Source organism: Cupriavidus sp. 01L46 (genome assembly GCF_056399905.1).
Genome location: NZ_JBFTSF010000067.1, coordinates 1 through 57,029 on the forward strand (window position 1 = coordinate 1; position 57,029 = coordinate 57,029).

Annotated in this window: 57 protein-coding genes and 1 pseudogene (1 of these 58 running past the window's edge); 28 read left to right on the forward strand and 30 right to left on the reverse strand. The window is 68.1% G+C overall.

The features are described 5' to 3' along the window. Positions 1-158 (forward strand): H-NS family nucleoid-associated regulatory protein (locus AC1DS3_RS14145; protein WP_477127426.1); only part of this gene is annotated, 158 nt, incomplete at its 5' end. A gap of 240 nt (positions 159-398) precedes the next feature. On the opposite strand, the gene AC1DS3_RS14150 is transcribed toward AC1DS3_RS14145, so the two are convergent. Next, positions 399-632 (reverse strand): PDDEXK nuclease domain-containing protein, encoded by a 234-nt coding sequence (locus tag AC1DS3_RS14150; protein ID WP_441633182.1) that lies wholly within the window; start codon positions 630-632, stop codon positions 399-401. 493 nt (positions 633-1,125) lie between these two features. Here AC1DS3_RS14150 and AC1DS3_RS14155 point away from each other — a divergent pair, with 493 nt between their 5' ends. Continuing rightward, complete coding sequence (locus AC1DS3_RS14155) at positions 1,126-2,406, forward strand: pyridoxal phosphate-dependent decarboxylase family protein (protein ID WP_477127395.1); 1,281 nt, start codon at positions 1,126-1,128, stop codon at positions 2,404-2,406. Positions 2,407-2,481: 75 nt separating this feature from the next. Here the strand turns inward: AC1DS3_RS14155 and AC1DS3_RS14160 are convergent, their stop codons facing one another. Next, positions 2,482-2,694, reverse strand: coding sequence for a hypothetical protein (locus tag AC1DS3_RS14160; protein ID WP_441632912.1), 213 nt, complete (start codon positions 2,692-2,694; stop codon positions 2,482-2,484). A 112-nt stretch (positions 2,695-2,806) separates the two neighbouring features. Here AC1DS3_RS14160 and AC1DS3_RS14165 point away from each other — a divergent pair, with 112 nt between their 5' ends. The 5 genes from AC1DS3_RS14165 to AC1DS3_RS14185 all read left to right on the forward strand — a co-directional run bounded on the left by AC1DS3_RS14165 (position 2,807) and on the right by AC1DS3_RS14185 (position 7,816). Then, entirely contained in the window at positions 2,807-3,862 is a 1,056-nt protein-coding gene (locus AC1DS3_RS14165; RefSeq protein WP_441632914.1) for a beta-ribofuranosylaminobenzene 5'-phosphate synthase family protein, read from the forward strand. Between the two features lie 97 nt (positions 3,863-3,959). After that, positions 3,960-4,865, forward strand: a complete 906-nt coding sequence (locus AC1DS3_RS14170; protein WP_441632916.1) for an NAD(P)-dependent methylenetetrahydromethanopterin dehydrogenase — start codon at positions 3,960-3,962, stop codon at positions 4,863-4,865. A gap of 41 nt (positions 4,866-4,906) precedes the next feature. Beyond that, complete coding sequence (gene mch / locus AC1DS3_RS14175; protein ID WP_441632918.1) at positions 4,907-5,914, forward strand: methenyltetrahydromethanopterin cyclohydrolase; 1,008 nt, start codon at positions 4,907-4,909, stop codon at positions 5,912-5,914. Position 5,915: 1 nt separating this feature from the next. Then, entirely contained in the window at positions 5,916-6,890 is a 975-nt protein-coding gene (locus AC1DS3_RS14180; RefSeq protein WP_477127396.1) for an ATP-grasp domain-containing protein, read from the forward strand. Beyond that, entirely contained in the window at positions 6,887-7,816 is a 930-nt protein-coding gene (locus AC1DS3_RS14185; RefSeq protein ID WP_477127397.1) for a triphosphoribosyl-dephospho-CoA synthase, read from the forward strand. Before AC1DS3_RS14180 ends, AC1DS3_RS14185 begins: the two co-directional genes overlap by 4 nt. 59 nt (positions 7,817-7,875) lie before the next feature. Here the strand turns inward: AC1DS3_RS14185 and AC1DS3_RS14190 are convergent, their stop codons facing one another. Beyond that, positions 7,876-8,403, reverse strand: a complete 528-nt coding sequence (locus AC1DS3_RS14190) for a dihydroneopterin aldolase (protein WP_441632924.1) — start codon at positions 8,401-8,403, stop codon at positions 7,876-7,878. A gap of 289 nt (positions 8,404-8,692) precedes the next feature. Between AC1DS3_RS14190 and AC1DS3_RS14195 the strand changes: the two genes are divergently transcribed. The 4 genes from AC1DS3_RS14195 to AC1DS3_RS14210 are packed head-to-tail and all read left to right on the forward strand — an operon-like array spanning position 8,693 to position 12,034. Continuing rightward, positions 8,693-9,343: a flavoprotein gene (locus tag AC1DS3_RS14195; RefSeq protein ID WP_477127398.1), complete on the forward strand. Its 651-nt coding sequence runs from the start codon at positions 8,693-8,695 to the stop codon at positions 9,341-9,343. Next, the gene (locus tag AC1DS3_RS14200; protein WP_441632928.1) at positions 9,322-10,707 is read left to right on the forward strand and encodes a DUF6513 domain-containing protein; all 1,386 of its coding nucleotides are present in this window, start codon (positions 9,322-9,324) and stop codon (positions 10,705-10,707) included. Before AC1DS3_RS14195 ends, AC1DS3_RS14200 begins: the two co-directional genes overlap by 22 nt. After that, the gene (locus AC1DS3_RS14205) at positions 10,704-11,333 is read left to right on the forward strand and encodes a DUF447 domain-containing protein (protein WP_441632930.1); all 630 of its coding nucleotides are present in this window, start codon (positions 10,704-10,706) and stop codon (positions 11,331-11,333) included. The genes AC1DS3_RS14200 and AC1DS3_RS14205 overlap by 4 nt, the downstream gene beginning before the upstream one ends. Then, a complete protein-coding gene (locus AC1DS3_RS14210; RefSeq protein WP_441632932.1) occupies positions 11,330-12,034 on the forward strand; it encodes a (5-formylfuran-3-yl)methyl phosphate synthase in 705 nt (234 codons plus the stop codon). Before AC1DS3_RS14205 ends, AC1DS3_RS14210 begins: the two co-directional genes overlap by 4 nt. An 11-nt stretch (positions 12,035-12,045) precedes the next feature. Here the strand turns inward: AC1DS3_RS14210 and AC1DS3_RS14215 are convergent, their stop codons facing one another. Genes AC1DS3_RS14215 through AC1DS3_RS14225 form a run of 3 tightly spaced genes read right to left on the reverse strand, consistent with a single transcriptional unit; the run spans position 12,046 to position 14,750 of the window. Next, positions 12,046-12,645 carry an amino acid kinase family protein gene (locus AC1DS3_RS14215; protein WP_441632934.1) on the reverse strand — a complete coding sequence of 200 codons (600 nt, stop codon included), beginning with the start codon at positions 12,643-12,645 and terminating at the stop codon, positions 12,046-12,048. Positions 12,646-12,682: 37 nt separating this feature from the next. Next, positions 12,683-13,765, reverse strand: coding sequence for a hydantoinase/oxoprolinase family protein (locus AC1DS3_RS14220; protein ID WP_441632936.1), 1,083 nt, complete (start codon positions 13,763-13,765; stop codon positions 12,683-12,685). Beyond that, positions 13,755-14,750: an ATP-grasp domain-containing protein gene (locus AC1DS3_RS14225; RefSeq protein WP_441632938.1), complete on the reverse strand. Its 996-nt coding sequence runs from the start codon at positions 14,748-14,750 to the stop codon at positions 13,755-13,757. The genes AC1DS3_RS14220 and AC1DS3_RS14225 overlap by 11 nt, the downstream gene beginning before the upstream one ends. A 9-nt stretch (positions 14,751-14,759) precedes the next feature. On the opposite strand from AC1DS3_RS14225, the gene AC1DS3_RS14230 reads away from it, so the two are divergent. From AC1DS3_RS14230 to AC1DS3_RS14260, 7 genes are all read left to right on the forward strand, one after another. Then, entirely contained in the window at positions 14,760-15,488 is a 729-nt protein-coding gene (locus AC1DS3_RS14230; protein WP_441632940.1) for a HisA/HisF-related TIM barrel protein, read from the forward strand. 286 nt (positions 15,489-15,774) lie between these two features. Further along, entirely contained in the window at positions 15,775-17,121 is a 1,347-nt protein-coding gene (locus tag AC1DS3_RS14235; RefSeq protein ID WP_477127399.1) for a molybdopterin-binding domain-containing protein, read from the forward strand. Beyond that, positions 17,118-18,800, forward strand: a complete 1,683-nt coding sequence (locus AC1DS3_RS14240) for a formylmethanofuran dehydrogenase subunit A (RefSeq protein ID WP_441632944.1) — start codon at positions 17,118-17,120, stop codon at positions 18,798-18,800. The genes AC1DS3_RS14235 and AC1DS3_RS14240 overlap by 4 nt, the downstream gene beginning before the upstream one ends. A 40-nt stretch (positions 18,801-18,840) precedes the next feature. Next, complete coding sequence (gene fhcD, locus AC1DS3_RS14245) at positions 18,841-19,755, forward strand: formylmethanofuran--tetrahydromethanopterin N-formyltransferase (RefSeq protein ID WP_441632946.1); 915 nt, start codon at positions 18,841-18,843, stop codon at positions 19,753-19,755. Next, positions 19,752-20,573, forward strand: a complete 822-nt coding sequence (locus tag AC1DS3_RS14250) for a formylmethanofuran dehydrogenase subunit C (protein WP_477127400.1) — start codon at positions 19,752-19,754, stop codon at positions 20,571-20,573. The genes fhcD and AC1DS3_RS14250 overlap by 4 nt, the downstream gene beginning before the upstream one ends. A 91-nt stretch (positions 20,574-20,664) precedes the next feature. Beyond that, positions 20,665-21,933, forward strand: coding sequence for an aminodeoxychorismate synthase component I (pabB, locus tag AC1DS3_RS14255; RefSeq protein WP_477127401.1), 1,269 nt, complete (start codon positions 20,665-20,667; stop codon positions 21,931-21,933). After that, positions 21,914-22,603, forward strand: coding sequence for an HAD family hydrolase (locus AC1DS3_RS14260; protein WP_441632952.1), 690 nt, complete (start codon positions 21,914-21,916; stop codon positions 22,601-22,603). Before pabB ends, AC1DS3_RS14260 begins: the two co-directional genes overlap by 20 nt. 105 nt (positions 22,604-22,708) lie before the next feature. Here the strand turns inward: AC1DS3_RS14260 and AC1DS3_RS14265 are convergent, their stop codons facing one another. From AC1DS3_RS14265 to AC1DS3_RS14305, 9 genes are all read right to left on the reverse strand, one after another. Beyond that, complete coding sequence (locus tag AC1DS3_RS14265) at positions 22,709-23,659, reverse strand: alpha/beta fold hydrolase (RefSeq protein WP_441632954.1); 951 nt, start codon at positions 23,657-23,659, stop codon at positions 22,709-22,711. Between the two features lie 95 nt (positions 23,660-23,754). Continuing rightward, on the reverse strand, positions 23,755-24,708 hold the full coding sequence (locus AC1DS3_RS14270; protein ID WP_441632956.1) for a vWA domain-containing protein: 954 nt from the start codon (positions 24,706-24,708) through the stop codon (positions 23,755-23,757). Further along, positions 24,705-25,250 (reverse strand): MxaK protein, encoded by a 546-nt coding sequence (locus AC1DS3_RS14275; protein WP_441632958.1) that lies wholly within the window; start codon positions 25,248-25,250, stop codon positions 24,705-24,707. The genes AC1DS3_RS14270 and AC1DS3_RS14275 overlap by 4 nt, the downstream gene beginning before the upstream one ends. Beyond that, positions 25,247-26,239 carry a vWA domain-containing protein gene (locus AC1DS3_RS14280; RefSeq protein WP_477127402.1) on the reverse strand — a complete coding sequence of 331 codons (993 nt, stop codon included), beginning with the start codon at positions 26,237-26,239 and terminating at the stop codon, positions 25,247-25,249. Before AC1DS3_RS14280 ends, AC1DS3_RS14275 begins: the two co-directional genes overlap by 4 nt. Beyond that, positions 26,236-27,135: a calcium incorporation protein MxaA gene (locus AC1DS3_RS14285; RefSeq protein ID WP_477127403.1), complete on the reverse strand. Its 900-nt coding sequence runs from the start codon at positions 27,133-27,135 to the stop codon at positions 26,236-26,238. Before AC1DS3_RS14285 ends, AC1DS3_RS14280 begins: the two co-directional genes overlap by 4 nt. Continuing rightward, positions 27,132-28,001, reverse strand: a complete 870-nt coding sequence (locus tag AC1DS3_RS14290) for a DUF58 domain-containing protein (RefSeq protein WP_441632963.1) — start codon at positions 27,999-28,001, stop codon at positions 27,132-27,134. Before AC1DS3_RS14290 ends, AC1DS3_RS14285 begins: the two co-directional genes overlap by 4 nt. A 22-nt stretch (positions 28,002-28,023) precedes the next feature. Next, positions 28,024-29,043: an AAA family ATPase gene (locus AC1DS3_RS14295; protein ID WP_477109172.1), complete on the reverse strand. Its 1,020-nt coding sequence runs from the start codon at positions 29,041-29,043 to the stop codon at positions 28,024-28,026. Positions 29,044-29,288: 245 nt separating this feature from the next. Continuing rightward, the gene (locus tag AC1DS3_RS14300) at positions 29,289-29,927 is read right to left on the reverse strand and encodes a response regulator (RefSeq protein WP_441632967.1); all 639 of its coding nucleotides are present in this window, start codon (positions 29,925-29,927) and stop codon (positions 29,289-29,291) included. Positions 29,928-29,939: 12 nt separating this feature from the next. Continuing rightward, positions 29,940-31,361 (reverse strand): HAMP domain-containing sensor histidine kinase, encoded by a 1,422-nt coding sequence (locus tag AC1DS3_RS14305; protein WP_441632969.1) that lies wholly within the window; start codon positions 31,359-31,361, stop codon positions 29,940-29,942. A gap of 301 nt (positions 31,362-31,662) precedes the next feature. On the opposite strand from AC1DS3_RS14305, the gene AC1DS3_RS14310 reads away from it, so the two are divergent. From AC1DS3_RS14310 to pqqE, 6 genes are all read left to right on the forward strand, one after another. Beyond that, a complete protein-coding gene (locus AC1DS3_RS14310) occupies positions 31,663-34,092 on the forward strand; it encodes a TonB-dependent receptor (RefSeq protein WP_441632971.1) in 2,430 nt (809 codons plus the stop codon). Between the two features lie 305 nt (positions 34,093-34,397). Continuing rightward, positions 34,398-34,472, forward strand: a complete 75-nt coding sequence (pqqA, locus tag AC1DS3_RS14315; protein WP_441633184.1) for a pyrroloquinoline quinone precursor peptide PqqA — start codon at positions 34,398-34,400, stop codon at positions 34,470-34,472. Positions 34,473-34,552: 80 nt separating this feature from the next. Further along, positions 34,553-35,467 (forward strand): pyrroloquinoline quinone biosynthesis protein PqqB, encoded by a 915-nt coding sequence (gene pqqB / locus AC1DS3_RS14320; RefSeq protein WP_441632973.1) that lies wholly within the window; start codon positions 34,553-34,555, stop codon positions 35,465-35,467. After that, positions 35,467-36,189 (forward strand): pyrroloquinoline-quinone synthase PqqC, encoded by a 723-nt coding sequence (gene pqqC, locus AC1DS3_RS14325; protein ID WP_477127404.1) that lies wholly within the window; start codon positions 35,467-35,469, stop codon positions 36,187-36,189. Before pqqB ends, pqqC begins: the two co-directional genes overlap by 1 nt. After that, positions 36,186-36,467 (forward strand): pyrroloquinoline quinone biosynthesis peptide chaperone PqqD, encoded by a 282-nt coding sequence (gene pqqD / locus AC1DS3_RS14330; protein WP_441632977.1) that lies wholly within the window; start codon positions 36,186-36,188, stop codon positions 36,465-36,467. Before pqqC ends, pqqD begins: the two co-directional genes overlap by 4 nt. Then, the gene (gene pqqE / locus AC1DS3_RS14335) at positions 36,439-37,620 is read left to right on the forward strand and encodes a pyrroloquinoline quinone biosynthesis protein PqqE (protein ID WP_441632979.1); all 1,182 of its coding nucleotides are present in this window, start codon (positions 36,439-36,441) and stop codon (positions 37,618-37,620) included. The genes pqqD and pqqE overlap by 29 nt, the downstream gene beginning before the upstream one ends. Here pqqE and AC1DS3_RS14340 read toward each other — a convergent pair. From AC1DS3_RS14340 to AC1DS3_RS14380, 9 genes are all read right to left on the reverse strand, one after another. After that, positions 37,601-38,425, reverse strand: a complete 825-nt coding sequence (locus AC1DS3_RS14340) for an ABC transporter permease (protein WP_441632981.1) — start codon at positions 38,423-38,425, stop codon at positions 37,601-37,603. The two genes, pqqE and AC1DS3_RS14340, sit on opposite strands and share 20 nt — an antisense overlap. Before the next feature lie 19 nt (positions 38,426-38,444). Beyond that, a complete protein-coding gene (locus tag AC1DS3_RS14345; RefSeq protein ID WP_441632983.1) occupies positions 38,445-39,638 on the reverse strand; it encodes an ABC transporter substrate-binding protein in 1,194 nt (397 codons plus the stop codon). Between the two features lie 14 nt (positions 39,639-39,652). After that, on the reverse strand, positions 39,653-40,609 hold the full coding sequence (locus AC1DS3_RS14350) for a PQQ-dependent catabolism-associated beta-propeller protein (RefSeq protein ID WP_441633186.1): 957 nt from the start codon (positions 40,607-40,609) through the stop codon (positions 39,653-39,655). A gap of 35 nt (positions 40,610-40,644) precedes the next feature. Continuing rightward, positions 40,645-41,418, reverse strand: a complete 774-nt coding sequence (locus AC1DS3_RS14355) for an ABC transporter ATP-binding protein (protein WP_477127405.1) — start codon at positions 41,416-41,418, stop codon at positions 40,645-40,647. After that, positions 41,415-42,443, reverse strand: a complete 1,029-nt coding sequence (locus tag AC1DS3_RS14360; protein ID WP_477127406.1) for a tripartite tricarboxylate transporter substrate binding protein — start codon at positions 42,441-42,443, stop codon at positions 41,415-41,417. Before AC1DS3_RS14360 ends, AC1DS3_RS14355 begins: the two co-directional genes overlap by 4 nt. 17 nt (positions 42,444-42,460) lie before the next feature. Continuing rightward, positions 42,461-43,153 carry a hypothetical protein gene (locus AC1DS3_RS14365; protein WP_441632989.1) on the reverse strand — a complete coding sequence of 231 codons (693 nt, stop codon included), beginning with the start codon at positions 43,151-43,153 and terminating at the stop codon, positions 42,461-42,463. A gap of 16 nt (positions 43,154-43,169) precedes the next feature. Further along, positions 43,170-44,051, reverse strand: coding sequence for a substrate-binding domain-containing protein (locus tag AC1DS3_RS14370; RefSeq protein WP_477127407.1), 882 nt, complete (start codon positions 44,049-44,051; stop codon positions 43,170-43,172). 44 nt (positions 44,052-44,095) lie between these two features. Further along, on the reverse strand, positions 44,096-44,503 hold the full coding sequence (locus AC1DS3_RS14375) for a c-type cytochrome (RefSeq protein WP_441632993.1): 408 nt from the start codon (positions 44,501-44,503) through the stop codon (positions 44,096-44,098). A 98-nt stretch (positions 44,504-44,601) separates the two neighbouring features. Then, positions 44,602-46,335 carry a methanol/ethanol family PQQ-dependent dehydrogenase gene (locus AC1DS3_RS14380; protein WP_477127408.1) on the reverse strand — a complete coding sequence of 578 codons (1,734 nt, stop codon included), beginning with the start codon at positions 46,333-46,335 and terminating at the stop codon, positions 44,602-44,604. A 427-nt stretch (positions 46,336-46,762) separates the two neighbouring features. Between AC1DS3_RS14380 and AC1DS3_RS14385 the strand changes: the two genes are divergently transcribed. The 4 genes from AC1DS3_RS14385 (at position 46,763) to fae (ending at position 51,590) form a co-directional block, all read left to right on the forward strand. Next, entirely contained in the window at positions 46,763-47,161 is a 399-nt protein-coding gene (locus tag AC1DS3_RS14385; protein WP_441632997.1) for a hypothetical protein, read from the forward strand. A gap of 227 nt (positions 47,162-47,388) precedes the next feature. Further along, positions 47,389-49,440, forward strand: a complete 2,052-nt coding sequence (locus AC1DS3_RS14390; RefSeq protein WP_477127409.1) for a sigma-54-dependent Fis family transcriptional regulator — start codon at positions 47,389-47,391, stop codon at positions 49,438-49,440. A gap of 325 nt (positions 49,441-49,765) precedes the next feature. Then, positions 49,766-50,926: an ATP-grasp domain-containing protein gene (locus AC1DS3_RS14395; protein ID WP_477127410.1), complete on the forward strand. Its 1,161-nt coding sequence runs from the start codon at positions 49,766-49,768 to the stop codon at positions 50,924-50,926. 151 nt (positions 50,927-51,077) lie between these two features. After that, the gene (fae, locus tag AC1DS3_RS14400) at positions 51,078-51,590 is read left to right on the forward strand and encodes a formaldehyde-activating enzyme (RefSeq protein WP_253932662.1); all 513 of its coding nucleotides are present in this window, start codon (positions 51,078-51,080) and stop codon (positions 51,588-51,590) included. Positions 51,591-51,674: 84 nt separating this feature from the next. On the opposite strand, the gene AC1DS3_RS14405 is transcribed toward fae, so the two are convergent. The 6 genes and pseudogenes from AC1DS3_RS14405 to AC1DS3_RS14430 all read right to left on the reverse strand — a co-directional run. After that, positions 51,675-52,265: an amino acid kinase family protein gene (locus tag AC1DS3_RS14405; protein ID WP_441633003.1), complete on the reverse strand. Its 591-nt coding sequence runs from the start codon at positions 52,263-52,265 to the stop codon at positions 51,675-51,677. 244 nt (positions 52,266-52,509) lie between these two features. Further along, positions 52,510-53,547: a class II fructose-bisphosphate aldolase gene (fba, locus tag AC1DS3_RS14410; protein WP_477127411.1), complete on the reverse strand. Its 1,038-nt coding sequence runs from the start codon at positions 53,545-53,547 to the stop codon at positions 52,510-52,512. A 65-nt stretch (positions 53,548-53,612) separates the two neighbouring features. Next, positions 53,613-53,744, reverse strand: a pseudogene (gene pgk / locus AC1DS3_RS14415) (phosphoglycerate kinase); the annotation flags it as partial. 131 nt (positions 53,745-53,875) lie between these two features. After that, complete coding sequence (gph, locus tag AC1DS3_RS14420; protein WP_441633007.1) at positions 53,876-54,571, reverse strand: phosphoglycolate phosphatase; 696 nt, start codon at positions 54,569-54,571, stop codon at positions 53,876-53,878. Next, the gene (tkt, locus tag AC1DS3_RS14425) at positions 54,571-56,583 is read right to left on the reverse strand and encodes a transketolase (RefSeq protein ID WP_477127412.1); all 2,013 of its coding nucleotides are present in this window, start codon (positions 56,581-56,583) and stop codon (positions 54,571-54,573) included. The genes gph and tkt overlap by 1 nt, the downstream gene beginning before the upstream one ends. Positions 56,584-56,594: 11 nt before the next feature. Further along, positions 56,595-57,029: the end of a phosphoribulokinase gene (locus tag AC1DS3_RS14430; protein WP_441633011.1), read on the reverse strand. Its footprint extends 444 nt past the window's final position; only the last 435 of its 879 coding nucleotides appear in the window; its start codon lies beyond the right edge, outside the window; its stop codon occupies positions 56,595-56,597.

A 57,029-nucleotide genomic window follows, 5' to 3' on the forward strand; every position in this document is an offset into this window, starting at 1 on the left:
GCCGACCAGCGTCGGGCGAGAAGACAGAGGTAGCCCCGCGCACCGTGCAACCACCCAAGTACCAAGACCCCAAGACGGGCGCGACTTGGTCTGGCCGTGGCCGGGCACCCGCATGGCTTGGCAAGAATCGGGATAAATATATGATCGCTGAGGCCTGACCTGGCAACTCGAGCGTGCAGTTTCGTTTGTCGACCCCGGGGAGCGCAGCGGCGCCTGTCTCAGGCTTAGTTCCCCTCATTTTTACGCGCATCAGGTTCCAGTTATAGAGTCAGCGCCTCGACGCTCGGCGGAGCTCCCTGCAGTTTAGCCAGTAGCTCCGCCGCCAGCTGATACTGGGTCACGCCAATCGGATTTCCCATGTTGCGCAGTGCGTATTCGACAACCCGCCGGTTGTGCTCCTAGCCTAGCAGCAGCCCGATAGTAGGACTGTCGGCCGCTGTCTTCGTCTCGGCATCGACCGCCTGCAGGTAGAAGTTGATCTGCCCCGCATACTCAGGGTTGAAGGCACCTGCCTTCAGTTCGATTACTCTGTAACAGAGCAGCTTTAGGTGGAAAAAGAGCAGATCGAGATAGTAGTCCTCGCGTCCCGCTTCGAGATAAACCTGGCGACCAACATAGGAAAGCGCCTTCAGGTTCGAGCAGGGAACGGGGAATGTGTTCGACTAGTGCTGCATCCAGATCTCGCTCCGTCACATCGGCACGCAAGCTGCCTCCTTCGGCGCGATGTTAGCGGGAGGGCTGTCGAGCAACATCGATCGAGCGCATCGGCATCGACCTGAAAGCGAAGCGCCCCGTGATGACGGCGGACGTGCCGATGGGCTCGCAGGTCGCGGCGTTCCCGCTCCTGGGCGCCCTTGCATATCGCCACCGCCGGCACCCATTGCTCCGCCCGGCCCCTCAATGCAGGACGATTTCGTGTAGCATCCCTTCTCGAAAGAGATCGGCATCACGCTGCAGGAGAGTACTGGTATGTCGCGCAGGCAAACAGGGGATCTCGGTGTACTAGGCCGCGCTGCCGCGGCGGCCACGCGATACCGGGAATCGGTTGCGGAAAACGTGCAGCCGCCTGCCAGATCGTACGCGGCATGCCGCCAGGCATGGGACGGCCCCACGCCCGAAAGCGGCATGCCAGCGGCGGACACGATCGATGCCTTGCGCGCGCTGGCGGAATCCGGCTTGCTCCCGACCACCGGTGCGGGTTTTTTTGGCTGGGTCGTAGGTGCGTCGCATCCAGTCGGCGTCGCCGCTGACTGGCTCACCAGTGCCTGGGGCCAGAACTGCGGCAACCACCACGGCGCACCCTCCGCCGCGGCCGCGGAGGACACATCGGCAAGATGGCTGCTCGATATCCTCCGCCTGCCAGCTGGTGCTTCCGTGGGCTTTGTCACTGGCGCGACCATGGCCAACTTTGCCTGCCTCGCTGCCGCGCGCACCCATGTCCTGCAAAAGGCCGGCTGGGATGTGGAGGCCCAGGGCCTGTTCGGCGCACCCGAGATCCACGTGCTGGTCGGCGACGAGGCCCACACGTCTGTCTTTGCCGCGCTGCGCCTGCTGGGGTTCGGGCGGGATCGCGTCAAGCGCGTGCCGAGTGGGCACGACGGCGCCATGCTGCTGGCGCCCTTTGGCTCAGCGCTGGCCGCCTGCGAAGGCCCCGTCATCGTGATAGCGCAGGCTGGCCAGATCAATACCGGTGCGTTCGATCCGGTGCAGGAGATGCTGCCGGATATCCGTGCACGCGGCGCGTGGCTGCATGTGGATGGCGCCTTCGGCCTGTGGGCCAGGGCGTGCCCCGAGACAGCGCCGCTCGCCCCCGGCTACGAAGCCGCTGATTCATGGGCGACCGACGGGCACAAATGGCTGCAGGCCCCGTATGACAGCGGCTATGCCATCGTCGCCCATCCCGAAGCCCACCGGCGCGCGCTGACGGCTACCGCCAGCTACCTGCCCCATGCGGCCGAGGACGAGCGCGATCCGTCGCACTACGTGCCGGAGCTTTCCCGCCGTGCGCGCGGCTTCGCCACCTGGGCCATGCTGCGCCATTTCGGCCGCGCGGGCATCGCCGAGATGGTGTCACGCCACTGCAGKCTGGCGCGCCGCATGGCTGTGCGCCTGGACGAGCAAGCCGGCATTACTGTGCTGAACACGGTATCGCTCAACCAGGTCATCGTCCGCTTCGGTACGGGTGAGGACGATGCCGCTGCCAACCGTTTGACCCGGGACGTGGTGGCACGCGTACAGTCCACGGGCGACTGCTATGTCAGCGGCGCCTGCTGGAAGGGCCGCGAAATCATGCGCCTGTCGGTCATCTCCTGGCCTACCGAAGAGGACGACATCGATCGCGCCGCGGACAGCATCGTCGAAGCCTGGCGGTATGTCGCCAGGCTCGAGCGAATCCAGTCCGTCTAGATCTTGGCGACAAAAGTCCTGGCGTGATACAGCGCGGTCAGGCTAAGCGCAGGTGAGCGTGCGCGGCGCGGTGCCTCACAGCAATCCGGTATCCCACATGCGCTGGCGGCCGAAGTCGCTCAGCCGGAAGCGGAATCGCATCTTGTCGGCATAGGCATCGCACCAGCGGTGCATCGAGATCGCACGAGAGACGGCAGCGTCACGGCATGCGGCCGGGGCCTGAGCGCGGCCCACCCGCACCCGGCTCGGCGCCATGACACCTTGTACGCAAAGCGGAACGCGGACCATGACACGCTGTCACTCCAGCGCCGCCGCGCCGCGTCCCCCGCGGGCCGGCGGCGTAGTGGTATGCCGCTTGCTAGATCAGGCAGACAAAGCGAACCGCAAAAGGTCTTCATCCATGCAAACGTTCGAAAAGCTCAAAGAGCTCACCCACGAAGGTCATGGCATCAACCCGCCCGGTGCGGTCCGGATTCACGCCACCGGGCGCCTGCATCTGGGCTTTCTCGACCCGGGCGCATCGCTTGGGCGGCGCTTCGGCAGTCTCGGCTTGTCGATCGGCGGCCCGTCGACCATCCTTGACCTCGGCCCGGCCGCGCAAGACCGGGTCGCCGCGGCGGACCACGCCGCGCGGCAGGAAGTCCCGCGCGTCTCGGCCTGGCTGGAACGGCTCAAGCAAGCCAGCGGCATCCAGCAACCGCTCGCGCTCTGCCTGCATGAGGTACTGCCGGCGCATGCGGGCTTCGGCTCGGGCACGCAGCTGGCACTGGCCCTGGGCCGGGCGTTTGCAAAGCTGCACGGCCTGCCATGGTCCAGCGCCGACATCGCCAGCCTGCTAGGCCGCGGAGGCCGCTCCGGCGTTGGCATCGCGGCATTCGAGCGCGGCGGGCTGCTGGTGGATAGCGGCCCGCGTGGCACGGGCAGCGTGGCGCCGCTGATGGCGCGTTTGGATTTCCCGGCCGACTGGCGCATCGTGCTGCTGCTCGACACCAGCCGCACCGGCCTGCACGGCGCGGCGGAAAAACAGGCGATGCAAGGGCTGCCACCCTTTCCCCAGGCGCTGGCCGCCGATCTCTGCCACCGCGTGCTGATGCAGATCCTGCCCGCCGCAGCCGAGCAGGACTTCGCGCCCTTCGCCCAAGGCGTCAATCACCTGCAGCAGGTCATCGGCCGCTACTTCGCGCCGGCGCAAGGCGGCGTGTACAGCAGTGCGGCGGTCGGCCGCGCGCTGGCCCGGATCTCGCAGCAGGCGGGCGCCAACGCAGCAGCCGTCGGGCAAAGCTCATGGGGCCCGACCGGCTTTGCCATCGTATCTTCGCAAGCCACGGCCGAACAGGCAGTAGCAGACATCCGCGCGGCAGGACTGTTGGGGCCCTTCCTGCAAGCACGCATTGTCACAGGGGGCAATCGTGGAGCGCAAGTCGTGCCATCGGCGCGGCAGCGCAGTGCGGCGTGAGGCTGGTGACAGGATGCGCCAACACCGTTTGGAACGCCGACGGCTGTTACTTCCCAATGACTTGATATTGAGCACCCAGACCACGGAGCACTCCCAAATGGCACGCCCCTACATCCTCCACATGTTCACCCCAACCCGGCAAGCCAGCCCCTTCGACGTCAACATGGCCATCGACGCCGGCTACGAGCACGTCGTCCCCTACACCGAAGTCGGCCTCGACAACATCGCGGCCCTGACCCAGGACGCCATCTTCTCCCGCGGCCCGAAAGGCGTCGCCAACACCGGTGTCTTCATCGGCGGTCGTGATGTGGTACTGGCGACCGACATGCTCGACGCGGCGCGCAAGGCCATGGTGCCGCCTTTCGCGGTGTCCGTCTTCGCCGACCCCAGCGGTTCCTACACCACCGCCGCGGCGCTGGTGGCCGCCGTCGAGCGGCAACTGCGCAAGGTGCATCAAACCGATTTCTCCGGCCGCAGGGTGCTAGTGCTTGGCGGCGGCGGCGCCGTGGGCCGCGTGGCGGGAGCGCTGGCCTCCCAACTGGGCGCTCGGGTATGGCTGTCCAACCGCACCGACGATACTCAGGCCACCCGCATCAGCCGGGAAACCAACGAACGCTTCAACGCCCAGACCGAAGGCATCCTGATCCGCTCGGCCGACACGCTGCGGGCCGCGCTGGCCGAAGCCGAAGTCGTCTTCGCCACCGCGAGCGCCGGCGTCCAGGTCGTCAGCGAGGCGAACCGTGCCGCCGCGGGCAAGCTGCTGGTGGCCGCCGACGTCAACGCCGTCCCGCCGGCCGGCATCGCCGGGGTGGATGCCATGGACGACGGCAAGCCCATCGCCGCTGGCCAAGCCTTGGGGGTCGGTGCGCTCGCCATCGGCAATATCAAGTACCAGGTGCAGCACCGGCTGTTCCTCGCGATGCGCGAAGCCGCCAAGCCTGTCTACCTGGGCTTGCCCGAAGCCATGGCGATGGCGCGCGCAGTCGGGGCCGAACTGTCCTGAGCGCAAGGCCCTGGCCCCCACCACCACCGAACCGAGGCACCATGCCAAGCACAACGAATCCCACCGCCACGCTCAGCGTCAACGCGCTTAGCCAGCCGCTCGTCTCGCACCTGCTCGGCCATCGCGCCGAATGGCAGATCGCAGTCTCCGAAGGGCCACAGGGCGTGCGCCTCGTCGATGCCGGCGTCGAGACCCGAGGCAGCGTCGAGGCGGGCGTTGCCATCGCCGCGATCTGCATGGGCGGACTGGGTCAGGTGCGGTTGTGCCACGGCGGCGAAGGCTGGCCCACGCACATCGAGGTCAGCAGCGGGCAGCCTGTGCTGGCCTGCCTGGCCAGCCAGTACGCCGGCTGGAGCCTGAGCGCCAGCAAGGAGGAAACCGGCGGCAGGAAGTTCTTCGCGCTGGGCTCCGGCCCGGCGCGCGCGCTCGCTGGCAAGGAAACGCTGTTCGAGGCGCTCGGCTACCGCGACAGCCTGCGCGACGGTGACGGCGGCGCCTGCCTGGTGCTGGAAGTCGACCGCACGCCGCCGGAGGTCGTCATCCAGAAGATACTGCGGGACTGCGGACTGCAGCCCGGGCAACTGACCGTGATCCTGACGCCGACGGCAAGCCTGGCCGGCACCACGCAGGTGGTGGGCCGCGTGCTGGAGGTCGCGCTACACAAGGCGCACGTGCTCGGCTTCCCGCTGGACCGCATCGTCGGCGGCAGCGGTGTCGCGCCACTGCCGCCACCGGGCGCCGATGCGGGCGATGCGATGGGCCGCACCAACGACGCCATCCTGTACGGCGGCAGCGTGCACCTGACGGTCGACACCGACGACGATGCCGCCCGCGCGCTTGCCCTCGCGCTCCCCTCGGCCAGGTCGCGCGACTATGGGCGCCCCTTCGGCGATGTGTTCAGGGAATATGGCAACGACTTCTACCGCATCGACCCGGCCCTGTTCGCGCCCGCCGAGGCATGGGTCAGCAACCTCGCTTCCGGCCGGACGTGGCACGCGGGCGCGCTGAACCTGCCGCTGCTGCGCGGCCAATGGCTGCAGGAAGCCTGACATGGCCGCCTCCCCTGCGCGCGGCCCGCTACGCGTCKCCATCATGACCGACGAAACCGGCTGGCACACCGCCACGCTGAAGCGGGCGCTGCGCGAGCGCGGCTGCGAAGGCCGCTGCGTGGACCTGGCCGATTGCCGGATCGACACCACGTGGGCCTGGCACGGGCTGGCGATCCCAGGCTATGGGCGCGCCCTGCCAGATGCCGTGATCGTGCGCGGCCTCGCGTCCGGCAGCTTCGAGCAGGTCACGCTGCGGCTGGGCATCCTGCACGCGCTGCGCGAACTGGGCGTGCCCGTGTACAACGACGCGCGCGCCATCGAGCGCAGCGTGGACAAGGGCATGACCAGCTTCCTGCTGCATCTGGCCGGCATTCCCACGCCCGCGACCTGGGTGAGCGAATCCGCGCCGCACGCGCAGCGCACGGTGATGCGCGAGAGCGCTGCCGGGCGCGCGCTGGTGCTCAAGCCGCTGTTCGGCTCGCAGGGCAAGGGGCTGCAGCGCATCGGCACGGTCGAGGCAGACCACGCGCCCGTGCCGATGCCTGCGCTGGCGGCATACCGGCATGTGGCCTACCTGCAGCGCTTCGTCCCCTCTGCGGCCGCGCCCGGCAGGCCTGGGTTCGACTGGCGCGTGCTGGTGGTCGGCGCACGGGCGGTGGCGGCCATGCGCCGCGTCAGCCAGGGCTGGATTCACAATGTGGCGCAAGGTGCCAGCTGCGAGCACGCCGACATCACGCCGGCGCTGGCTGCACTTGCCGTGCGCGCAACCGAAGCGCTTGGCCTCGACTACGCCGGCGTGGATCTCGTTCCCGTCGGTGACGGGGAAGACACGGATCAGGCGATGGTCATCGAGGTCAATGGCGTGGCGGCCTGGCATGGGCTGCAATCCGTCACGGCGGTCGATATCGCCGGCCTGCTCGTCGATGATCTGCTGGAGCGCAAGCTGCCCTCGGTGCGCCAGGGAGCCGTGGCGTGAGAAYGGCACCGGACAACAGCGTGGCCGGCAATGCCGCGGCGGCATTCCTGTGGGCGTGCACGCTGGACGTGGCGGTGGCCAAACCGGGCAATGTCAGCATGGATGCCCCCGGCCACGGCATGACTGCCAGGCTCTTCCTGGACAGCGCGGCGGCGGCGGTGGCACCATTGACCGATGCCGCGCTCACGGTCGGCGCGCGTATCGAGGAGGCGGTCGCGCAAACGCAGGCGGTGGCGCGGTGCAACACCAATCTTGGCATCCTGCTGCTCTGCGCGCCGCTGGCCGCCGCCGCGCAAGGCGAGCCGCCGCGCGATGCCGAAACGCTCCGCAAGCGGACCAAGGCGGTACTGGCGGGCCTGACCGTGGCCGATGCCGAGGCCGCCTATCGCGCGATCGCGCACGCCATGCCGGCCGGCCTTGGCGCGGCGCCGGAGCAGGACGTGGCCGCCAGGCCAACGGTCAACCTGCGCGCCGCCATGCACCTGGCTGCCATGCGCGATACCGTGGCGCGCCAGTATGCGAACGGCTACGCCGACCTCTTCACCCTCGGCCTGCCGGTGCTGCGCCGGCACCTGGCCGGGCACGGCCCCTGGCCCGAGCGGCTGCATCGGGCGGTGACGGCCGTCCACATCGCCTTCCTGGCGCGCTTTCCGGACTCGCATATCGCGCGCAAGCATGGGCTGCCGGCGGCAAGGCGCGTGAGCGCTCGGGCGCGCCTGTTCCACTGGCGCTTCGAGGCTGGCCAGTCAATCGGTTCGGAGGAACTGGCGCATTGGGACCGGGAGCTGAAAGCCGGCGGCTTGAACCCCGGCACCAGCGCCGACCTGACGGTGGCCAGCGCGATGATCGCGGGCTGCCTCGATTCGGCGCTATGCGTCATGCCGATCGATCCGCGTCCGGCCGCCGGGATTGTCCACACCAGGTAGCACCGGGTAGCGCAAATCGGCGTGGCGCAGGGCTGTTCCGGCGCCACGCCGGTACAGGCCTAGACGTTGACGGCGCCCCGATCCATCCAGCCGTGCCCAGGATCGCGCGCGCGCGGTGACGCGTCCCGCCGCCGCTCTATCGCAACCCCCACCGTGTCAACGTCATCGAATTTCTTCGGCTTGACCACAACGACGCGCACCCAGTGCGCGCCAAAATCCTCCAGCAGCAATTGCGCCACGCGCTCGGCAAAGGCTTCGAGCAGTTGCAGGCGGTGCGTGGCCATCAACTCCCGCAACGCGGTGCGCACCTTGCCGTAGTCGATGGTGTCGCCGATCCGGTCGCTGCTGCAGGCGCCGCTGCGCGCCAGCCCGGCGGTCAGGTCGATACGCAGCGGCTGCGGGGTGCGCAGCTCGCTGTCGTCGATGCCGATGATGGTCTGTCCTTCGAAGCCCTCGATAAAGATCAGGTCCATCGACCCGGGCGAGGACGCCGGCGCCTCACGGGCGGCCATGGATTCCGCCATCAGGCCCGGCAGCAGGCCGAACCTCGCCACCTCAGCCTGCAACATCATGTCGTCTCGTTTCATCTGCCCTCCTTGCAACAGCGCGCGGCCGGCGACCACGCTCCCGTGCCCGTCTCGCAAGAAGCAGGCCACACGAACGCACGGGCCAGCGTCCCAGTTCCGACGCGGCCCGGCGGCCGGCCAGCGTGGCGCGCGGCCGCGGGACATAGGCAACCGAACGACACAACCTGTCCCGCCGACGGCGCAGTCGAGCCGGCGCAAYCCCCCGCCAAGGCCTTGCGGATCAAGGCGCCAATGCCAGGCACGACTCCTGCAATCGTTACAGCCCAGGTCGATCATCTTAGCGAGCCGCATGTCGCCCCACCCATCAGCAGCCCTTCACCTCGACGCCGAAGGATTTACCGTCATCGGCAACGACGGCCCGGAAGCCCGTGCCCCGAGCGATGGCGCCCCGCGCTTTGCCTGGGCCATCACCGGCTCCGGGCATTTCCTCGAAGAAAGCCTGGCGCTGGCCGCGGCCCTGCCCGATGTGGACCTGTTCCTGTCGCGCGCGGMCGAGGAAGTACTGGCGATCTACGGCATGCAGCTGAAGGACCTGAAAGCGCGCTTCCGGGTCTTCCGCGACAAGACGGCCAGCGCCGCACCGGTTGGCATGTTCTATGCGCGCCGCTACCACACCGCCATCGTCGCGCCGGCCACCAGCAATACCGTGGCCAAATGCGTCGCCGGCATCTCCGACACGCTGCCAACCAATATCCTCGCCCAGGCGGGCAAGCTCGGCATCCCCGGCATCGTGTATGCGTGCGACACGGAGCCCGTGGTGGTCACCAAGGGGCCGGACGGCTGGCTGAAGCTGCATCCCCGCAATATCGAACTGGAGAACGTGGAACGGCTGCGGCGTATCGACCATTGCGAAGTGGTGTGTTCCATTGACGCGCTGCGGCGCACGCTGGATCAACGACTGAAGGCACTGACACTGACATGGAACACATCGTCTTCCTGACCGGCCGCCTGGCGGAAAAAGGCCTGGAACGCGTGCTGCGGAGCCTGGAGCCCGCGCCGTTCTCCTGGGAGATCCGCGAAATCGGCGTGCAGGTGGCTGCGTTGATGACTGCCGACCTGGTGCGCCGCCGGGTGGCCGCGCCCGTGGTGGCGGACCGCATCATCGTGCCGGGCCGCTGCCGCGGCGATCTCGATGCACTGTCGCTGCACTACGGCATGCCGGTGGAGCGCGGGCCGGAAGAGCTCAAGGACCTGCCACAGTTCTTCAATCGAAAGGCCAAGCCGGTCGACCTGTCGCGGCACGACATCGCCATCTTCGCCGAGATCGTCGACGCGCCCCAGCTCGATATCGAAAGCGTATGCGCGCGGGCGCGCCGGCACCGGGCGGATGGCGCCGACGTCATCGACCTTGGCTGCCTGCCCGCCACGCCCTTCCCGCACCTGGAGGACACGGTGCGCGCGCTGAAGGCGGAGGGCTTCCTGGTCAGCGTGGATTCGATGAACGCCGGCGAATTGGTGCGCGGCGGCAAGGCCGGCGCGGACTACCTGCTTAGCCTGACCCTGGACACCCTGTGGGTGACGGACGAAGTCGCCGCCACGCCGATCCTGGTGCCGCAGCAGCCGGGCGACGAAGCGTCGCTGTACGCGGCGATCGAAGCCATGGAACAGCGCGGCCGGGCCTATATCGCCGACGCCATTCTCGACCCGATCCCGTTCGGCCTGCTGGCCTCGCTCGGGCGCTACGAGCGGCTGCGCCAGCGCTTTCCCAAGGCGCCCATCATGCTCGGCGTGGGCAACCTGACCGAGCTGACCGAGGCGGACACCGGCGGCATCAACGCCATCCTGATGGGCATCGCGGTGGAACTGCACGCCTCGGCGATCCTGACCACCCAGGTCAGCGGCCATGCGCGCCGCGCCATTCGCGAAGCAGACGTGGCACGCCGGATGATGTACGCCGCGCGCGAGCAGAACGCCCTGCCCAAAGGCATCACCGATCAGATGATGACGCTGCATGCGCGCGAGCCCTACCCTGATACGCCGGAGGAAATCGCCGAGACCGCCAGCGCGATCCGCGACCCGAACTTCCGCGTGCAGGTCTCCGAGCAAGGGATACACGCCTACAACCGCGACGGGCACCACGTGGCCGCCGACCCCTTCACCCTGTTTCCCCGGCTGCAACTGGAGCACGACGGCAACCACGCCTTCTACCTGGGTGTGGAACTGGCGCGCGCGGAGATCGCCTGGCGCCTGGGCAAGCGCTACGTACAGGACCAGCCGCTGGACTGGGGCTGCGCGGCCGAGCGCGATGCGCAGGATCTGACCGCATGGTGCGCACCGGGCGCCACCATGCGAAAGCGGGCATGAGGGCAAGCACCATGAGCAATGACGTGATCTACGAAACCGTTGTCACCACCATCTCGGCGGACGGTGCGGCGCATATCGCGCCGATGGGCGTGCGCTACCAGGGCAGCGACATCGTGCTGATGCCGTTCAGGCCCTCCGCCACCTACGACAACATCGTCGGCACCGGCACCGCCGTGGTCAACCTGACCACGGACGTGTGCGTCTTTGCCGGCTGCCTCGCCGGCCGCCGCCAGTGGCCCACCGTGCCGGCGGAGCGGATCCATGGCGTGCGGCTGGCCAGCGCGCTGAGCCACATCGAACTGCGCCTGATGCAGCAAGGCGGCGATCCCGCGCGGCCTTCGCTGCGCATGGGCCGCGTGCACGAGGCCCGTCACGGTGACTTTCCCGGATTCAACCGCGCGCAAGCGGCAGTCATCGAAGGCGCGGTGCTGGTCAGCCGGCTGCACCTGCTGCCGGCCGACAAGATCGCCCGCGAGATGGCCTACCTGCAGATCGCCATCGACAAGACCGCCGGCGCGGCGGAACGCGAAGCATGGCAATGGCTGCAGGACCGCGTCGCGGCCTGGCATGCAGGCAATACCGGCCACAGCGCCGCCCCCGAGCCCATCCTGGAGAAGACCCGATGACATCCCTGCTGACCAGCGTACGCAATGAGGTGGAGGCCCTGCAAGCCGCCACCGCGGGGGCCGACCTGATCGACCTGAAGGAGCCCAGGGCGGGGGCGCTCGGCGCGCTGCCCGCGCCAACCGTGCGCGAGGTGGTTGGCGCGGTGCGCGCACGCTGGCCCGGGCACTTGCTGAGCGCGACGATCGGCGACCTGGCGCCGGCCGAGCATGCCGTCATGATGCTGATGGCCAACACCATTGGCGAATGCGGCGTCGACTACGTCAAGGTGGGCGTGGCGCCCGGCGAGCACGCGCGCGAAGCCTTGCGGCGCCTGGCCACCCTGCCATGGCAGGTGGTGCCGGTGTTCCTGGCCGACCATGGGGTGGACCTGAAGCTGGTTGAAGAGGCCTGCGGGATGGGCTTTCCGGCGGTGATGGCCGATACCGCGGGCAAGCAGGCGGGCAGCCTGTTCGACTGCGTCGACATGGCCACGCTCGCGGCCATGACCCGCATCGCACGGGCCGGGGGCGTCAAGGTTGGCCTGGCCGGCTCACTACAGCTCGAACATCTGCCGCGGCTGCATGCGCTGGCGCCGGACTTTGCCGGCTTCCGTGGGGCGCTGTGCGACGGCGGGCGCGCTGGGCACCTCGATCCGGCCAAGGTGGCGGCGCTGCGCGCTGGTTTGCACCCGGCGGCCGCATTGGAACCGCAGCCGGCCTGAGCAGCGCACGTCTACGCGACCCCGCCTCGCGGGGCGCCGCTGAACAACGCACGCAAGCGCTGCAGATCCTCTTTTTGCAGAAGCTCGACCGGATATGCCGCGTCGCGTGTGTAATGGCAGAAGCCGCGGTCGACCACCCCKGCGTGCGCATACTGTGCCAGCGTCATCCCCAGCTTGAGCGGGCACGACTTGACCAGTACCAACCGCCGCGCGCCAAGCCGGCTGGCCAGCCACGCGGCCATGCTGTCGGAAGTCGCGTCCCAGTTCGTCAACGCGTCCGGCGCTGTGCGCAGCAGGTCCAACGGCGTCCATACCGCAACGCCGCCATCGCGCAGCACGGCACGGATCGCATTGTCGTCGGCGGCCACCGTCAGGCCGTGGCACAGGCCTTGCAACATCAAGCCGTACTGGACCATGGCCAGCACCGCCATATTGTGCGCAACCAGGTCGTCGAAAGCCCATTGCGCCTGGTATTCGCGCACCTGGTCGGCAAACACGCCGCCGCCCGGCACCACCACCACGCGCCCGCCGCCGCGCGCGGCCAGTTCCCGCAGCCAGTCTCGTAACAGTGGGTCGCGGCCAAGGCTGCCGCCGATCTTTATGACGTGCACAGGGACTCCCCCTTCAGTGCGGCACACCGGCAACGCGTCATTGGCATGCCTGCGTGCCGTCCATCGCGACTGCCTCGCCCCCCGCTTGCCACAGCAGTACCGCCACGGCAACGCTGGGGGCGCACACGCGCGCCCACTCCGTGTGGGCCGGCGCCATGCCTGTGAGGTTTTCAAAGGCCCGATAGGGACGGCCGAGCCGGCCAGCCAGATCGCGCGCCAGGAAATGCCCGCAGCCCGCGCCGATCAGCGGCGCGTCCGGCGGCAAGCCGGACCGGTCGATGACACGCAGCAGGTTGTCGCCCAGCGCCGCGATCTGGGCCAGCCGCCACTCGCGCGCAACCTCAAGCCATGCCGCCGGTGGCGCGTCGCGCGCATCGTGGCCGATCATCCTGGCCAGCCGCTGCCGTGTTGCCTCCGGCGTCTTGGCGCCGCCGTCCGCGGCCGGGTGGGGATCGTGCGCGTCGGGCAGCTCCCCCGTGATCCGGTACACATCGGCGGTGGTGGCGAACAGCTCGTTCATCACGTTGTAGCTGGTGCCCTTCAAGGCGACGCGGCGCGCCAGCGCGCACAGGGGCGTGCGCGCCACGCCCAGGTACACCAGTTCGCCGCAAGCAAGCCGGCCAGCATCGTCGCGTCCCTGCGCCGCCACCTCGCCATCCACGATGGGAATCAGGTCGCTGGTGGTGGTGCCGATGTCCACCAGCACGCCGTGACCGATGCGCTCAGCCGCCATGCGGGCGGTCGCCACCCAGTTGGCCGAGGCGATGTGCTGCCAGTCCGCCGCCACCTGGCGCCGCGTGCGCCAGCCCGCAGCGCCGGCGAAGAAGACGGCGCGCTCACCAAAGGCGCCCCACATGATGTCAGCCAGCGCCACCACGCCGGCCTCGCGGTGCTCGAACAGGTCGGCCATTTCGCCGGTCATGGTGACTGCGTGCTCGGCGTGCCCGCAATCGGGCCAGCGCGCGCGCGCCTGCGCCAGCACGTCGTCCAGCAAATGCAAGCCCTGCCACAAGGGACAGGCCCACTGCGCGATATCGCGCACGACGCCGTCCTCCAGGCGGGTTGCCTTGATATTGGCGCCGCCCAGGTCCCACCCGTAGACAACGCGCTCAGCGGCCATGGGCGGCTCCATTGGCGACCAGGCGCTCGGCCAGGATCTGGTGTCCCGCCAGCATCTCGCAGGCCAGGTTGCGGCCCAGTTCGGCTGACAGGCCCGCATAGGCGCAGGTCACCCGAGGATTCACCTCGATCACCACCGGGCCGCGCCCGGGGTGCCAGACCAGATCGATACCGACGAACCCCCGCAAGCCCGGCATGCCCGCCGCCACGCACTCTGCCACGTCCGCCAGCCAGCGGCCCGCCGAACCCTTGCGTTCGATGGCATTGATCTGCACGCCGTCGTCGTGCACCTGCCCGCGCGCATCGACGCGAATACGCTGCGCGTTCACGCTCAGCAGTTCGGTGCCGCCCGGGCCGCACAATAGCGACAGGCTTAGCGGCTCGCCCTCCACCCAGGGCTCCAGCACCACCGGCTCGCCCTGCGCGAGCCGCCGCAGCCAGGCTGCATGCGCCGCGTCGAAACCGTCGTAGGCGTACGTCGCCACCGATCCCGCGCCATCGTCCGGCTTGACCACCCAGCGCCCAGGCTCGGCCGCGTCCCCTTCGCTCCATGGCCGGGTCGCGGCGACGCCGAGCGCGGCAAGCCGCTGCGCGGTGGCGCGCTTGCTGGTGGCCAGCGCGATCGCGCCGGCGTCGCAGCCCAGCCAGCGCGCGTCGCCCACCACGTAGTGCAGGCTCAGCAGCGCCCCCTCGGATTCCGGCGCCACGACCCAGCTCACGTCGTGGCAAGCCGCCTGGCGGCGCACGAAGTCCGCCGTGTCCTCGCCGGGCATGCGCGCGCACCAGCTCACCTTGTGCGCGCCATGGCAATCCGCTGGCAGCTCGCCGGGCAGCGCCACGCAGGTGAGCGCCACGTCGCCGATGCGCGCCAAATCTGCGATCATCGCGTCACGCATGGCCCTGCCCTGGCGCAGCAGGTGCGGCACCGCGCGGGTGTCCATGGCGCCCCCACTGACATATTCATAGACGAACATACGCGTCATCATTCCCTCTCCATGCACATCATCCCAGTCATCGATCTTCTCGACGGCCGCGTTGTCCGAGCGGTGCGCGGCCAGCGCGACCAGTACCGCCCCATCGTGTCCGGCCTGCATCCGGGCAGCGATCCGGTGGCACTGGCGCGGGCGATGCTTGCGTATTGCGCCAGCCGCACGCTGTATATCGCCGACCTCGACGCGCTCACGGGGCGCGCCGCCCAGCTTGTGGCGTTGCAGGCCCTTTGCCGGGCCTTGCCGGAAACCGAACTCTGGCTGGACGCCGGCTTCTCCAATGCCGCGCAGGCCACTGCGGCACTGGCTGCGCTGCACGGCAAGGGCGCGCGGGTGGTGCCGGTGTTCGGCAGCGAAAGCTTGTGCGAGCCGCCCGCCGCGGCAGGCAGCGCACCGCCCTTCGACACCTGGCCCGGCGCCGTGCTCTCGCTCGACCGGCGCCATGGCATGCCGCTGGGCAACGCGGCATGGTGGCAGGCCAGTGCCGCATGGCCGGCGCAACTGATCGTGATGGCACTGGATCGCGTCGGCGCGTTCGAAGGGCCCGACCTGGCGACGCTCGCGGCTATCCGCGCGCAAGCGGGCGCCGGGCGCAGGCTGGTCGGCGCCGGCGGCATTCGCGATGGCGCCGACCTGGCCGCCGCCGCGCATGCCGGGGCCAGCGCCTGGCTGGTTGCATCGGCCATTCACGATCTCCGTATCCCGCCGGCTGGCCAGGGAGGAAAGTCCCCCTGATCCGCGCACGCGGTACCCTCAAGCAAACAAACAAGCAGGCATAAACACGTTCCATGCCAGCCTGCCACGGCGCGCCGGCGCGGCTTGGCGCCGCATGCGCAACCAACCGGGGTGACAGGTTGCCCCGCGCACGGAGCACCGGTTGTCTCGTTGCTCCGGCCCCTGGCGCATCCCTTGCGCTGGGGGTTCCCCTTCGCCAGGCGCCTTGCGCTCGCCGTGGCGGGCAGATGGCGCTCGCGCGGCGGCATGCGGCCAGCCGCTGGCACAGGCTTTGCTCGACATGGGCATGGCACCCGCTCCCGAACTCCCCTCCGACACCCGCGGCCGCCCAGCCGGCCGGGTCACCTGGACCTGTCCCTTCTGCGCGCTGCTGTGCGACGGGCTCGACGTTGCGCAAGAAGCCGCGGGCGGACGGACACCGGCACTGACCGGCAGCACCTGTCCGCGCGCGGCAAGCGCGCTGGCCTGGTTCGATGCGCGAGCAATGGCTACCACACCGAGCGCCGATGGCCGCCCCGTGTCACTGCCCCAGGCGCTCGACGCTGCCGCGCGCCTGCTGCGCGAGAGCCGGCTCCCGCTGTTCGGCGGCCTCGCCACCGACGTGGCCGRCACGCGCGCGCTTTACGCCCTGGCCAACCACAGCGGCGCGGTGCTCGACCATGCGCATGGCGATGCCATGACGGCCAGCCTGCGCGCGCTGCAGGATCGCGGCGCGTTCACCACCACGCTGGCCGAGGTACGCAACCATGCCGACCTGATCCTGTGCATCGGCACCCAGCCCTCGCAGAAACACCCCGAGTTCTTCCGGCGCTGCGGCCTGGCGGACAGCGAGCAGCCGTGCACGCGCGAGCTGGTCTTCCTGGGCACGCCGGCCGACCCGGCGGCGGCACAACTCCCAAACGCACGCTGCAGCGAGGTTGCGCTGCCCGAGGGCGAGGACCTGTACCAGGCACTCGCCCTGCTGAACGCCCTGTGCCGCCCGCGCGCACTGGCCGACGGCAACATCGCTCCGGCAGCGCTGCGCGATCTCTCGGCCCGCTTGCTGGCGGCGCGTTACGCGGTCATTGTGTGTACGCCGTCCACCCTCTGCGCGCAGGCGGGCGGCAAGCATGCCGCGCTGCTGATCGAGGGCATCCACCAGCTGGTCAAGACGCTCAACCGCACCACGCGCGCCGGCGCCGTGTCGCTCGGCGGCGACGACGGCGGCAATACCGTCAACCAGGCCATTACCTGGCTGTCCGGCTTACCTCTGCGCACGCATGTGCACGCTGGCGGACTCGATCACGATCCGCACCGGCACGGGACCGAGCGCCTGCTGCGCGGCGGCGCTGTCGATGCCCTGCTGTGGGTCGCCAGTTTCACACCGGACCTGCCTGCGCCCGCAACCCCCGTGCCCACCGTGGTGCTCGGGCATCCGGCGCTGGCCGCGTCGATGGCCGGGCGTCCCGGCGTCTTCATTCCGGTATCGACGCCGGGCATCGGCTCGGCCGGGCACCTGTTCCGCACCGATGGCGGCATCGTGCTSCCACTCACCCCGCTGCGCGACGACGGCCTGCCTACGGTCGCGGCGGTGGCGGCGCAATTGCTGGCACGGCTGCGGCAAGCGAGCGCGCCCACGGAGTCCGCATCATGAGCACCCTGCGCCTGCACGGCGGCCGCGTGTACGACCCCGCACGGGGCATCGACGGCCAGCTTGCCGACCTCTATATCCGCGACGGCCGCATCGTCGCGCAACCACCCGGCACGCGCGCCGAGGCGGAACTCGATATCGGCGGCATGGTGGTGATGGCAGGCGGCATCGACATGCATTCGCATATCGGCGGCGGCAAGGTCAACCTGGCCCGCATGCTGCTGCCCGAGGACCACCGCGACAACCTGCCCGCCGCCGGGCCGCTGGAGCTGGCCTCCTGCGGCACCTGCACGCCCGGCACGCTGGCAACCGGCTACCGCTATGCGCAGATGGGCTACACCGCCGCGTTCGAGCCTGCCATGATGGCGTCGAACGCGCGCCAGACGCATTTCGAGATGGGCGACACGCCGGTCATCGACCATGGCGCCTACGTCATGCTCGGCAACGACGACCTGTTCCTGCGCATGCTCGCCGAGGGCGCCGACTTCCAGCGCATCCGCGACTATGTCGGCTGGACCATCAACGCCAGCAAGGCCCTGGGGGTCAAGGTGGTCAACCCGGGCGGCATCTCGGCCTTCAAGTTCAACCAGCGCCAGCTCGACGTCGACGACCAGCACGTCCATTACCGCATCACCCCGCGCGACGTGCTGCGCACGCTGAGCCAGGCGCTGACCGAACTCAAGGTGCCCCACCCCTTGCATATCCACGCCAGCAACCTCGGGGTGCCGGGCAATATCGAGTCGACCCTGGCCACCATCGACGCGCTCGAAGGCCTGCCGGGCCACCTGACCCATATCCAGTTCCACAGCTACGGCGTGGACGGGCCGCACAAGTTCTCCTCGGCCGCGCTGCGCATCACCGAGGCGGTCAACGCCCGCCCCAATATCTCGATCGACGTGGGCCAGATCATCTTCGGCCAGACCGTGACCGCATCGGGCGACACCATGATGCAGGTGAGGAACGCCGACCTGGCGCACCCGCGCAAATGGATCGGCGCCGATATCGAATGCGACGCCGGCTGCGGCGTGGTGCCGTTCCGCTACCGCGAGCAGAGCTACGTCAATGCGCTGCAATGGGCCATTGGCCTGGAAGTGTTCCTGACCGTCAAGAACCCCTGGCAGGTGACGCTGACCACGGACCACCCCAATGGTGGCCCGTTCACCAGCTACCCGCACCTGATCCGCCTGCTGATGGACAAGTCCTTCCGCGACGAGCAGCTCGGCAGGCTGCACCCGGAGGTAGCCGCCAACTGCGCGCTGCCCGATATCAAGCGGGAACTGACGCTGTACGAGATTGCCGTGCTGACCCGGGCCGGCCCGGCGCGCCTGCTCGGCCTGCGCGACCGCGGCCACCTGGGCGCGGGGGCGGCGGCCGACATCGCGGTGTACCGCGAGGATGCCAACCGCGAAACCATGTTCACCGCGCCGGAGTATGTGTTCAAGGACGGCGCCCTGGTGGCGCGCGCGGGGCGCATCATCGCCACGCCTGCCGGCGGCACGCACTATGTGGAGCCCGAGTACGACAAGGGCATCGAAAAGACCCTGCGCAAGTACAGCGATCGCCATCTCGCGCTCGATTTCGACAACGCCGCCATCGGCCACGACGAACTGTGCGCCTGCTGCAATGGCGGCCGGCTGCTGCCGGCGCAGTGCGAGCCGCTGTGCGGGCAGGACACCGTATGAACGGGCTCTCGACACTGCCGCGCGCCTGGGGACATCCCGCATGCTGATCAACGGAATCACCATCGACGACACCTTCGCGGAAGCTTTCCCGATGAAGGCCACCCGCCTGCTGGTCACGGCGCACAGCCTGACCTGGGCCCGGCATGCCGCGGCCGCGCTCACGGGCTTCGCGACTTCGGTAATCGCCTGCGGCTGCGAAGCCGGCATCGAGCGCGAGATCCAGCCAGCCGACTCGCCCGACGGGCGCCCCGGCGTAGCCGTGCTGCTGTTCTCGATGTCGGACAAGGAGCTGGCCAAGCAGGTCGAGCGCCGCGTTGGCCAGTGCGTGCTGACCTGTCCCACCACGGCGGTGTACGCGGGGCTGACCGAGGGCGAGGCCATCCCGCTGGGCAAGAACCTGCGTTTTTTCGGCGACGGCTGGCAGATCGCCAAGATGATCGACGGCGTGCGCTACTGGCGCGTGCCGGTGATGGACGGCGAGTTCGTCTGCCAGGAAACCACMGCGGTGGTCAAGGCGGTGGGTGGCGGCAACCTGCTGATGCTGGCCCGCGACACCGACAGCGCGCTGGCCGCGGCCGAGGCCGCGGTGGCGGCGATGCGGCAGGTGCCCAATATCATCATGCCTTTTCCTGGCGGCGTGGTCCGCTCCGGCTCGAAGGTCGGCGCCAGGTACGCCGGCATGCATGCTTCCACCAATGACGCCTTCTGCCCCAGCCTGTCCGGGCTGGTGGCCGGCAGCCAGCTTGGGCCCACCGTGCGCTGCGTGCTGGAGATCGTGATCGATGGCCTGACGCAAGGCGACGTGGCCGCCGCCATGCGGGCCGGGATCGCGGCGCTCGCCGAGCGCGGCGCCGCCGCAGGGCTGGTGCGCATTTCCGCCGGCAACTACGGCGGCAAGCTCGGCCCCTTCCACTTCCACCTGCACCGACTCGCCAGCCCGGGAGAATGCGCATGAGCGGCCTGACCCTGCGCCTGGCCAACGCCCCCGCGCTGCGGATCGACCTGCGCCAGCTGACGCCCGCCGCCTTGGCCGGCATGGCGCCGGACGCGGTAGCGCGCCTGTCCTTGTGGCATGGCAATGAGCGCATCGCCCTGGGCGAACTGTTTACCATACGGGCGCAGGCCGCCGATGGCGAGCCCACCCTCACCTTCGAAGGCGACCTGGGACGCTTTGACCGGATCGGCTGGCAAATGGCCGGCGGCACGTTGCGGGTCGACGGCAACGCAGGCGACTATCTCGGCTGCGGCATGCAAGGCGGCACGCTGCGCGTGGACGGCAACGCAGGCGACTTCACGGCGGCGGCAATGGCCGGCGGCCACGTCGCGGTCGGCGGCCATACCGGGGACTTCGCCGCCGCGGCGCTGCCTGGCGACATGGACGGCATGCGCGGCGGCACGCTCGCCATCGGCGGCAACGCCGGCGACCGTTTTGGCGACCRCATGCGGCGCGGCACCGCACTGGTGGCGGGCAGCGCCGGGGATTTCACGGGCTCGCGCATGGTCGCCGGCACCATCGCGATCGCGGGCGCCGCTGGTGCCCACCTGGCTTACGGCATGCGCCGCGGCACCATCGTGCTGCTCAGCGCCAGGTCGCAGCCGCGCGCKACCTTCGTGCGCACCGACGGCAATTTCGACGTGTTCTGGACGCTGCTGGCACGCAACCTGGCGCGTGCCGGCGGCCCCTTCACGGCCTTGCCCGCGCTGCGGCCGCGCCGCCTGGTGGGCGACCTCGCGGTGGACGGCATGGGCGAGTTGCTGATTGCTGATTGCTGATTGCTGATTGCTGATTGCTGATTGCTGATTGCTGATTGCTGATTGCTGATTGCTGATTGCTGATTGCTGATTGCTGATTGCTGATTGCTGATTGCTGATTGCAGGCCAGCCCACCAGCCGCCTGTACACTGGCTTCCTGCGCGAGATCCGCTGCACGGATCCGGCGGGGCTCGGGCAGGCGTGGCAGCAAGCCGATGCAGCCATGCGCGGCGGGGCCCACGCGGTGCTGCTAGGCGATTACGAGTGGGGCCTGGCGCTCCAGGGGCTAGGCCATCTCGCGGTGGCGGGCTCCCGCGAGCCCGCCCTGCGCATTCTCCTCTTCCGCGAACTGGCGCGGCTCTCGCGCGAGCAGGTGGATGCGTGGCTCGCCGCGATGGACGGCGTGACGCCCTCGCCTGCGAGTGTCGGCGCATTCCGGCCGAGCGTGGACCGTCCAACCTTCCACGCCGCGATCGCCCGTATCCACGAAGCGCTGCGTGCCGGTGAAACCTACCAGGTCAACTACACCTACCGGATCGATTTCGAAGCCTCGGGCTCCCCGCCTGGCCTGTACCGCCGCTTGCGCGCGCGCCAGCCGGTGCCATACGGAGCGCTGATCGCCTTGCCTCACGACGCGCAGCAGCCCTTCATCCTGTCCTGCTCGCCCGAGTTGTTCCTGCGCCATGAAGACGGCAAGCTCACTGCGCGCCCCATGAAAGGCACCGCCCGGCGCGGCGCGAGCCCGGCCGAAGACCGCGCGATTGCCCGCGCGCTGGCGGCCGACGACAAGAACCGCGCCGAGAACCTGATGATCGTCGACCTATTGCGCAACGATCTGGGCCGCGTGGCGCAAATCGGCTCGGTCAAGGTGCCGGCGCTGTTCTCGATCGAGCCCTACGCCAGCGTGTTCCAGATGACCTCCACCGTCGAGGCGACCCTGCCCGAAGCCGTATCGATGCCGGCCCTGCTGCGCGCCATCTTTCCCTGCGGTTCCATCACCGGCGCGCCCAGGCATCACACCATGGAACTGATCGCCGCGCTGGAAGCCAGCCCCCGGGGACTGTACACCGGCGCCATCGGCTGGGTCGAAGCACCCGCGCCGGGGTCGGCGCGCGTCTGCGGCAGCTTCTGCTTGTCGGTGGCCATCCGCACGCTGGTGCTCGGCCCCGCCCGTGGCGGCGTGCGGGCCGGCCGCATGGGCGTCGGCGCCGGCATCGTGCTCGATAGCGAGGCCAAATCGGAGTTCGAGGAATGCGCGCTGAAAGCCGCCTTCCTGACCGGGCTGGCGCCCGCCTCGGGGCCAACGCCTTATCATGTGCGGGATTTGCCCGTTCCCAACCTTGCCGCTACCCGTATCGCGCATGCAACTCGTACTGTTTGACCTCGACCACACCCTGATTCCCTTCGACAGTGGCTCCACCTGGCTGCGCTACCTGATGCAGCTCGGCGTGCTCGACGAAGCCGAATTCGCCCCGCAGAACCAGCGCTTTGCCCAGGACTATGCCGATGGCAGGCTGGACATCCACGCCTTCCAGCGCTTCTGCATGTCCTTCCTGGCCCGCTACGACCGCCGCGATCTCGACGCCTGGCGCAGCGCCTTCATCGCCAGCATCGCTGACCGAATCCCGGTGCCGTCGCGCGAGCTGGTGGCCCAGCACCGCGCCGCTGGCGACCTGTGCTGCATCGTGACCGCCACCAACGACTTCGTCGCACGCGGCTTTGCCGACAGCTTCGGCGTGGCGCACCTCGTTGCCTCGCAAGCCGCCACCGTTGGTGCCGGCCCGCTGGCCCCCTTCAGCGGCGAGATGGTCGGCGTGCCAAGCTTCGGCGCGGGCAAGGTCGAGCGGGTGGCGCAATGGCTGGCCGCAATCGGGCGGCGCTGGGACGAATTCGAGCGTTCGCTGTTCTATTCCGATTCGGCCAACGACCTGCCGCTGCTGGAGCACGTCAGCCATCCGATCGTGGTGGCGCCGGATCCGCGCCTGCGTGCCATCGCGCTGGACCGGGGCTGGCCGGTTGTCGAGCAGGCGGGGCCGCTTGTCGTGGCCTAGATGCGATATGGGCTAAACGCCGCTCCACCAGAGCAAAGCCATGCGCGCAAGCCAAGGCACTGCGCCAAGACGGCTTGCCTGCTGATTTGCCGGACCGCCGGCGGATCAGCCGGCACCTTGCTCCGGCGCCACCCGAATCGCCGCCGCCAGCGCCCGCGCCATGGCCCCACTAGCAAGATGGCCGCCCTCCACCCACTGCAGCCGGGCATGCGGCATGGCCTCCAAAAGCCGCCTGGCATTGCGAGGGCTGCAGACCCGGTCCGCCTTTCCGTGCAACAGCGTGACTGGGAGGCCGCGTCGGCCAATGGCAGCGGCGGCCGCAAGCAACACCGCCTTGCCAAGCCCCGCGCGCCGCTGCAGGTAATGCGCTTGGACCCGGTATTTACGCCGGAAAGCCTCGCGCTCCGGCAGCAACGGCGAGCGCTGATGCGAAGCGCGCAGCCCGAGCAGCCGGCGCTCGACCCGCTGCCAGTCCTGCGCAACCTGTTCCTGCTTGGCGCGCGAGCCCTTCAGCATCGCGCGTGTCACGCCGCCGTGCTGGGCGCGGGCGCCAGGCAAGCGCTCGCCATCCGGCGCCACCCGGCGCAGCATGGATAGGCCGCGCGCGCGCGGCGCAAACAGCGCAAGTATGTCGTCCCAACCGACCAAGAAACTGCCACGCAGTACCAGCCGCGATACCGCCTGCGGGAAACGCGCGGCATAGGCCAGCGCCAGCGCGGCCCCCCACGAGCCGCCGACCACATTCCATTGCGCGATGCCCAGCCGCGCCCGCAATGCTTCCAGGTCGGCCAGCAACGCCGTCACCGTGTTGCGCCGCAACGTGCCGGCTGGCCGCGACCGCCCCGCGCCGCGCTGGTCCGGCAGCACCACCCGGTCGCGGCCGAGATCGAACCATGCCAGCATGGCCGGACTGCAGCCGCTGCCGGGCCCGCCGTGCAGCACCAGCCAGGGCGCCCCGCAGGCCGGCCCCGCCAGGCGAACATGCAGGCTGTGCGCATCCGGACGGCAAAAATGGAAGGACCGCGCCGCCGGCTGGCCTTCTGGCAGACTAGGCATGATTCCCACCTCGTGTTGGTGCCGCTTTGCGCCCTCGTTTCGCGCCAGCGGCGCGAACCTCTTTGGCAGCCGTAGTTGTCATTCGGAGGAGGATATCAGGGCGAAGCCTCCGGCTTGCCTTGCCCGAAGAGGCGGCGCAGAGGCAGGCGCCCGCGCGCTGGCAGAAGATGCCAGGTCAGCAACAACAGGGCAAGCACGGCCGGCAGCCAGCGCAGATCGGTCCTGACCGGCTGCCGATGCGCCAGGCGCCCGTCGAGCAGCGCGCTGGTCAATGCCCCGGGCGCGGCGACGCGGCGGTAGCCAAGGCCCGTCTGCCTGGCCAGCGCTTGCAGATGCGCTTCATGCAAGGCGGAAAGATGTTCCTGGCTTTGCGCCGGCGCCACGCCACCGGATACTGCGCCGAGCTGCACGACCTCGTCGGCGCGCCAGTAGCCGATGCGGTTGCCATCCGGGTCGGACTTGGGAATGGGCATCGGCGTGTCGCCCCCTACCCCGAACAGCCAGCCGGCGGTCTCGCCTGGCGTGACATTCAACATGGAGTGCTCCGAYGGCCGGAGCGGGGGCGACTCGTGGCCATCGGTGATGAAGACGACGCGGGTGCCGTCACCCATGCTCTTGCCCGTGCGCAGCGTCCAGTAAAGCCCCTTCGTGATGCTGCTCGCATTGACCCAGGCCATGCGGCTGTCGATGCGATCCAGCGACGACAGCAAGGCATCGTAATTGGCGCAGACCTCAAGCGGCGTCAGCAGGGGGAGCGCGCGATAGTCGGCAAACACGGCCCAGCCCACTTCAGAGCCGCAGGGCAAGTGCTTGAGAGACTCGCGCATGGCGCCGCGCGCGTACGCCAGGCGGCTCACGGGCGCCGCGGGGCTTCCCATGTCCTCGACATTCATGCTTTGCGTTACGTCGAAGGTGACCATATAGCGGAAGGTGCCGCGCGGCAGGGTCAGCGGCGGCATCCAGACCGCGGCCACCAGCAGCAGCAACGTCACCGCCAGCGGCCCGTTTTCCCGCGCGAAGAAGCGGCCAGCCAGCGTGCGCAGCGTCAAGGCAGGTCTCCCGGTGGCAGGCCCGGCACCTTGATGCGCAGCAGCTCCTTGGGCATGTCGTCGGTCTCGGCGCCGAACACATCCTGCGCCTCGGGGGCCAGCCAGAGCGCGCGCTCGAGGTTGTAGCGGGCATCCCAGTCGCCGGGATCGGCGCGCAGCAGATCGCGGTAGCGCGCTTTGGCAAGCTCCACCAGCGCCTGCGCCTGGAAGGCATCGTTCGCGGCGGTCTCGCGCGCATTGCGCAGGAACATATTGCCCAGGTTGAACAGCGCCGTCTGCCCGAGCGCATCGGTGCGGCCGCGCTGGATCAGGCTGTTGTAGACCGTCAGGGCCGCGTCATGCTGGCCGGCCTCGGCCAGCGCGCTGGCCTGCGCCAGCCTGGCCTCGGGCACCTCGGCGGCGGCGCTGGCGTTCGCCTTTGCCGATGCCACGGCCTGGTTGATCCGGGCCGCCTTGCGCAGCTGCACGGCCTGGGCGGCCGCGAGCGCGCCGAAGGCAACCGCCGCCACGGCAAACGCCAGATGGATGGTGCGTCGCCTCATGTCCAGCTCCGCAATTGCAGGCATCGGTATCCAAGCAGCAGCGCGCAGCAAACCAGCGCCGCGCCAAAGACGTAGGCGCTGCCATCCTTGCGCGGCACGCGCTCCGTGAACGACAGCGGCAGGTTCTGCTGGCGGCCGACTTCAGCAATGGCGGCGGCCATGGCACTGGCGTCCTCGGCCTCGTACGCGCGATATGGCGTGGCCATGCTCTGGAAGAAACGGTGCAGTGCGATCTCCTGTGCCGGGCTGTCGTCCGGGACATCGGCGTGCAGGCTTGGACTGATGCCGGTGCGCAGGTAGATCCAGTACAACGCAATGCGGTTGCGGGCCAGGCCGGCCTCGATACGCTTGCGCGTGCCGGCATCGAGCTGCGCGCCGCCGTCCGACACCATCAGGATGATGCGGCTGCCGGAGTAAGGGCGCGCGTCGAACTCGGCGATCGCTGCCAGCACCGCCCTGCCGATATCGGTGTTCATCAGCCCCCGGCCGATGCGGGTGGCCGCGATGCCGGCCTGGATCGCCTGCTTGCGCTCGGTGAACGGCAGCACACGCAAGGGGCTGGTGCTGAACATCATGAAGGCATAGCGGTCATYGGGCCGCTGCGCGACGAAGCGCGTGAGCAGCTCGCGCGCGACATCGCCCTTGGTGTCTCCCTGCGTGCGCAGCGCGGCCTGCTCGCCCTTGGCTACGATGACGGAATTCATGCTGCCGCTGCGGTCCAGCAGGATCAGGATCTCCGCGCCGTGCCCGGTCCGCGCCACCTGCGTTTCCGAGCGGCCTGGGCTGGCCAGGCCGACGATGATGCCTGCCATGGCGATCACGGCAAGGCCCCGCTCCAGCGCGCCGGCGACGCGGCCGATGCGATCCGGCGGCAGCCACGCCACGCAGGGAAAAGACAGCGTGTCGCCGCGCCGGCGCAGCAGCGGCAACAGGGCCAGCGGCAGCAGCGCCAATACCCACGGATGGACGAAGTCAAAGGGAATCGTCATGGCCGGGCACGCTTCTCGGCAAGATAGAGGTCGCGGCAGAGCGCGCGCAACGGAAATGGCTCGCCGTCGGGCTCGCCCGAGAAGAACCGCTGATCCGAGTGGGCAAGGAAATGCTGGAGCCGCGCGCGCAGGGGTTGCAGATGCGGTGCCCGCGCCAGCAGCCCGGGGAGCGCTGCCGCACGCAGGACCGTTCCGGCGGTCTCGTTCAGGGCCTGGTGCAGGCATAGCCAGGCCTCGGCCTGGCTGGGGTCGAGACTGCGCATCCTGCGCCATGCCCGCGCCAAAGGCAGTTGCCTGGATTCGCGCCGGTTGCGCCAGGCCCACCAGCCCAGCCAGGCGGCCAGGGTGGCCGCCAGCGCGGCGAGCGACAGCCGCATCCGCCGCGCAATCGGCTCGGTTGGCAACGCAGGCACGGCCCGGTCGGGACGCATTTCGAGCAGGCCGCCTTTGCCGAGCACGGCCTGCGGCGTCAGCGGGYCGACGCTGATCAGGTGCGCGCTGGTCTTCAGCGCCGGACCCGTGCTCATGGGCAGCGACAAGGCAGGCAGCGCGATCGCGGTCAGCGTTTGCGGCGCATTGACGATCTGGTAGCTCACGCGCAGCCAGCGGCGGCCGTCAGGATCGGTCTCCCACTGGATCGGACGCCGTTCCAGCCATCCGCCGATGCGCTCCGCGCGTGGCAGCGCCGCGGGCGCGACGGCGGTGCCGTCGGCGGGCAGCAGGATGCGCTGCGTGACTACGTCGCCAAGCACGTAGCCAAAGGCGCGTGGCTGCTGCACGACCACGGTGGCCGCTTTTCCCTGCGCCCAGGCTGCGGGAAGGACCAGCACGGCGGCACTCGTTGCCGCGCAAGCCGCGCCGGCAAGCCTGGGAAGGAGGTGCTGGCGATGCGTCATGCCACGGCCTCGAGAAAATAACGGGACAGGGCCTCGGCCTCGAATGCCCCGTGCAGATGGATGGGCCGCAGCCCTCGCGCAAGGAACAGGGCGTCAAGCCGGGCGCGCCGCCGAGCCACCGTGTCGCGCCACTGGGCGCGCAGCGCCTTGCCTACCCACAGCGTGCGCCGGCGGCCGGTCTCGGCATCGCGCACGGCCAGCAGCGCGTTGCCCGGCGGCGGCTCGGTTTCAGCAGGGTCCCAGGTAATCATTGGCACCACGTACGCCTGCGCCAGCAGGTCGAGAACGCCGTCCAGTGCTTCAAGCGCCCAGTGAAAGTCTGAGACCAGGAAAATCAGTCCCTGCCGATCCGCTAAGCGCTGCGCCGCTTGCGAGAGCCCTTCGGCACCACCCGCGCAGGCCGAAGCGCCTGCGCTCGCGAACTCCCGCAGCATCGCCGACATGGCATAGCCGGCGCCACGGCTGTGCCGCGCCGGCACGAACAGGTCGGTGCGCTCCACCGCGTCGAATGCCAGCATGCCCACCGGGTCACCGGCGCGAAAGGCGCTATGCCCCAACCCTTCTAGGAAATCCGCCACGACGTGCAGCTTGCTGGCATGTGCCCCGAATCGCATCGAGGCCGACACGTCGACCACGGCATGCACGGGCACGCTGACACGCTGCCGGTGGGCGCGCACCAGCCATTCCTGCCGCAGGTTGCGCAGACTGGCGCGCAGGTCGATCCGCCGCGGGTCCGGATTGTCGAGCAGGCGCATGTGCGCGGCAAATTCCTGCCCGTGGCCGAGGCTGGTTCCCAGGTGGGACCCCGGCCGGAATCCACCCGCGCGGGCGGGCAGCCGATAGTGGAATTCGCGCAGGCTGGTCATGGCCACGTTCGCGTCGTTCGCATCATGGCGCGGCAATGGTGCCCATGATCTGCCGCACCAGCGCGTCGGACAGTTCCGCCCGGCGCAGTTCGTACACCGGCGTGAAGAACACGCGGTGGCCGAGCGCCGAAGGCAACACGGCATGGATGTCTTCGGGCACGAGGTGCGTGCGGCCCGCCATCCATGCCACCACGCGCGCTGCCCTCATCAGGGCGCTCATGCCGCGCGGGCTGGCGCCCGCAAGAATCAGGCGCTCCATGTCGACGCCGTCCAGGCGTATGCCGAAACGCTGCGGCGTCTCGGTGGCCTCCCACAGTTGCAGCACATAGCGTTCGATGGTCTCGCTGGCTTGTATGCCGCGCTGGATGATCGCGGCAATCTCGTTGAGTTGCGCCCAAGGCAGTACATCCGGCGCGACCTGCTCCAGCAAGGACTCGGTATCGTGGTAGACCGCATCGAAGACCAGCGCGCGGCGCACGGCGGGATCGGCGGGCGTGGCAATGTTCAGCTCGAACATGAAGCGGTCGCGGGCGGCCGAGGCCAGCTCGAAGGTCTCCTCCTTCTCGACCTTGTTGCGGTCGGCGAACACCGTCATATGGGGGAAGCAGTACTCGCGGTTGAAGGCCGACACCGAGCGCTCCGCCATCGCCCGCAGCAACAACGACTGGACCTGCGGCCGGGCGCGGTTGATCTCATTGAAGAAGAACGTGGTAAGCCTTTCGCCGTGGCGCAGCAGCGGGCCGGGGTCGATGCGCGGCTTGCTCTGCGCGTCCACGTAACTGTGATACACCAGGTCGCCAGGCATCAGGTCGATGGTCCCTTCCACGCGCTCGAATTCACCGCCGATGGCGCGGGCAAAGGCGCGCAGCACCGTGGTCTTGCCCACGCCGACGTCGCCCTCCAGCAGTACGTGGCCGCGCGCGAACAGCGCAACGTTGATCAGGCGGATGACCTGCGGCTGGCCGAGCACCGCCTTGGCCACCTCGCGCTCCACGCGCCGGGCGCTGTCGCGCCAGTCCTGGAGCTTCTCGTCTGCTGTCATTGGGTCCTCTGGATGCAATGCGGCCTGGAACGACGCCGGCTGGTCAGCGGACTTCAGCACAAGCCATGCCAGGAGCGTGGCGGAACCTGGGTGCCGGTTGACGCGGCGCGATCGGACGGAAGACATGCAGTACGCAGGGGGTCAAACGCGTTGGAACAGGTGGAGCACTTTGTTGCAGCGTGCAGCAATCTGTGCCGGAGCGGGTTGTCGGCTATTACGGGAGGACATCGGTGCGTGACCAGGCGCTAAAGCAAGCCGTGCTGCCGCGCGTAGCGATGCATCTCCAGCGTATTGCCAAGCCCCATCTTCTTGCGCAGCATGGTCTGATAATTGGCCACGGTCTTGATGCTAAGGAATAGCTGGCCGGCAATCTCATCCACCTGTTTTCCCTTTGCCAGCAACCGGAACACATCGAACTCCCGCGGCGACAAGCCAAGGTGAGGCACCTCTTCCTGTTGCCCGCCGATGTGCCCCAGGGCCTGCCTGACATCGTCCGACAGGGGCCGCTCCCCGCGCATGACCAGCCGCACGGCATCGACCAGGTCCTCGGGCGGGCTGCTCTTGGTCAGGTAGCCGCGCGCACCGGCCTTCAGCGCCTGCGCCACCAGCGCGGGGCTGTCGTGCATGCTGAACACCAGCACGCGCAAGCCGGGCAGGCGGCTGCCCAGCCTTTGCAGGGTTTCCAGCCCGCCACGGCCCGGCATCGACAGGTCGAGGATCAGCACCTCGGCTTCGTGCTGCGTCAGCCAGCCGTAGGCGACGTCGGTGTCGCCGAACTCTGCCACGACTTCGATGCCCGCTTCCAGTTCCAGCAAACGCCGATAGCCGGTGCGCACCACGGCGTGGTCGTCCGCGAGCGCCACCCGGATGGATGCCATCACCATGTCGCCATGCCTTCAGGCCTCCTGCGCCCAGTCGTCATGATTCGCCAGTTCCGCCGGCCCGCCTGCGCCAGCCAGGCAGAAGCGCGCCGCAAGCCGCAGGCCGGGCCGATCGGCGCCGGGTGCCGACTCGCTGATCTCGATCTCCGCGCCATGCGCCCATACGCGCTCGCGCAGGCCGTCAAGTCCGTGGCCCTGGCGCGCCGATGGCGAGGCGGCAGCCATGCCGACGCCGTCGTCTTCCACCGACCAATCCACCGTGCCCGCGCCGTCGGCCCGCAACGACACCGTTGCCTGGCTCGCCCACGCGTGGCGCACGACGTTGGTCAGCGCCTCCTGCGTCATCCGATAGAGCGACAGGGCGAGTTCGTCCGGCAAGCCGGCGCCACCCAGGTCCAGCCGCAACGCAAAGGCAGTGTGCCTGCCCGCCTGCCCGCGCCAGCCCTCCACCAGCTCGCCCAGCATGCGCGCCAGCGGCACCGGTCCGCCGCCCGGCTGCGAGCCGTGCGGGCGCAGCCCGCGCAGCAGGTCGCGCACGTCCAGGTGGATGCGCTCGCAGTGCTTGGCCAGATCCTGCGCCACCGCGTTCAAGGCCGGGTCGGCGCGCGTCTTGCGCGCCATGTAGGCCGTGTCGGCACGCATCGCGGTCAGCACCTGCCCGAACTCGTCGTGCAATTCCCGGGCCAGCCGCGCGCGTTCCTGCTCCTGCAGGGTCAACACACGCAGGCTGAGCGCACGGCGCGTCGCCTGCGTGTGCGCAAGCGCGCCGGCCAGGTGGTTCAGCGCCCGTGCTATCGCATCCAGCTCGCGCGTCGGCATGGCGGGCAGGCGGTGCGCGTAGTCGCTGCGCTCATAACGCGAGATCGCATGGAGGATGTCGCGCAGCGGCGCCAGCGCGCGCCGCACCACCCAGCAGATGCCGCCCAGCATCATGGCGCTGAACACGCATAGCAGCGCCAGCACACCGACGATGTCGCCGAAGGCTTCGCGCTGCTCGCTGAGCGGGTTCCATACCAGGCTGGCCTGCCAGTCGCCGCCATCGCCGCGCGCGATGCGCCAGGTCTGGGCCGGTGCGGCGGCCGCACCTTGCCACCGGGCCTGGACCCAGCGCAAGGCCTGGAACGGCGCCGGCACGGCCTCGTCCTGCGCCGGGGCCACCAGCACGCGGCCTTCGCCATCCTTGAGCAGCAGTTGCAGGTGACGCAGCTCCCCCGAGGCGTTGATGCGCCGCAGGGCGTCCAGGCGTGCGCCGGCGCCGCCCTGCCCGCCACCCTGCAGCGCCGCCAGGTGGGCCATCAGCTCGGCGGTGCGCAGCGCGCCGACGCCCTCGTGCCGCACATTGCGCTGCGCTTGCCAGAGTGCCGCCAGCAGGGCACAGCACAAGCCGAGTAGGGTCACCCACGCGGCGCGGCGCATCAGCAGGCTTGACATCTCCATGGCTCCCGTCTCCTTGCATTCCCTGTCTTGCCCATGCCTCGCTCTCAATCAAATCGGGATTTTTTCCCGGCTATGGAGGTATGGGACCTGCTTGAGCAGGAGCGGATGCCCAGATAACAATATGAGGAGACCCACCATGCCCCTTGCCCCAAGACCACCACGCCGCCCACGCCACCCGCCCCCGCGAAAGATTCCGGGTTTGCGCCGCACCACGCTGGCACGCGCGGTCGTCCGGCTATGCTTCCCGCTTGCGGCCGGTGCGGCATCAGCCCAGGCGGACCATGCCGCTTCAGCGAATTTCGTGCCTGCAGCGCCGGCGGTGGCGGCGGTGGCGGCGGTGGCGGCGGTGGCGGCGGTGGCGGCGAACACCGCGCCGCGCGATGCAATGCCGTTTCCGGTACAAACTGTCACCTCGGTGCCCACCAGCAATGCAGGCAATACCGGCACGATCGGGGATGGCGCCATGCTGCCCGAAGTCCAGATCGTGGCCGCCGCGCCGCTGCCCGGCATCGGCGTGGACCGCGACCTGGTGCCGTACACCGTGCAGACGGCTAGCGGCGACGACCTGAACGGCAAACGTACCGGCACCCTCGCCGAATATCTGGCACGCTACTTCACCGGCGTCAATGTCAACGACATCCAGGGCAGCCCCTTCCAGTCCGACCTCACCTACCGCGGATTTCGCGCCTCGCCCATCCCCGGCGCATCCCAAGGCCTGTCAATCTACCTCGACGGCATCCGCGTCAACGAGCCCTTTGGCGACGTGGTCAGCTGGGACATGATCCCCGAGGCCGCGCTCGATAGCGTCTCGCTGGTCTCCAGCGCCAACCCCGCCTACGGCCTGAACACGCTCGGCGGCGCGCTGGCCATGACCACCCGCTCGGGCCTGACTTCACCGGGCCTGACCGCCGATCTCTCCTATGGCAGCGGCAACCGCAAGCGCGCCGACCTGTCGGGCGGCATCCGCAGCGACAGCGGCTGGCACGCCTTCGCCGCCGGCACCCTGTTCCAGGAACACGGCTGGCGCGATCATTCCGAAGGCCGGCTCGGCAACCTGTTCGTCAAGGCCGGGCATGCCAGCGACACTACCAGCTGGGACGTGTCCCTGCTGCACGGGCGCAGCACCCTGATCGGCAACGGCCTGGTGCCGAGCTACCGCGCGAGCGGCAATGCCCTGCTGCCCGGCCTGTACGAAAACAACCGCGCCGCCGCATACACCTACCCGGACAAGACCCGCAACCAAGTCACCCAGGTAGCCCTCAACGGCCGCCACTGGATCGACGACAAGACCAGCGCCGCCATGCTCGCTTACGTGCGCACCAGCCGCCGTGACACCACCAACGGCGACATCAACCCCGATTACGACGCTTACACGGAAGACTGCGAAGACGGCTTCAACGCCGACGGCAGCCCGCGCAAGTCCCGCTGCGGCTTCACCCGGGCCGAAGGCGCCGCGCTGGACCCGGCCGTGCTCAACACCACGCATATGTGGCAGCAATCCATCGGCGTGGCGCTCGGTGCCGCCAAAGAAACCGAGCACCACCTGCTCAACGCCGGGCTGACCTTCGACCGCAGCCGCCTGACCTACTCGCAGTACGAGCAGCTCGCCACCTTCACCGACGACCGCGGCGTGGTCGCCGACCCGAACGCGCCCAATGCACTGTTCTCCGGCGTCAGTGGCACCTCGCGCGCGATTGGCCTGTATCTCTCCGATACCTGGTCCCTTACGCCCAGCACCTTCCTCACCGCCTCGGCCAGGTGGAACCACGTCACCGTGAGCAATACGCTGCGCAACAGCGACGGCAGCGAGCAGCCGCAGGAGAGCTTCACCTACCGCCGGCTCAACCCCGCGCTGGGCCTGACGCAAAAGCTGGGCGGCGGGGTCTCGGTGTTCGGCGGCTACGCCCAGAACAACCGGGTGCCCACGGTGCTGGAGCTGGGCTGCGCCGATCCGGCCCAGCCCTGCCGCCTGCCCGCCGGCCTGCAGGCCGACCCCTACCTCAAGCAGGTCGTGTCGCATTCCTACGAGGCGGGTGCGCGCTGGCGCCCGTCGAAGGACACCGAGGTGTCCGGCACGTTCTACCGCATCGACAACCACGACGACATCCTGTTCCTGCGTGCCCCCAACACCCAGCAGGGCTACTTCGCCAACTTCGACCGGACCCGCAACCAGGGCTTCGACCTCTCCGCGCGGCAGCGCCTGGGCGACTTCACGCTGCGCCTGGGCTACAGCTATCTGCAGGCCACCTACCAGGCCAACGGGCGGCTCGCGGTGGGAGAGCGCACCATCGACGTCAAGCCGGGCATGCGCCGGGCCGGCGTGCCGCGGCACACGATCAAGCTGGGCGTGGACTGGCAGGCGCTGGCCGGCCTGACCCTGGGCGCCGACCTGGTCGGCGTGTCCAGCAGCCCCACAAACGGCAACGAAGACGGCCTGCGCGCCGACCCGCAGCCCGGCAAGGCGCCCAAGTACGCGGACTGGAGCACGCCCGGGTACGCCACGGTGAACCTGCGGGCGTCCTACCGCGTCAACAAGCATTTCGAGATCTACGCGCGCGTGGCCAACCTGTTCGACCGCCGTTACGAGACCTACGGCCAGATCTCCAACGACCTGTTTCCCAACGGCAACTTGCTGCGCCCGCACGTGACGCCGGAAGACAACGCCAGCGCGCTGTTCGTCGCACCCGGCGCGCCGCGCAGCGCCTGGGTCGGGGTTGTGTACCGGATGTAGGCAGGCAGCCTGTTGCACATCCGGCCCGCGCTGTGGCAATGGCGTGACACTTTGCCCGCTCCCGCGAGCACTGACCGAGAGCCTCAGGCGGGGCGTTATGCAATGCTGCGGAGCAGCATGATGCCCGCCTGGCCTGCTAGACGGAACCAGGCAAGAGGCTGCACGGCAATTGGCTTCGCCCAACGGTCGGCGGCGGCGGCCGGGCATGCTTGTTGCAGCACCGATGCCGACGGCAAGCAAGCTTCGCCGTTACCTTTGCATGGACTATGCTGTACTTGCCTACCCCATCCTGAAAGGAGCCGCCAATGACCTGGACTACTCCCGCATACGTCGATATGCGGTTCGGATTCGAGATCACCATGTACATTGCCAACCGCTGACTGGGCGGACGGCTGGAATCCGGGAAAGCCCGCCGGCCGGCGGGCTTTTTCCTTGGCCCTGACTGGACAAACACCAGGCCATGACAACACTTCGGGTACTGGGATCGGCTGCCGGCGGCGGCTTTCCCCAATGGAACTGCAACTGCTTCAACTGCGACGGGCTGCGTCGCGGCACCATTGCCGCCACCGCACGTACGCAATCCTCGATCGCGCTATCCGAGGACGGCGTGCAATGGTTGCTGGTCAACGCCTCGCCCGACATCCTGGCGCAGATCCGCGCCACCCCGGCGCTACAGCCGGCCCGCGCGGCGCGCGACACCGGGATCGCCGCCGTCTTGCTGATGGACGCGCAGATCGACCATGTCACTGGCCTGCTGATGCTGCGCGAGCACAGTAGCGCGCTGCCGGTCTACGCCACGGCCCCGGTGCTGAAGGACCTGAGCGAAGGTTTTCCGTTGTCCCGCATCCTGTCCCACTACTGCAACCTGGAAACCCATCCGCTGCCCCTGGACGCAAGCCCCTTCACCGTGCCGCCGCTCGCGGGGCTCACCTTGCACGCCATCGCGCTGGACAGCAAGCCGCCGCCCTACTCCCCCAACCGCGCCGCGCCGCAGCATGGCGACAATATCGGCCTGCGCATCGTCTGCGCCAGCGGCAAGCGCGTGTTCTATGCGCCCGGGCTGGGCAGCATCGAGCCGCATGTGCGCGCGGAGCTGGCCCAGGCCGACGTGATCCTGGTCGATGGCACCTTCTGGACCGACGATGAAATGCGGCGGCTCGGCCTGTCGTCCAAACTGGCCCGCGATATGGGCCACCTGGCGCAGTCCGGCCCGCACGGCATGATTGCCGCGCTGGACGAAGCGCCAGCGGCACGCAAGATCCTGATTCATATCAACAACACCAACCCGATCCTGGTGGAAGACTCGCAGCCGCGCAGCGAACTGGCCGCGCACGGGATCGAGGTGGCCTATGACGGCATGGAGATCGCCCTGTGATGCCCGTACCACACCCCCAACCCGTCCCGCCAGCGATTCCCGACGGCGAGCGCGCGGCCTTCGAAGCGCGGCTACGCGCTCTGGAATCGCGCTACCACATCCATCACCCCTTCAACCGGCGCATGGCGAGCGGGCAATGCTCACGCGAACAGATCCAGGGCTGGGTAGCCAACCGCTTCTACTACCAGATCAATATCCCGCTCAAGGACGCCGCCATCCTCTCGAATTGCCCCGAACGCGAAACGCGGCGCGAGTGGGTGATCCGCATTCTCGACCACGACGGCACCGCCACCGAGCCCGGCGGCATCGAAGCCTGGAGCCGCCTCGGCCAAGCCGTGGGGCTGACGCGCGAGGCGCTGTGGTCCCAGCAACTGGTGCTGCCCGGGGTGCGCTTCGCGGTGGACGCTTACGTCAACTTCGCGCGGCRTGCGCCGTGGCAGGAAGCGGTGTGCTCGTCGCTCACCGAGATGTTCGCCCCCGCCATCCACAAGGAACGGCTGGCCGGCTGGCCGGAGCATTACCCGTGGATCGACGCAGAGGGACTCAGCTATTTCCGTTCGCGCATCCCGCTGGCGCAGCGCGATGTCGACCATGGCCTGCGCGTCACGCTGGACTATTTCCGCACGCCGGCCGAACAGCAGCGCGCCACGGAAATCCTGCAGTTCAAGCTCGACATCCTATGGTCGATGCTGGACGCCATCGAAAAGGCGTATCCCGTATGAACTCCCCTGCCAAGCCCGACACCGTAGCCGCCACGCCGCGGCTGGACCCGCTCTACCGCCTGCAGTGGGAAGAGGCCCAGAAAGCCTGGGTGCTGCTCTATCCTGAAGGCATGGTCAAGCTGAACGACAGCGCGGCCGCCATCCTGCAGCGCTGCGACGGCACCCATACGCTCGACATGCTGATCGACGAACTCCAGACGTCCTTCGGCGTGCAGGGCATTGCCACCGAGGTACACACCTTTGTCAAACATGCCTGCGAACGCGGCTGGCTCGTCTGAGCCGGGCCTGCCCACCGCCACGGTGGGTCCGCCTCTGTGGTTGCTGGCGGAGCTGACCTACCGCTGCCCGCTGCACTGCGCCTTTTGCTACAACCCGGTCGACTACGTGCGCCATGGCCAGGAACTGGACACGGCGCAGTGGCGCCGGGTACTGGAGGAAGCGCGCGCGCTCGGCGCCGCCCAGCTTGGTTTTTCCGGCGGCGAGCCACTGGTGCGCGACGACCTCGAAGACCTGGTGGGCCATGCCCGGCAATTGGGCTTCTACACCAACCTGATCACCTCCGGCGTGGGCCTGACCGACGCGCGCCTGCGCGCGCTGCGCGTGGCCGGGCTCGACCATGTCCAGCTCTCGTTCCAGGACTCCACGCGGGAAATGAACGACTTCCTGTCGAGCACCCGCACCTTCGACCTGAAGCAACGGGTGGCGAAGCTGATCAAGGCGCACGGCTACCCRATGGTGCTCAACTGCGTGCTGCACCGGCACAACCTCGCCCATGTCGGCACCATCATCGAGATGGCGCTGGAAATGGGCGCCGAATACCTGGAGCTGGCCAATACGCAGTTCTACGGCTGGGCCTGGGAGAACAGGCTGGCGCTGATGCCGACCGAGGAGCAGCTGCGCGAGGCCGAGTCGGTGGTGGAGTCCTACCGCGCCAGGATCGGCAAGCGCTGCCGCATCCTGTTCGTGGTGCCGGACTATTTCGAGCAGCGGCCCAAGAAATGCATGAATGGCTGGGGCTCGGTGTTTCTCGGGATTGCGCCCGACGGCGCCGCCCTGCCCTGCCACGCCGCGCGCATGCTGCCCGGCCTCGTCCTGCCGAACGTGCGCACGCAATCGCTGCGCGATATCTGGTACCACAGCGATGCCTTCCAGCGCTTTCGCGGCACGGCATGGATGCCCGAGCCGTGCCGCTCATGCGATGAAAAGGAGATCGATCTCGGCGGCTGCCGTTGCCAGGCCTGGCTGCTGACCGGCGATGCCAACCGAACAGATCCCGTTTGCGACAAGTCGCCGGATCATGCCACCGTGCGCAACGTAGTCATGCATGGGCGCCTTGCCGCCCAAAGCGGGCCGCCAGCAGCGCCGCACGAAGTGCCGCTGGTGTTTCGCGCCGACGCGGCATCGCGCCGCTTCAGCGGGCCGGACCGCTAGCGCGCGCGGCCCGCGCCACGCCGCGCTGCGGATCGTAGCCCAGCAGCGCGAGCGTGAAGAACACTGCCGCGCCGCCCGCCACCACCGCCAGGCTGGTCCACTGCGCCTGGCCGTACAGCGCGAAGCGGATGGCCTCGACCGCGTGCGTGAACGGATTGAAGCGCGCCAGCTGGTACACGATAGTGGCGCCGGATTCCTCCAGCTTCCAGAGCGGGTATAGTGCCGAGCTGATAAAGAACATCGGGAAGATCACGAAATTCATGGTGCCGGCAAAGTTCTCCAGCTGGCGCACATGCACCGACAGCAGCAGGCCGATCGCGCCCAGCATCAGCGCTGCCAGCGCCATCACCGCGAACGCCCCCGGCAGATCCTGCCACGCGAACGTCACGCCGAAGCATATCGCCACCAGCAGGAAAGCCGCCATCTGCAGCAAGGACAGCAGCGTGCCGCCCAACAGCTTGCAGGCCAGCAGCCAGCCGCGCGGCAACGGCGCCGTAAGCAACAGCCGCATCACGCCCATCTCGCGGTCGTACACCATCGCCAGCGAGGACTGCATGCCGTTGAACAGCGCGATCATGGCGATCAACCCGGGCGCCATGTAGACCTTGTATTCGATATAGGTCTCGTAAGGCGGGATGATGGCTACCCCGAAGACGTTCTGGAAGCCGGCGGCAAACACCAGGAACCACAGCAAGGGCCGCACCAGCGACGAGAACAGCCGGCCCGGCTGGCGGAAGAACTTGCAAATTTCCCGGCCGGCCACCGCCCGCAGCGCGCGCATTCCATGCATGACGGGATGGGTCATCGTGTCTCCCTGCGCACGCTCAGCGTGTCATGCGGCACGCTGAGTCGGGGGCATCCGCGCCGAGCGTGTCGAGATTGTTCTTAGGATGCAGGAAGCCCTCCACCGGCGCCGTGGCAATCACGCCGTCGGGGTGGGACAGAAACAGCGGCTGGCGTAACTGGCCATCCCAAGGGCGGAAGCCCAGGCGCGGCCCCTTGAAGCCGTCGACCACCACCTCGCCGGAGACCAGCGCCTCACGCTGCCTGGCGAAGCCGGCTTTCGGCAAGCGCGCCACCGATGCCGCCACCGCCTTCACGGCAGCCCATGCGGCCCAGTCGAAGCTGGTCATGGGCCGGCCGGCTGCCTTGCTGAAACGCCGGTTGAGCTGCGGCCCGCCGTTGCGCTCCCAGGCCCAGTGCCAGGCTTGTGCGGTCAGGCCATTGGCGCCGGCCACCGGGCGCGGCAGCTGGGTGGCATAAGGCAGCGAGCGCGCAAACTCGCCATCGCTGTCCGCAACCACGACGGCGTCGTAGTCAACCCCGGTGGTCAACAGGTTCACGTTGGACAGATCGCGCTCGCGCGGATCGTTCGACAGCTTGAAGGGACGTTGCGCAGCCCAGCCAATCCCGAAGCGCTTGGCCGATTGCAGGAAAGCGGTCTGCTGCTCCCGGTCGGCCGGCAGCGGCCCGTACAACAGCAGGGCCTTGCGCCATTTGCGCGCGGCCAGGTATTGCATCAGTGCGTCCGTGCGCATGCGCAGGCTTGGCAAGGTATGCAGCAGGTTGGGCGCGCAGCCGGCGCCGCGCAGGCTGTCGTCGGCGGCGGATATGTTGAACAGCAGCGCGTCCCCCCGCTTGACCGCCTTTGCGGCCACGACGACGGCAGGCGCCGGCAGGTCCAGCACGACATACCTCACATTCCGGCGGACCAGCCCGCTCACGGCAGCGGCGACTTCGGCTTCGCCGCGGACTTCAACCGGTTCCAGCACCAGTGTCGCGCCAACCGCATCGAGCGCGAAGCGCGATTCGGCGACGGCCACCTTGGCACCATCCAGCGGACGCCCTTCGGGATGCCCGGGATAGCGCTTTTCCAGTTGCCGGCTGTCGTAGCGCGGATCGTCGGCAAGCGACACCACGGCGATGCGCACTTCCTGCGCGGCCGCGGCCCACGACAACAACAGGAATGCCAGCGGCAACGCCCGCCGGCACCAGGATAGGGGTGCGTTTACCCACATGACGTCTGCCGCCTTCAATCGTCGATCACCACGGAATGCGGCACCCGCCCGACCTGGATGGCGGTGACCGCCTTGTTGCGAGCCGTGTCGACCACGCTGACATCGTCAGACAAGCCGTTGGTGACATAGAGCAGGCTGTTGTCGCGGTTCAACCCCAGTCCCCAGGCACGCTTGCCGACCAGGATGTAGTCCGTCACGCGCTTGCCGGCGGCATCCACCACCGCCACGTGGTTGGCGCGGCCAAGCCCTACATAGGCGCGCTTGCCGTCGCTGGACAGGGTCATGCCGACCGGGGTGATGTCGTCGGCGCGAAAGCCCTTGGGCTCGAACTGGATGGTATGCGCCACCGCCAGGTCGTCGGTGCGGATCACGCTGACGCTGGCGCCGAGTTCGTTGCTTACCCACAATTCCTTGCCATCCGGTGTCAGGATGAAGCGGCGGGGCCGGTTTCCGACCTGGATGTTCTTGACCACCTTGCGCGCCGCGACATCGATGACATGGACCATGTTCGCCACTTCGGAGGCGACATAGACGCGCTTGCCGTCCGCACTGGCCTTGACGCCTTCCGGCTCTTCGCCGACCTTGACCTCGAACAGCTTCTTGCCGGACGCCACGTCGAAGGCCGACAGCAAGGCGTCTTCCTCGTTCGACACATAGAGGGACTTGCCATCGGGGCTCAGGTCGAACATTTCCGGATCCTCGCCCACGCGCAGCGCGCCGACCGTCTTGCGGCTGGCCACGTCGATCACGTCGATACGGTGGTCGTCGCTGCAGGCGACGTACAGGCGGGTACGATCCGGCGAGAACTGCAGGTGGCGCGGCCGCTTGCACTGTGCCAGGGTGCCAGTCACCTGGCGAGTGTCCGCCCGGATCACGGTAAGGCTGCCGTCCTTCTCGTTCGAGACGAAGAGCTGGCCGGTGCCCGCGCTCCAGCCCGGCCCTGGCGCCAGGCAAAGCCCGGCCAGCAACATCGCCCGCAAGCGGGCCGGCACCGCATGGCGGTTCGTCATTTCCGCGCCTCCTGTTCAGGTGTCCCGGTGAGGGACAGGAATGCCGCTTCCAGGCTGCCGCCGCCTGCCGCGCGCAGCAGGTCCGCCGGTGTGCCGTCGAAGCGCACTAGTCCACGATGCAGCACCACGACGCGGTCGCTCGCCTCGACTTCCTGCACCAGATGCGTCGCCCATAGCACGCCCACCCGGCTGTGCGTCGCCAGACGCCGCGCCTCGGTGACGATCTGCATGCGCGAGGCCGGGTCGAGGCCCACCGTGGCTTCGTCCATCAACAGCAGGCCGGGCTGGTGGAGCAGCGCGCGCACCAACTCCACCTTGCGCCGGTTGCCGCCCGACAGTTCACGCACCAGGGTACCGCGCCGCGCCGCCAGGCMCAGGTGGTCGAGCAGCGGCGCCATCCGGGCGGCCGATTCCCGGCGCGGCAGGCCATGCAGATCGGCATGGAACCGCAGGTTGGCCTCGACCGACAGATCGAGATCGATGGCCGGTTGCTGGAACACGATGCCGATGTGGGCCAGTGCATGGACCGGCGCCTCACGCATATCGGCGCCCATCACTTCCACTTGGCCCGCGTCCTGGACGAAAAGCCCCGCGAGGATCTGGAACAGCGTGGTCTTGCCCGCGCCGTTGGGACCCAGCAAGGCGACAAACTCGCCGCGCCGCACCCGCAGCGACACGCCGTCGAGGGCTGCCCGAGCGCCAAACCGCTTGCGCACGCCTTCGCAGGCCAGCGCGTCGGCAAATAATGCCGCTTCCGGGGCACGCGTCATGACGAGGCCTCCTGCTTGATCCCGAGGCCAAGGCGTTCGGCAAATTCACGCTCCTTGACCCAGGCCCGCTCCAGGTAGGCCTGGTACCGCGCCGTGTTCAGGTAGGTAAGCTCCTGGTCGTATTTGGCAAGCTCGGCGATATGACGGGGCTGGAACATCGCGTGATGAAACGCGTCGTGCAGGCGTGTGACGATGCGCGGGTCGGTCCCATGTGGCACGCCGATGCCATACGGCGAGTTGTAAACGGCATCCGGATAGCCGAGCTCCTTCACGGTCGGGACGTCGGGCCAGTGCGCCGAACGCGCCTCGCTGAACACCGCCAGCAAGCGCAGTTGCCCAGACGCCACGAAGGGCGCGAAGCCGGTGGAATTGACGCCGGCCATCAGCGAATGGTTGGCCACTGCCAGCATCTGGTCGGCGGTGCCGCGATACGGCACATGCACATAGGAGATGCCGYTACGCGAGAGGRCGTCTTCCATGCCGAGGTGCGCCGTGGTACCTATCCCCGTGGAACCCACCGTCAGTTCGCCCGGATGTGCGCGGCCCCACTCAAGCAGGTCGCCCAGGCTGCGCAGTGGGCTGTCGGCCGGGACCAGGATGCCGAAGGTGACGCCCGAGATCATCAGCACCGGCTGGATATCGCGCAACGGCTGCCAACTGGTCTTCTGCTGGTGCGGCAGGCGGTAAACCGTCAACGGCAACTGGCCGATAACGTAGCCGTTCGGCTTAGCCGCAGACAGCGCGGGGCCCACCAGGGTGCCACCCACGCCGGGCTTGTTCTCGACCACGATCGGCTGGCCAAGCGCCGGGCTGGCCAGTTCGGCGAGGATCCGCATCGTGATGTCGGTCGCGCCGCCTGCCGGCCAGGGGACGATCAGCGTGATCGGCCGTGACGGATACCTGTCGGCCATGCTGCCCGTGCTGGCCGGGACCCGGCCCGCCATGCCGGCAAGCAGCGGCGCGGCAAGCGCGCCCAGTCCGGCGCGCAGGAACCTGCGACGCTCGCTTGCGTGCTTCCCATGCATTCGATTCACCCGATTCATCATGGCTTGGCGCCGCGAAAGCGCAAAGTCTCGGTTTGCACCGGACGCGCGAAGTCCTGCGCCTGGTTCTGCGTCTGGTTCTGCGCCTGGTCCGGCGTCACTCCCGGCACCTTGCCCGGCACCTCGCTCTTGAGCAGCAGGACCTGGCCGGGCACGCGGTCGGACAGCACGAAGGTGTAGCGCTTGCCGACCAGGTTTTCGAAGCGGGCGTGGTTGGGATCGTCCAGGTAGGGCTGGATCACGATCTGCCGCGCCGGCACCGGCTTGCCATCCAGCTCGGCCGTCACCGGGGTGATGGCCGGGCCCTGCGCCAGCGCGAGCCGGATCCGCTTCTGGAAATAACGCGGCTGGCCGCCGGTCAACTGGCGCATTTCGGCGATGTCCTTCTCCAGGAAATAGAGGATGACCGGATTGCCCCGCAGCGGCGCTTCGAGCGCGAACGGCATGGTGCCGGCCGCATCGCTGACGACCGCGCTCACGCCCTTGCCGCCGCGCGACAACCTGACGTGCACCTCCTCGCTGCCTGCCGGCGCCAGGCTGCCGCCCTTGTCGAAGCGGTAGACGAGATCGGCCGGCACCCGCACCGTCTTCAGGTGGTCGGCCATGAACAGCAACCGCTCCGCCGGCTTGATGGGATCGTCGGCGGCGCCGGCGGGCGCCGCCACGGCACCCGTGATGGCGCACAGCAGCACAGCGACGACACGCTGCCTAACGCCGGTTGGGGGACGGGCCCGCGACCGGATTGCCTTTGTCGTCCACCAGGGGAATCCGGTAGCTGGCGAGAATCGCATTGATCTTTTCCTGGTTGCCGGCAATCCAGCGATCCACTTCATCTTTCCACGCCTTCTCGCCAAAGCGCACGCCCATGGCGATCTCGTAATCGAACTTGAGTTGCGGATCGGGCCGGAACGGCACCATCACCCATTCGCCGGCGCCGGCATGCTGGCGGGCCAGGTAGCCGGCGATGGGTCCCCACAGGATAGCGATGTCGACCTTGTCGGCCAGCAGATCGCGCTCGACCACGCCACCCGGCACCTCGTCGGGATCACCACTCTGCTGCTGGTAGACCACGGCCTGCTCGAACAGCTTGTTGCGCAGCAGCCAGTCCACCGACGGCGCGCKCGAGAAGATGCCGAAGCGCAGCTTGCCCAGCGTTTCAGGCGGCAGCTTCAACAGGTCCTCCGGCGTGGCTACCTCGCGCAGCGCATCGCGCTGGCGGAACACCAGCGCATAGGTCGAATGCATATACGGCCGCGTGGTGGCCGTCAGCTCATAGTCCTTGGGCACGCCAACGATCAAGTCACATTTCCAGTTGCCGGTATCGGGATCCTTCGCCCGCAGCGTATTGCGCACGAAGCCCATGCGCTGCGGGAAGAAGGTGTAGGCCACCTCCCGGCCGAGATCGTGGGCCATGGCCTGTGCGATCTTGTTCTCGTAGCCTTCGCCGCGCTGGTTCGACGACGGCAGGCTGTTCGGGTCGGCACAGACCCGCAACAGCTTGTCCGCCGGCGGTGCCTGCGCCGCGCCTGGTGGCGCCGCCAACGCTCCAGCCAGCACCGTTGCCATCAGCGTCAGTCCCCGATTGCGCATCCGTCGACTCCTGTTTGCCGTTATCCGGCGCGCCGGCCCGGTCATCATTTGTCAGCCGGATAGACATGGCCCGGCTTGATCTTGCCATCGGAGCGGCCCTTGAGATAGGCATATAGGTTCTGCCAGTTCTTCTGCATCATCTCGGAGCCCCCGAAATTCGGCATGCCCTTGTCGATCCGGCCGTCCATCATCAGCTTGTGGAAATCGTCCATCGACAACTTCTTCAGCGACTCCACCAGCGAKGGACCGACCATGCCCTCCTGCTGCGCGCCGTGGCAGCGCTCGCACGCCATGGCGCGCCAGGTCTTCCAGCCTTGCAGGGTATTGGTGTCGACCTTGTTGCCTTCACTTACCTTATAGGGCGCCGCGGATTGCGTCGCGTCGCTCTTGCTTTGCGCGTCGCAAACGGTACAGGCCAGCAGGGCAAAAATCACCATTGAGGAACGGAACATCTCTTCAACTCCTTGTAGGGACGCTTGGCAGGCGGCCGCGCCGGGCCGCCGCTTCGCTTATTGCAGACTGCGTATCGTGGGGGTGAGCAAGACCGGCATCAGGTGGTAGGCAGCGCGAAGACGAACAGCGTGCCGCCGAGATCGGTGTACTTCGCCAGATCCTTGTAGCCGCCTACCGCGCCCAGACCTTCGTTCGCCTTCTCCAGCCCTGCCGCCATGCCAATGCCGGCCCCGGAGGGGGTCTTGAACTTCCACAGCTCCTTCCCGTCCTTGATATTGACGGCCTTCACATAGCCCTCAAGCGTGCCGTAGAAGGCAATATCACCCGCCGTCGCCAGCGCGCCCGACCAGACCGAGAAGCGCTCCGGCTTGGACCACAGGATCTTGCCGGCGGCGGCATCCCAGGCAATGAAATTGCCCATGCCGCCATGGCTCTTCGGCGTCGCGTACATCGACAGGGTCGCTCCTACATAGGGCTGGCCCGCGGTGTACTCGACCTGGAAGGGTTCATAGTCCATGCAGACGTGGTTGGTCGGCACCAGGAAAATGCCCGACTTGCGATCGTAGCTCATCGGCTGCTGGTCCTTGGTGCCGAGCGCCGACGGGCAGATGCCTTTGACGTCGACATCCGGGCCCGTGGTGGCGGGCGAGTACTTGGCGTTGACGATGGGGCGCCCGCTCTTCATGTCGATCTTGGATGCCCAGTTGATGGTCGGGTCGTATTTCTCCGCCACCAGCAATTCGCCGGTCTCGCGGTTGAGCGTGTAGCCGAAACCGTTGCGGTCCAGGTGCACCAGCGTGGGTACCTTCTTGCCCTTGATGTCCAGGTCGGCCAGCACGTTCTCGTTGACGCCGTCGTAGTCCCACTCGTCGTGCGGCGTCATCTGGTAGACCCACTTGGCCTTGCCGGTATCCAGGTCCCGCGCGAACAGCGTCATCGACCACTTGTTGTCGCCCGGGCGCTGCGCCGGATTCCACGTGCCCGGGTTGCCGCTGCCGTAGTAGACCAGGTTCAGCTTCGGATCGTAGGCATACCAGCCCCAGGTGGTGCCGCCGCCCAGCTTCCACTGGTCGCCCTTCCAGGTCTTGACCGAGGAGTCCTTGCCGACCGGCGCCATCTTGCCGTCGGTCCAGGTCATGGTGGTTGCAGGATCGAACAGCAGCTCGTTGTCGGGGCCGGTGCTAAAAGCGGTCCAGATCTTCTTGCCCGTCTTCAGGTCATAGGCGAGCAGGCGGCCGCGCACGCCGAATTCGCCGCCGGAGATGCCGGTGATGACTTTGTCCTTGAAGACGTGCGGGGCGTTGGTATTGGTCTCACCGACCTTGGGATCGCCGTTCTTGACGGTCCACATGACCTTGCCGGTCTTCGCATCGAGCGCCACCAGGGTGGTGTCGGCCTGCTGCAGCAGGATCTTGCCATCGCCGTAGGCCAGGCCGCGGTTGACGGTGTCGCAGCACATCACCGGCACCACGTTGTTTTCCTGCTTGGGCTCGTACTTCCACTTKAAAGACTGGTCCTTCAGGTTGATCGCGATCACCTTGTTCGGAAACGGCGAGTGGATGAACATCGTGTCGCCGATCACCAGCGGCGAGCCTTCGTGGCCTCGCAGCACGCCGGTGGACACCGTCCACGCAACCTGCAGGTTTTTCACGTTGCCGGCGTTGACCTGCTTGAGCTCGCTGTAACGATGGTTGGCATAGTCGCCAGCCTGTGCTGCCCAATTGGCCGGATTGGCCACCAGCTTGTCCAGCTCGGCATCCGCGCGTGCGGTAAATGACGCGGTGGCTGTGGCAAGCATCGCCATCCCCACCATCATGGTCCGGAATTTCATGTCTCCTCCGTCTTTCTTTACGTGACAAAGTCTGGATCCCGCTTCCTGCGCGCCGCCTCCGGCTCCTCAACTAAAACTGATTGCGCGGGTTGCGAACCTGGCAGCCGTMGGAAAGGTGCCGCGCAGGCTTCTGCACGATCCATGCCCGAGCCGCGCAGTCGCCGCTTGCATGGCGAGTGTGCGGTGGGTCTTGAGCGCTTCGTGCCCGGCAGGCAATCACGCTGCGTCGCCCGGCCGGCACGAAGCGCTCGCATTCGTTCCAGGCGGGGGTGCGAGGCCGGGACAATATGTGTCAGAACTGGACCAGAAAGACGGCGTAGCGGGTTCGCGCGGCACCGTGGCGGGATGGCGCGCGACTTGCATCGTTATTGGGACAAGATTGCACAAGACGTTCCACAGAAAGCGCACACTACGAGGAGACCCCCGCATGCAGCCCTCCATCTTCGGCCTCCGGCAGCTTGCCTGCGTGCTGGCGGCATTGTCCATGGCTCCCGCCGACGCGCAAACCGCTCAAGACCTGCCTGCCAACAACTACCCCACTACCGCCCGCGTCGAATATGTGGGCGAGTGCATGGCAAGAAACGGCGGTGCCTACGTGTACCTGCACAAGTGTTCGTGCGCGATCGACCGGATCGCGGCGCAACTGCCATATGACGAGTATGTCGAATCGTCTACCTTCGCCAAGTACGCCACGCTTGGCGGCGAAGGCGGCGCGATATTCCGCGATCCGGAATACGGCAAGCACGCCGCCAAGCGCTATCGCGGCATCCAGGACGATGCGCTGCGCGCCTGCGGTGTTTCGCTGGCGACGCGGGCCGCGCGCTGAATTCGGCGCCGCCGGGAAACCTGAGGGTTTCCGCCCCGTTGATGCGATCGGAAGTCCGGCCTATAGTGTCACCTCGTTACACAAGATCGGCTTCCATCMGCATAACTACAGGCGCCGGTTTCTTTATTGCATCGCAGCGATTGCACTGCGGCTATTGCATAGCAACAGTTCGCGCCACGCCAGATTGCACCGCACAAAAGAGCCCGCAGGCTAAAAGGAGGAGCTCGGTGACAACACTTCAGTCCGCCAGTCACCACGTCGCGCAGATTCTCAATGTCGTCAACGGACAGTTATGCGGCACGCAGAACAGCTCGGTGGTGACACGCTCCTGGGCGCGCTGCCTGCGGGACTTCCAGCTGGACCCTGCGCAGCAGCGCATGCCTCCGATCCTGACCCAGCCGGAGTTCAACGAGCGGCGCGACCGCATGAGCGACCTGATCGCCTGCGCCAAGCTGGAGATGACCACGCTCTACCAGCAGCTCGCCGATCCCGAGCTGGCCGTGGTGCTGACCGATATGGATGGCGTCATCGTGCATATGGTGTCGTCGGTCGGTTTCTCGCAGGACGTGGAACCCCTGGGTTTGCRCACCGGCGCGGTCTGGAGCGAGCGCGAGGCCGGCACTAACGGCATGGGCACCTGCCTGATCGAAGCCGAGCCTGTTGCGGTGCGTCAGAATGAACACTATTTCGCGCAGTACACCTCGCTGACGTGCTCGGCCTCGCCGATCTTCAACGATCGCGGCGAACTGACCGCCGTGCTCGACGTCACCAGCCGCTCGCCGCTGCTGCAGCAGCATTCGCTGGTGCTGGTCGGCATGTCCCGCCAGATGATTGAAAACCGCTTGATGGACGAGCGGTTCAAGCACGCGCACCAGATCCATTTCCACAGCCGCCCCGAACTCGTCAACACGCTGCACGAAGGCAAGCTCGCGATCGACGACAGCGGCAGGGTGCTGGCAGCCAATCGCAGCGCGCTGTTCCAGCTGGATTTTCGCTCGCTGTCTGCCCTGCTCGGCAAACAGATCGACGAATTGTTCAAGACCTCGCTCGACGAAATCCTGGCGCGGTGCGCGCGCAACTCCTTCCATCCGGTGCCGGTCTATCGCGCGAGCGCGTCGAACCGCTTCTTCATGGTGGCCCAGCAGCCGAACCTCGGCACCAGCGGCGGCACCATTGGCGGCGCGAGAGCGGCCAACACCCAAGCCGCGCCGCGAGCGGCCAGCGTGGAACCCCCGACGGCTGTCCCGCGTGCCCCGGCCACGGTGGCACCGTCCACCAGACTGGCCTTTGGCGACCCGCAGATGGAAGCGCAGGTCCGGCTGGCGCAGCGCGTGATCACCCGGCGCATCCCCATCCTGCTGCACGGGGAGACCGGCAGCGGCAAGGAGGTCTTCGCCAATGCCCTGCACCAGATGAGCCCGGCGCGTGAGCGCGCCTTTGTCGCCATCAACTGTGCCTCGCTGCCGGAGAACCTGATCGAAAGCGAATTATTCGGCTACCGCGCCGGCGCGTTTACCGGCGCCCAGCGCGAAGGCCGGCGCGGCAAGATCATCCAGGCCAACGGCGGCACGCTGTTCCTGGACGAGATCGGCGACATGCCCATGACGTTGCAGTCCCGCCTGCTGCGCGTCCTGGAAGAACGTCAGGTCTCGCCGCTCGGCTCGGAGGCGGTGGTCAAGGTCGACTTCCAGCTGGTCAGCGCCAGCCACCGCAACCTGGCCGAACTGGTGCAGAGCGGCCAGTTCCGCGAAGACTTGTTCTACCGGCTCAACGGCATCGAGTTGCGCCTGCCGCCGCTGCGCGAGCGCACCGACCGGCTCACGCTGATGCAGCACATCCTCGCCGAGGAGGCGGAGCCGGACCAGGCACCGACGCTGGCGCCGGACGCCGTGCAGGCGCTGCTGCGCTACCCCTGGCCCGGCAATCTCCGGCAGTTGCGCCATGTGCTGCGCACCGCCCTGGCACTGTGCGACGGCGACACCATCGCTTGCCAGCACCTGCCGGCGGAAATCGTGCAAGGCGCGGGGGAAGCCGGCGCGCCCCGCGAGCCGGCCATGGCGGCGCAGCCCAATATGCCAGACGATGAAGCCAAGGCGCTGGCGCAGTTCAATGCCATCCAACTGAACGAACGCGACACCATCCTTGGCCTGCTCCACAAGCACCGCTGGAATGTCAGCACCGTAGCCCGCTCGCTCTCCATCAGCCGGAACACGCTGTACCGCAAGATACATCGGCTGCATATCAACCTGGCGCAGGCCGAGACGTCCGAGCAATCGTAGCGGCGCCGCCCTGCGTGCCACACCGAGGGGGCTGGCAGCCCCTCGCGCCCCTTACCTATCCTGCTGATCACGCCCTTGTCCAATGGCGTCGCCGGACGCGGGACAGCCTGTGCGAAAAGCGGAACAATGGCCGTGACAGTGCAAGGCCCCKACGCTTGCAACAGGCCCGATTCTCCCCCGATCCCACGCGCGTGGCTCGCTTGGTATGCCGATTGCTTTTTGTAGCGAATGCGAGCGCCACATCGACGCTGGCACCGACGCCGGCATCGCAGCCGATATGCCGGACCCCGCGCGCGAAATGCCCACCGAACCACCCTGACCCACCATGCCCTCCCAGACCCTCATCGTCGCCGCCCTGTCATCGCGGATGATGGCCGAGTCCGCAGCGCAAGCCGGCTTGCGCGTGGCCGCACTGGACCTGTTCGGCGATGCCGACACGCGGCATGTCGCGCAGCGCTGGGAGCCGATCGGCGCCACCGGGTCGATGGCGCTCGACGGCGAGCACGTGCTCGCCGCGCTGCGCCGCTTGCGCGACACCGTGCATCCGTTTGGCTGGGTTGCCGGTAGCGGCTTCGAACAACGACCCGATCTGCTCGACGCCGGCCACGCGCTGGTGCCGCTGCTCGGCAACAGTGCCGCCACCGTGCGCGGCGTCAAGCAGCCCGGCGCCTTCTTCCGGTTGCTGGCCGCGCTCGGCATTCCGCATCCGGAAACCACCATGGAGATGCCGCGCGAGCCGGCAGGCTGGCTGTGCAAAGCTGTCGGCGGCACCGGCGGCTCGCATATCCGCCAGCTGGCCAGCGCAGATGCCAACGCTGCCGACGCCGCCGACGGCACTCGGTACTTCCAGCGGCAAGGACCCGGCCTGCCGATGTCCGCGCTATTTGTTGCTCACCGCCGCGGCGTCCACCTGGTCGGCATCAGCCTGCAGCGCATCGGCTCGCACCACGACTGCCCCTATCTGTTCCACGGCGCTGCAGGCCCAGCGATGCTGCCGGCAAGCACCACCGCGCGTCTCGTCGAGATCATCCAATGCATCGCGCGCGAAACCAGCCTGGTGGGCCTGAACAGCATCGACTTCCTGTTCGACGCGCCGGACATCATGGTGCTTGAAGTGAACCCGCGGCCGCCGGCCAGCATGGCGCTCTATACCAACGCCTATCCGCTTGGCCTGATGCACGCGCACCTGCAGGCCTGCCGCGGCGAAACGCCCGAGCCACCGGCGGCGCGGCAGACCGGCGTGCGCGGCTTCCAGCATGTCTTTGCGCAAGACCCCGCGCAGATCAACGCCGCGCTCACTGTCGCGCTGATGCGCACTGGCTGGTGCCACGACATTCCCGTTCCCGGCAGCTATGTGGCTGCCGGCCACCCCTTCTGCTCGGTCTCCGCCGCCGGCCTGACGGAGGCCCTTCAGGCACGCGTCTGGCACAGACGCCTGAGCGACGGTCATCCATCTGCGCCGCTCTCACCGCCGCCGGCGCAATGATCGCAGCCCCTATCGCTCTCGGACCCTGTCCTTCCTACCCGCCTTTCACGCCGTGCCCAGGCTTGGCATGGAACGTGTTAGGTAAAGCCCGGGGGGACACATTGCGCCTTCTTTTCTTTTCCTGAACATCCTCTATCCGGGAGACTCGCAAATGGCAAAAATCGATCGTGTTCGTGTTGGCGAATCGCTGGTCGGCGACGGCAACGAGGTCGCGCATATCGACCTGATCCTTGGGCCGCGCGGCTCGGCTGCCGAGACCGCCTTCTGCAACGCGCTGACCAACAACAAGGACGGCTTCACCTCGTTGCTCGCCGTGGTGGCGCCGAACCTGCAGGCCAAGCCCAATACCGTGCTGTTCAACAAGGTCACCATCAAGGGCGCCAAGCAGGCCGTGCAGATGTTCGGCCCGGCCCAGCGCGGCGTTGCCATGGCGGTGGCGGATAGCGTGGAAGACGGCACCATTCCCGCCGCCGAAGCCGACGACCTGTTTATCAGCGTGGGCGTGTTCATCCACTGGCAGGCCGAGGACGACACCAAGATCCAGGACTACAACTACCAGGCCACGCGCGAAGCGATCCAGCGCGCCGTGGGGGGCTGGCCGAGCGCCGCCGAAGTGGTAGCCAAGAAGCAGAGTTCAGCGCATCCTTTCGCTGCGCATAGCTGATCGGCGGACATGCGCAGGCCGACCGCGGCCGGCCTGCGCATCAAGCATCGCACACCGTAGCCGGTAGCCAGGCGCCAATAGCCGTCAGCCGGCAGCCGGATGCAGCAGCAGTTCGCGCATGCGCGCCAGCTCGCTCTTGTGCAGAAATTCGATAGGATATGGCGCGCCACGCGTGAAATGCGCGAAGCGCCGGTCCACCAGCCCTTGTGCGGCATATTGCTCCACCGGCTGGCCGGCATCGGCCGGCGTGGATTTGACCAGCAGCAGCATCTCGGCGTTGAGGCGGTTCGACAGCCACGCGGCCATGCTGTCCGAACCGACGCCTGGGTGCGTCATCTCGTCGGCCTGCTCGCGCAACAGCGAAAACGGTGCCCACACGGCCACGCCGGCGTTGCGCAGCACGCCCTGGATGTCTTTCTCGTGCACCGCCAGCGACATGCCCGGGCACATGCCCTGCATCATCAGCCCGTACTGGGCCATGGCCAGCACCGCCATATTGTGCGCCACCACATGGTCGAACGCCCACTGCGCCCGGTACTCGCGCACCTGCCCCGCGAAGCCGCCGCCTCCCGGCACCACCACGATGCGGCCGCCGCCGAGCTCACTCAGCTCCTGCAGCCACTCGCGCAACAACGGGTCGCGGCCAAGGCTGCCGCCGAGTTTTACTACCCACATAGCCGCCACTCCAAGGCTGATGAATCCGCCTTGGCACATTCACGTTCCGTGCCAGCGCGGCGCGGCCCAAGGCGGGGTGCCGGCACCTCCGCCATGGTGACAGTCTGCGACAGGCATGGCGCACAAGCTGTCCCGCGCGGAACATCGATCCGTGCAACACGACAGAGCGCCAGACCCGCGCCCGCGCTCCATAGTGCGGGGATGGTCTGGCGCGTTGCCGGGCACGCGGGACGGCTCGCCTCGCCTAGCGGTAGCGCGGCACCAGCTTTTCCAGCGGCACCGGTTTGATCTTCGATGCCTGTCCGGCGCAGCCGAACGCCTCGAAGCGCAACCGCACCACGCTCTTGGCGCCCTTCTTGGCAGCCAGCAATGCCCTGCGCGGATCGAACTCGCTGCGGTCGTCGGCGAGGGACTTGCGGATGGCGCCGGTCATTGCCAGGCGGATATCGGTATCGATATTCACCTTGCGCACACCGGTCTTGATGCCGCGCAGGATTTCCTCGACCGGCACGCCATAGGTCTCCTTGATCTCGCCACCGTACTGGCGAATGATCTCCAGCCACTCCTGCGGCACCGAACTGGAACCATGCATGACCAGGTGGGTGTCGGGAATCTTCTGATGGATCTCGCGGATGCGGTCCATCGCCAGGATGTCGCCGGTCGGCTTGCGCGAAAATTTGTAGGCGCCGTGGCTGGTGCCAATGGCGATGGCCAGCGCATCCACGCCGGTGCGGGCGACGAAGTCGCGCGCCTGGTCCGGGTCGGTCAGCATCATGTCGTGCGACAGGATGCCAGCGGCACCAACGCCATCCTCCTCGCCGGCTTGCCCGGTTTCGAGCGAGCCCAGGCAACCCAGTTCGCCCTCGACCGAGACTCCTACCGCGTGCGCCATCTCGCAGACGCGGCGGGTCACGTCGACGTTGTAAGCGTAGTCCGACGGCGTCTTCATGWCTTCGCGCAGCGAACCGTCCATCATCACGCTGGTAAAGCCCGAGCGGATCGAGGCCTGGCACACCGCCGGGCTGGCGCCGTGATCCTGGTGCAGCACGATGGGAATATCCGGATGCGTCTCCGCCGCAGCCAGCACCATATGGCGCAGGTAGGCCTCGCCGGCATATTTGCGCGCGCCGGCCGAGGCCTGCAGGATGACCGGGCTGCCGCTCTCCTCGGCGGCTTCCATGATGGCGTGGATCTGTTCGAGGTTATTGACGTTGAAAGCCGGCACGCCGTAGCCGAACTCTCCCGCGTGGTCCAGCAACTGGCGCAGGGATACGAGTGACATGATGGAACTCCGTGGGTTGACGCTGATTTGGCGAATTCGCAAATTCGGTATGACAAGGGCGCCCGTCAGGCGGCAGCCCGCTGCTCCAGCACCTCGAAGGCCGGCAGTGTCTTGCCCTCCAGGAATTCGAGGAAGGCGCCGCCACCTGTCGAGATATAGCCGACCTGCTCCGCGATACCGTACTTGACGCTGGCGCTGAACGCCTTGGCACACACCACGTCCGCGGGGATCGTCACCGCGGGGTCCTGGCGGAGAGGGTTGGCGTGTCGCTATCTGGCTTCTGCGTGGCTTGATCTATCGTTGCTCTGCTTCGCTCTGCCTGCCCGACTCAGGCCAGCATCCGGCACGCAGGCGCAAGCAGTGCCGGCAGGTCTTCCAGCGAATCGATCACCGCATCGCCACCCAACGCGGCAACGCCGCCGGGGCCGGCATAGCCGTACCGCACCAGGAAGACCGGCATGCCTGCGGCGCGCGCCGCGGCCACGTCAACCGCCGAATCGCCGACCAGCACGCTGCGCCGCTCATCCGCCTGCAGCAGCCGGCAAGCATGGCGCAGCGGCTCGGGGTCCGGCTTCATCCGCGCGATCGAGTCGCCGCCGACCAGAACCTCCAGGTACCTGGCCAGCCCGGTCACGGCCAGCAGTGGCGCTGCCAGCGCTCTGGGCTTGTTGGTCACGCACGCGAGCCGGTAGCCCTGTTGCTGCAAGGCCTCCAGCCCGGCCTGCACGCCGGGGAAAACGCGGCCAAGGTGCCCGTTGACTTCTGCGTAGTGGCGGTGGAACACCGCCTCGGCGGAATCAGCRCCATCCCGATCGCCGCTTGGCGCGGTCTCCAGCACGCGCCGCACCAGGTTGGGCACACCCTTGCCAATAAAGCCGCTGATGATGTCAAAGGGCAATGGCGCGCGGCCCAGTTCGTCCAGCATGCGGTTGGCAGCCTCCACGATGTCGTGCGCCGTATCAATCAGGGTGCCGTCGAGGTCGACCAGCACCGCGGTGTAAGGCATGTCCGCTGCGATGCGCATCAYGGCCTCCCCAGCAGAGAACGCGCGGTATCCGCGACCCGCGCCGGCGTCAGGCCGAAGTGCTGGTACAGCGCTTCGGCTGGTGCCGAGGCACCGAAGGTATCGATTCCCACCGTGGCGCCCTGCTCGCCCACTACCGCGCGCCAGAACCAGGTGACGCCGGCCTCCACGCTGATGCGCGGCACACCGGGCGGCAGTACCGCTTCCCGGTAGGCCGCATCCTGCGCCTGAAAGCGCTCCACGCAGGGCATCGACACCACGCGCGTGTGGATCCCTTCCTCGGCCAGGTGGGCAGCGGCACGCACCGCGATCTCCACTTCCGAACCGGTAGCGATCAGCACCGCCTGAGGCGCCTGCGCGTCTTGCAGCACATAGCCGCCGCGCCGGATGCCGGCAAGTTGCCCGCCATCACGCGTGAACGGCGTCAGCGCCTGGCGCGACAGCAGCAGGCAGCTCGGCCCGTCGCCGCGCTGCACCGCGTCCAGCCAGGCCAGCGCGGTTTCCACGCCGTCGCAAGGGCGCCAGACCTGGTTGTTCGGGATCAGCCGCAAGCTGGCCGCGTGCTCGACCGGCTGGTGGGTGGGACCGTCCTCGCCCAGACCGATCGAGTCATGGGTGAGCACATGGATCACGCGTTGCCGCATCAGCGCGGCCATGCGGATGGCGTTTCGGGAATAGTCGGAGAACACCATGAACGTGCCACCGTACGGAATCAACCCGCCGTGCAGGGCCATGCCGTTCATGACCGCTGCCATGCCGAACTCGCGCACGCCGTAGCTGACGTAGTTGCCCTGCCCGGCGTGGTTGACCCACACCGAGGCCTTCACGTCGGTCAGGTTGGAGCCAGTCAGGTCGRCCGAGCCGCCCAGCAGCTCGGGCAAGGCGGCGCTCAGCGCTTCCAGCGTGAGTTGCGATGCCTTGCGCGTGGCGATCTTGCCGTGCAGGGCCGATGGTGTCTCCAGCAAGGCCATCAACCCGGCCTCGAATCCTTCCGGCAACCTGCCCCGGTCGCGGCGCAGGAACTCCGTGGCCAGCTCCGGATACGCCATGCTGTACCAGGCGAAACGTGCGTTCCAGTCCGCCTCGCGCTCGGCGCCCAGCGCACGCGCGTCCCAGGCGGCCGCCACGTCGGGTGGCACCGTGAAGGGCTCGGCCTCCCAGGCGAGCGTTTCGCGCATGGCGGCGATCTCCTGCGCGCCCAGCGGCGCGCCATGCACGTCGTGCCCGCCGGCCTTGGCCGGCGCGCCCTTGCCGATCACCGTCTTGCAGCAGATCAGCGTTGGACGCTCGCCCTGCGCCTTGGCCTGGCGGATGGCCCCATCGATGGCGCGGGCATCATGGCCATCGACGTTCGGGATCACATGCCAGCCGTAGGCTTCGAAGCGCCGCGGCGTGTCGTCGGCAAACCAGCCCGACACCTCGCCGTCGATGGAGATGCCGTTGTMGTCGTACAGGCAGATCAGCTTGCCGAGCCGCAGCGTCCCCGCCAACGAACAGGCTTCGTGGCTGATGCCCTCCATCAGGCAGCCATCACCGAGGAACACATAGGTGTGGTGATCCACGATGGMATGGCCCGGCCGATTGAAGTGCGCGGCCAGCAGCCTCTCCGACAGCGCCATGCCAACCGCGTTGGCCAGACCCTGCCCGAGCGGGCCGGTGGTGGTCTCGATGCCCGGCGTGTGGCCGACTTCCGGATGCCCCGGCGTGGCCGAATGCAACTGGCGAAACTGGCGCAGCTGCGCCATCGGCAGCGCGTAGCCGCTCAGGTGGAGCAACCCGTACAGCAGCATGGAGGCATGGCCGTTGGAGAGCACGAAGCGGTCACGGTCGGGCCATGCCGGGTTGGCGGGGTTATGGCGCAGGTGATGCCGCCACAGCACTTCGGCCATCTCGGCCATGCCCATGGGCGCTCCCGGATGGCCAGACCTGGCCTGCTCCACCGCGTCGGCCGCGAGAAAGCGTAGCGCGTGGGCGCAGCGCGCCGCCGGATCGATACGTTCTGGTGCGTTCATGGCTTGACTCCTTACTCGTCGGCGCGCTGGCGGCGCTCCATCATGCGCAGCACGAAGGGGGTGAAGATCAGCTGCATGGCGAGTTCCATCTTGCCGCCGGGAACCACGATGGTATTGGCGCGCGACATGAAGGAGTCGTGCACCATGCTCAGCAGGTACTGGAAGTCRATGCCCTTGGGGTTGGCGAAGCGGATCACCACCATGCTTTCGTCCGGCGCCGGAATCTCGCGGGCGATAAACGGGTTGGAGGTATCCACGCACGGCACGCGCTGGAAATTCACGTGGGTACGCGAGAATTGCGGGCAGATGTAATTCACGTAGTCCGGCATGCGCCGCAGGATGGTGTCGGTCACCGCCTCGCTCGAGTAGCCACGCTGCTTCTGGTCGCGCCACAGCTTCTGGATCCATTCCAGGTTGATCACCGGCACCACGCCGATCAGCAGGTC

Bases quoted from the DNA above. Each gene is read 5' to 3' on its own strand.
- AC1DS3_RS14160 (WP_441632912.1), bottom strand. From the start codon at position 2,694: ATGGTCCGCGTTCCGCTTTGCGTACAAGGTGTCATGGCGCCGAGCCGG.
- AC1DS3_RS14165 (WP_441632914.1), top strand. From the start codon at position 2,807: ATGCAAACGTTCGAAAAGCTCAAAGAGCTCACCCACGAAGGTCATGGC.
- AC1DS3_RS14170 (WP_441632916.1), top strand. From the start codon at position 3,960: ATGGCACGCCCCTACATCCTCCACATGTTCACCCCAACCCGGCAAGCC.
- mch (WP_441632918.1), top strand. From the start codon at position 4,907: ATGCCAAGCACAACGAATCCCACCGCCACGCTCAGCGTCAACGCGCTT.
- AC1DS3_RS14190 (WP_441632924.1), bottom strand. From the start codon at position 8,403: ATGAAACGAGACGACATGATGTTGCAGGCTGAGGTGGCGAGGTTCGGC.
- AC1DS3_RS14200 (WP_441632928.1), top strand. From the start codon at position 9,322: ATGGAACACATCGTCTTCCTGACCGGCCGCCTGGCGGAAAAAGGCCTG.
- AC1DS3_RS14205 (WP_441632930.1), top strand. From the start codon at position 10,704: ATGAGGGCAAGCACCATGAGCAATGACGTGATCTACGAAACCGTTGTC.
- AC1DS3_RS14210 (WP_441632932.1), top strand. From the start codon at position 11,330: ATGACATCCCTGCTGACCAGCGTACGCAATGAGGTGGAGGCCCTGCAA.
- AC1DS3_RS14220 (WP_441632936.1), bottom strand. From the start codon at position 13,765: ATGGCCGCTGAGCGCGTTGTCTACGGGTGGGACCTGGGCGGCGCCAAT.
- AC1DS3_RS14225 (WP_441632938.1), bottom strand. From the start codon at position 14,750: ATGATGACGCGTATGTTCGTCTATGAATATGTCAGTGGGGGCGCCATG.
- AC1DS3_RS14230 (WP_441632940.1), top strand. From the start codon at position 14,760: ATGCACATCATCCCAGTCATCGATCTTCTCGACGGCCGCGTTGTCCGA.
- AC1DS3_RS14240 (WP_441632944.1), top strand. From the start codon at position 17,118: ATGAGCACCCTGCGCCTGCACGGCGGCCGCGTGTACGACCCCGCACGG.
- AC1DS3_RS14260 (WP_441632952.1), top strand. From the start codon at position 21,914: ATGCAACTCGTACTGTTTGACCTCGACCACACCCTGATTCCCTTCGAC.
- AC1DS3_RS14265 (WP_441632954.1), bottom strand. From the start codon at position 23,659: ATGCCTAGTCTGCCAGAAGGCCAGCCGGCGGCGCGGTCCTTCCATTTT.
- AC1DS3_RS14275 (WP_441632958.1), bottom strand. From the start codon at position 25,250: ATGAGGCGACGCACCATCCATCTGGCGTTTGCCGTGGCGGCGGTTGCC.
- AC1DS3_RS14290 (WP_441632963.1), bottom strand. From the start codon at position 28,001: ATGACCAGCCTGCGCGAATTCCACTATCGGCTGCCCGCCCGCGCGGGT.
- AC1DS3_RS14295 (WP_477109172.1), bottom strand. From the start codon at position 29,043: ATGACAGCAGACGAGAAGCTCCAGGACTGGCGCGACAGCGCCCGGCGC.
- AC1DS3_RS14300 (WP_441632967.1), bottom strand. From the start codon at position 29,927: ATGGTGATGGCATCCATCCGGGTGGCGCTCGCGGACGACCACGCCGTG.
- AC1DS3_RS14305 (WP_441632969.1), bottom strand. From the start codon at position 31,361: ATGGAGATGTCAAGCCTGCTGATGCGCCGCGCCGCGTGGGTGACCCTA.
- pqqB (WP_441632973.1), top strand. From the start codon at position 34,553: ATGACAACACTTCGGGTACTGGGATCGGCTGCCGGCGGCGGCTTTCCC.
- pqqD (WP_441632977.1), top strand. From the start codon at position 36,186: ATGAACTCCCCTGCCAAGCCCGACACCGTAGCCGCCACGCCGCGGCTG.
- AC1DS3_RS14340 (WP_441632981.1), bottom strand. From the start codon at position 38,425: ATGACCCATCCCGTCATGCATGGAATGCGCGCGCTGCGGGCGGTGGCC.
- AC1DS3_RS14345 (WP_441632983.1), bottom strand. From the start codon at position 39,638: ATGTGGGTAAACGCACCCCTATCCTGGTGCCGGCGGGCGTTGCCGCTG.
- AC1DS3_RS14350 (WP_441633186.1), bottom strand. From the start codon at position 40,609: ATGTTGCTGGCCGGGCTTTGCCTGGCGCCAGGGCCGGGCTGGAGCGCG.
- AC1DS3_RS14385 (WP_441632997.1), top strand. From the start codon at position 46,763: ATGCAGCCCTCCATCTTCGGCCTCCGGCAGCTTGCCTGCGTGCTGGCG.
- AC1DS3_RS14395 (WP_477127410.1), top strand. From the start codon at position 49,766: ATGCCCTCCCAGACCCTCATCGTCGCCGCCCTGTCATCGCGGATGATG.
- fae (WP_253932662.1), top strand. From the start codon at position 51,078: ATGGCAAAAATCGATCGTGTTCGTGTTGGCGAATCGCTGGTCGGCGAC.
- AC1DS3_RS14405 (WP_441633003.1), bottom strand. From the start codon at position 52,265: ATGTGGGTAGTAAAACTCGGCGGCAGCCTTGGCCGCGACCCGTTGTTG.